General features: G+C 40.1%; 53 protein-coding genes and 2 pseudogenes (2 of these 55 cut by a window edge). 36 read left to right on the forward strand and 19 right to left on the reverse strand.

The features are described from left to right. Together SK637_RS00530 and rpsD are read left to right on the forward strand one after the other, a co-directional pair. Positions 1-862: the 3' portion of a sensor histidine kinase gene (locus tag SK637_RS00530; protein WP_033687945.1), read on the forward strand. Its footprint begins 191 nt before the window's first position; the window shows 862 of its 1,053 coding nt (coding positions 192-1,053); its start codon lies beyond the left edge, outside the window; it ends in the stop codon at positions 860-862. A 194-nt stretch (positions 863-1,056) separates the two neighbouring features. Beyond that, positions 1,057-1,668, forward strand: coding sequence for a 30S ribosomal protein S4 (rpsD, locus tag SK637_RS00535; RefSeq protein WP_000092756.1), 612 nt, complete (start codon positions 1,057-1,059; stop codon positions 1,666-1,668). A 95-nt stretch (positions 1,669-1,763) separates the two neighbouring features. On the opposite strand, the pseudogene SK637_RS00540 reads toward rpsD, so the two are convergent. Then, positions 1,764-2,021: pseudogene (locus tag SK637_RS00540) on the reverse strand (tyrosine-type recombinase/integrase); the annotation flags it as partial. A gap of 466 nt (positions 2,022-2,487) precedes the next feature. On the opposite strand from SK637_RS00540, the gene SK637_RS00545 reads away from it, so the two are divergent. From SK637_RS00545 to SK637_RS00565, 5 genes are read left to right on the forward strand one after another with little or no spacing between them, the layout of a single operon-like run. Next, positions 2,488-2,676 (forward strand): hypothetical protein, encoded by a 189-nt coding sequence (locus SK637_RS00545; protein ID WP_080710438.1) that lies wholly within the window; start codon positions 2,488-2,490, stop codon positions 2,674-2,676. Positions 2,677-2,686: 10 nt separating this feature from the next. Beyond that, positions 2,687-2,956, forward strand: coding sequence for a hypothetical protein (locus tag SK637_RS00550; protein WP_033687949.1), 270 nt, complete (start codon positions 2,687-2,689; stop codon positions 2,954-2,956). After that, positions 2,949-3,218, forward strand: a complete 270-nt coding sequence (locus SK637_RS00555; RefSeq protein WP_033687950.1) for a hypothetical protein — start codon at positions 2,949-2,951, stop codon at positions 3,216-3,218. The genes SK637_RS00550 and SK637_RS00555 overlap by 8 nt, the downstream gene beginning before the upstream one ends. Before the next feature lie 44 nt (positions 3,219-3,262). Next, positions 3,263-3,505: a hypothetical protein gene (locus SK637_RS09820; protein ID WP_033687951.1), complete on the forward strand. Its 243-nt coding sequence runs from the start codon at positions 3,263-3,265 to the stop codon at positions 3,503-3,505. A 38-nt stretch (positions 3,506-3,543) separates the two neighbouring features. After that, on the forward strand, positions 3,544-3,771 hold the full coding sequence (locus SK637_RS00565) for a hypothetical protein (RefSeq protein ID WP_033687953.1): 228 nt from the start codon (positions 3,544-3,546) through the stop codon (positions 3,769-3,771). 195 nt (positions 3,772-3,966) lie between these two features. Here the strand turns inward: SK637_RS00565 and SK637_RS00570 are convergent, their stop codons facing one another. The 3 genes and pseudogenes from SK637_RS00570 to SK637_RS10010 all read right to left on the reverse strand — a co-directional run. Continuing rightward, positions 3,967-4,182 carry a hypothetical protein gene (locus SK637_RS00570; RefSeq protein WP_033687956.1) on the reverse strand — a complete coding sequence of 72 codons (216 nt, stop codon included), beginning with the start codon at positions 4,180-4,182 and terminating at the stop codon, positions 3,967-3,969. A 30-nt stretch (positions 4,183-4,212) separates the two neighbouring features. Then, positions 4,213-4,422, reverse strand: a complete 210-nt coding sequence (locus SK637_RS00575) for a CPCC family cysteine-rich protein (RefSeq protein ID WP_033687957.1) — start codon at positions 4,420-4,422, stop codon at positions 4,213-4,215. A 214-nt stretch (positions 4,423-4,636) separates the two neighbouring features. Continuing rightward, positions 4,637-4,822 (reverse strand): annotated as a pseudogene (locus SK637_RS10010) (CPCC family cysteine-rich protein); the annotation flags it as partial. Between the two features lie 1,305 nt (positions 4,823-6,127). Here SK637_RS10010 and SK637_RS00585 point away from each other — a divergent pair. From SK637_RS00585 to SK637_RS00595, 3 genes are all read left to right on the forward strand, one after another. Then, on the forward strand, positions 6,128-6,934 hold the full coding sequence (locus SK637_RS00585; RefSeq protein ID WP_033687958.1) for a hypothetical protein: 807 nt from the start codon (positions 6,128-6,130) through the stop codon (positions 6,932-6,934). A gap of 21 nt (positions 6,935-6,955) precedes the next feature. Further along, the gene (locus SK637_RS00590) at positions 6,956-8,203 is read left to right on the forward strand and encodes a toxic anion resistance protein (protein WP_033687959.1); all 1,248 of its coding nucleotides are present in this window, start codon (positions 6,956-6,958) and stop codon (positions 8,201-8,203) included. A 330-nt stretch (positions 8,204-8,533) separates the two neighbouring features. Next, a complete protein-coding gene (locus SK637_RS00595; protein WP_237397635.1) occupies positions 8,534-11,902 on the forward strand; it encodes a type I restriction endonuclease subunit R in 3,369 nt (1,122 codons plus the stop codon). A gap of 2 nt (positions 11,903-11,904) precedes the next feature. On the opposite strand, the gene SK637_RS00600 is transcribed toward SK637_RS00595, so the two are convergent. Next, positions 11,905-13,146 (reverse strand): Fic family protein, encoded by a 1,242-nt coding sequence (locus tag SK637_RS00600; RefSeq protein ID WP_033687960.1) that lies wholly within the window; start codon positions 13,144-13,146, stop codon positions 11,905-11,907. A gap of 257 nt (positions 13,147-13,403) precedes the next feature. On the opposite strand from SK637_RS00600, the gene SK637_RS10015 reads away from it, so the two are divergent. The 3 genes from SK637_RS10015 (at position 13,404) to SK637_RS00615 (ending at position 19,519) form a co-directional block, all read left to right on the forward strand. Beyond that, the gene (locus SK637_RS10015) at positions 13,404-14,633 is read left to right on the forward strand and encodes a restriction endonuclease subunit S (RefSeq protein WP_033687961.1); all 1,230 of its coding nucleotides are present in this window, start codon (positions 13,404-13,406) and stop codon (positions 14,631-14,633) included. A gap of 173 nt (positions 14,634-14,806) precedes the next feature. After that, the gene (locus tag SK637_RS00610) at positions 14,807-16,408 is read left to right on the forward strand and encodes a type I restriction-modification system subunit M (protein ID WP_033687962.1); all 1,602 of its coding nucleotides are present in this window, start codon (positions 14,807-14,809) and stop codon (positions 16,406-16,408) included. A gap of 240 nt (positions 16,409-16,648) precedes the next feature. Then, entirely contained in the window at positions 16,649-19,519 is a 2,871-nt protein-coding gene (locus SK637_RS00615; RefSeq protein WP_033687963.1) for an NACHT domain-containing protein, read from the forward strand. A 253-nt stretch (positions 19,520-19,772) separates the two neighbouring features. Here the strand turns inward: SK637_RS00615 and rpmG are convergent, their stop codons facing one another. Next, entirely contained in the window at positions 19,773-19,922 is a 150-nt protein-coding gene (gene rpmG, locus SK637_RS00620; protein WP_001265622.1) for a 50S ribosomal protein L33, read from the reverse strand. Positions 19,923-19,937: 15 nt separating this feature from the next. Continuing rightward, positions 19,938-20,120, reverse strand: coding sequence for a 50S ribosomal protein L32 (gene rpmF, locus SK637_RS00625; RefSeq protein WP_000290417.1), 183 nt, complete (start codon positions 20,118-20,120; stop codon positions 19,938-19,940). A 230-nt stretch (positions 20,121-20,350) separates the two neighbouring features. On the opposite strand from rpmF, the gene ilvD reads away from it, so the two are divergent. Then, positions 20,351-22,054 (forward strand): dihydroxy-acid dehydratase, encoded by a 1,704-nt coding sequence (gene ilvD, locus SK637_RS00630; RefSeq protein ID WP_033687964.1) that lies wholly within the window; start codon positions 20,351-20,353, stop codon positions 22,052-22,054. A 60-nt stretch (positions 22,055-22,114) separates the two neighbouring features. Here the strand turns inward: ilvD and SK637_RS00635 are convergent, their stop codons facing one another. Further along, positions 22,115-22,456 carry a metal-sulfur cluster assembly factor gene (locus tag SK637_RS00635; protein ID WP_033687965.1) on the reverse strand — a complete coding sequence of 114 codons (342 nt, stop codon included), beginning with the start codon at positions 22,454-22,456 and terminating at the stop codon, positions 22,115-22,117. Positions 22,457-22,579: 123 nt separating this feature from the next. Here SK637_RS00635 and rgg point away from each other — a divergent pair, with 123 nt between their 5' ends. The 12 genes from rgg (at position 22,580) to SK637_RS00700 (ending at position 31,871) form a co-directional block, all read left to right on the forward strand. After that, entirely contained in the window at positions 22,580-23,431 is an 852-nt protein-coding gene (rgg, locus tag SK637_RS00645; RefSeq protein ID WP_033687966.1) for a quorum-sensing system transcriptional regulator Rgg, read from the forward strand. Positions 23,432-23,628: 197 nt separating this feature from the next. Continuing rightward, a complete protein-coding gene (locus SK637_RS00650) occupies positions 23,629-24,876 on the forward strand; it encodes an MFS transporter (protein ID WP_033687967.1) in 1,248 nt (415 codons plus the stop codon). Positions 24,877-25,057: 181 nt separating this feature from the next. Then, positions 25,058-26,338, forward strand: a complete 1,281-nt coding sequence (gene hisS / locus SK637_RS00655) for a histidine--tRNA ligase (RefSeq protein WP_033687969.1) — start codon at positions 25,058-25,060, stop codon at positions 26,336-26,338. Positions 26,339-26,393: 55 nt separating this feature from the next. Next, complete coding sequence (locus SK637_RS00660) at positions 26,394-26,810, forward strand: hypothetical protein (protein WP_161970134.1); 417 nt, start codon at positions 26,394-26,396, stop codon at positions 26,808-26,810. Positions 26,811-26,819: 9 nt separating this feature from the next. Continuing rightward, complete coding sequence (locus tag SK637_RS00665; RefSeq protein ID WP_020902358.1) at positions 26,820-27,026, forward strand: helix-turn-helix transcriptional regulator; 207 nt, start codon at positions 26,820-26,822, stop codon at positions 27,024-27,026. Continuing rightward, on the forward strand, positions 27,026-27,214 hold the full coding sequence (locus SK637_RS00670) for a hypothetical protein (protein ID WP_033687972.1): 189 nt from the start codon (positions 27,026-27,028) through the stop codon (positions 27,212-27,214). The genes SK637_RS00665 and SK637_RS00670 overlap by 1 nt, the downstream gene beginning before the upstream one ends. Beyond that, entirely contained in the window at positions 27,201-27,398 is a 198-nt protein-coding gene (locus SK637_RS00675) for a hypothetical protein (protein WP_033687973.1), read from the forward strand. Before SK637_RS00670 ends, SK637_RS00675 begins: the two co-directional genes overlap by 14 nt. Before the next feature lie 2 nt (positions 27,399-27,400). Continuing rightward, the gene (locus tag SK637_RS00680; protein ID WP_033687974.1) at positions 27,401-28,135 is read left to right on the forward strand and encodes a DUF3169 family protein; all 735 of its coding nucleotides are present in this window, start codon (positions 27,401-27,403) and stop codon (positions 28,133-28,135) included. Positions 28,136-28,144: 9 nt separating this feature from the next. Next, a complete protein-coding gene (locus SK637_RS00685) occupies positions 28,145-28,786 on the forward strand; it encodes a CPBP family intramembrane glutamic endopeptidase (RefSeq protein ID WP_033687975.1) in 642 nt (213 codons plus the stop codon). 17 nt (positions 28,787-28,803) lie between these two features. Beyond that, positions 28,804-29,034 carry a hypothetical protein gene (locus tag SK637_RS00690; protein WP_000832184.1) on the forward strand — a complete coding sequence of 77 codons (231 nt, stop codon included), beginning with the start codon at positions 28,804-28,806 and terminating at the stop codon, positions 29,032-29,034. 154 nt (positions 29,035-29,188) lie between these two features. Next, the gene (aspS, locus tag SK637_RS00695) at positions 29,189-30,952 is read left to right on the forward strand and encodes an aspartate--tRNA ligase (protein WP_033687977.1); all 1,764 of its coding nucleotides are present in this window, start codon (positions 29,189-29,191) and stop codon (positions 30,950-30,952) included. Continuing rightward, positions 30,930-31,871, forward strand: a complete 942-nt coding sequence (locus SK637_RS00700; RefSeq protein ID WP_033687978.1) for a YitT family protein — start codon at positions 30,930-30,932, stop codon at positions 31,869-31,871. Before aspS ends, SK637_RS00700 begins: the two co-directional genes overlap by 23 nt. A 29-nt stretch (positions 31,872-31,900) precedes the next feature. Here the strand turns inward: SK637_RS00700 and SK637_RS00705 are convergent, their stop codons facing one another. From SK637_RS00705 to SK637_RS00725, 5 genes are all read right to left on the reverse strand, one after another. Then, on the reverse strand, positions 31,901-32,887 hold the full coding sequence (locus SK637_RS00705; RefSeq protein ID WP_033687979.1) for a LacI family DNA-binding transcriptional regulator: 987 nt from the start codon (positions 32,885-32,887) through the stop codon (positions 31,901-31,903). Positions 32,888-32,896: 9 nt separating this feature from the next. Then, entirely contained in the window at positions 32,897-33,697 is an 801-nt protein-coding gene (locus tag SK637_RS00710; protein ID WP_033687981.1) for a DUF1189 domain-containing protein, read from the reverse strand. A gap of 260 nt (positions 33,698-33,957) precedes the next feature. Further along, complete coding sequence (locus tag SK637_RS00715) at positions 33,958-34,800, reverse strand: sugar ABC transporter permease (RefSeq protein ID WP_001065642.1); 843 nt, start codon at positions 34,798-34,800, stop codon at positions 33,958-33,960. Position 34,801: 1 nt separating this feature from the next. After that, positions 34,802-36,094 carry a sugar ABC transporter permease gene (locus tag SK637_RS00720; protein ID WP_000414956.1) on the reverse strand — a complete coding sequence of 431 codons (1,293 nt, stop codon included), beginning with the start codon at positions 36,092-36,094 and terminating at the stop codon, positions 34,802-34,804. A gap of 110 nt (positions 36,095-36,204) precedes the next feature. Continuing rightward, entirely contained in the window at positions 36,205-37,476 is a 1,272-nt protein-coding gene (locus SK637_RS00725; protein WP_033687982.1) for an extracellular solute-binding protein, read from the reverse strand. Positions 37,477-37,954: 478 nt separating this feature from the next. Here SK637_RS00725 and malQ point away from each other — a divergent pair, with 478 nt between their 5' ends. Further along, the gene (malQ, locus tag SK637_RS00730) at positions 37,955-39,472 is read left to right on the forward strand and encodes a 4-alpha-glucanotransferase (protein WP_033687983.1); all 1,518 of its coding nucleotides are present in this window, start codon (positions 37,955-37,957) and stop codon (positions 39,470-39,472) included. A 25-nt stretch (positions 39,473-39,497) separates the two neighbouring features. Further along, positions 39,498-41,756 carry a glycogen/starch/alpha-glucan family phosphorylase gene (gene glgP, locus SK637_RS00735; RefSeq protein ID WP_033687984.1) on the forward strand — a complete coding sequence of 753 codons (2,259 nt, stop codon included), beginning with the start codon at positions 39,498-39,500 and terminating at the stop codon, positions 41,754-41,756. 685 nt (positions 41,757-42,441) lie between these two features. On the opposite strand, the gene SK637_RS00745 is transcribed toward glgP, so the two are convergent. Then, positions 42,442-43,290 carry a putative RNA methyltransferase gene (locus SK637_RS00745; RefSeq protein ID WP_033687986.1) on the reverse strand — a complete coding sequence of 283 codons (849 nt, stop codon included), beginning with the start codon at positions 43,288-43,290 and terminating at the stop codon, positions 42,442-42,444. 151 nt (positions 43,291-43,441) lie between these two features. On the opposite strand from SK637_RS00745, the gene SK637_RS00750 reads away from it, so the two are divergent. Together SK637_RS00750 and SK637_RS00755 are read left to right on the forward strand one after the other, a co-directional pair. Further along, positions 43,442-43,720, forward strand: a complete 279-nt coding sequence (locus SK637_RS00750; protein ID WP_000910903.1) for a DUF6110 family protein — start codon at positions 43,442-43,444, stop codon at positions 43,718-43,720. 1 nt (position 43,721) lies between these two features. Beyond that, on the forward strand, positions 43,722-45,782 hold the full coding sequence (locus SK637_RS00755; RefSeq protein WP_033687987.1) for a heavy metal translocating P-type ATPase: 2,061 nt from the start codon (positions 43,722-43,724) through the stop codon (positions 45,780-45,782). A gap of 76 nt (positions 45,783-45,858) precedes the next feature. Here the strand turns inward: SK637_RS00755 and tyrS are convergent, their stop codons facing one another. Then, positions 45,859-47,115, reverse strand: coding sequence for a tyrosine--tRNA ligase (gene tyrS / locus SK637_RS00760; protein ID WP_033687988.1), 1,257 nt, complete (start codon positions 47,113-47,115; stop codon positions 45,859-45,861). A 140-nt stretch (positions 47,116-47,255) separates the two neighbouring features. Here tyrS and pbp1b point away from each other — a divergent pair, with 140 nt between their 5' ends. From pbp1b to SK637_RS00790, 6 genes are all read left to right on the forward strand, one after another. Further along, positions 47,256-49,718 (forward strand): penicillin-binding protein PBP1B, encoded by a 2,463-nt coding sequence (gene pbp1b / locus SK637_RS00765; protein WP_033687989.1) that lies wholly within the window; start codon positions 47,256-47,258, stop codon positions 49,716-49,718. 56 nt (positions 49,719-49,774) lie between these two features. Further along, positions 49,775-50,686, forward strand: coding sequence for a DMT family transporter (locus SK637_RS00770; RefSeq protein ID WP_033688015.1), 912 nt, complete (start codon positions 49,775-49,777; stop codon positions 50,684-50,686). Positions 50,687-50,914: 228 nt separating this feature from the next. Further along, on the forward strand, positions 50,915-51,613 hold the full coding sequence (dapD, locus tag SK637_RS00775) for a 2,3,4,5-tetrahydropyridine-2,6-dicarboxylate N-acetyltransferase (protein ID WP_033687990.1): 699 nt from the start codon (positions 50,915-50,917) through the stop codon (positions 51,611-51,613). A 67-nt stretch (positions 51,614-51,680) separates the two neighbouring features. Beyond that, entirely contained in the window at positions 51,681-52,811 is a 1,131-nt protein-coding gene (locus tag SK637_RS00780; RefSeq protein WP_033687991.1) for an N-acetyldiaminopimelate deacetylase, read from the forward strand. Positions 52,812-52,822: 11 nt separating this feature from the next. Further along, positions 52,823-53,362, forward strand: coding sequence for a 5-formyltetrahydrofolate cyclo-ligase (locus SK637_RS00785; RefSeq protein ID WP_033687992.1), 540 nt, complete (start codon positions 52,823-52,825; stop codon positions 53,360-53,362). Then, positions 53,346-54,023, forward strand: a complete 678-nt coding sequence (locus SK637_RS00790; RefSeq protein WP_033687993.1) for a rhomboid family intramembrane serine protease — start codon at positions 53,346-53,348, stop codon at positions 54,021-54,023. Before SK637_RS00785 ends, SK637_RS00790 begins: the two co-directional genes overlap by 17 nt. A 64-nt stretch (positions 54,024-54,087) precedes the next feature. Here the strand turns inward: SK637_RS00790 and galU are convergent, their stop codons facing one another. The 4 genes from galU to argS form a co-directional block, all read right to left on the reverse strand. After that, on the reverse strand, positions 54,088-54,987 hold the full coding sequence (galU, locus tag SK637_RS00795; protein WP_033687994.1) for a UTP--glucose-1-phosphate uridylyltransferase GalU: 900 nt from the start codon (positions 54,985-54,987) through the stop codon (positions 54,088-54,090). 21 nt (positions 54,988-55,008) lie between these two features. Beyond that, positions 55,009-56,025 (reverse strand): NAD(P)H-dependent glycerol-3-phosphate dehydrogenase, encoded by a 1,017-nt coding sequence (locus SK637_RS00800; RefSeq protein WP_033687996.1) that lies wholly within the window; start codon positions 56,023-56,025, stop codon positions 55,009-55,011. Between the two features lie 167 nt (positions 56,026-56,192). Next, positions 56,193-56,438, reverse strand: coding sequence for a hypothetical protein (locus SK637_RS00805; protein WP_000084861.1), 246 nt, complete (start codon positions 56,436-56,438; stop codon positions 56,193-56,195). A 658-nt stretch (positions 56,439-57,096) separates the two neighbouring features. Further along, a protein-coding gene (gene argS, locus SK637_RS00810; RefSeq protein WP_033687997.1) for an arginine--tRNA ligase crosses the window boundary here: on the reverse strand, positions 57,097-57,671 show its end. It continues 1,117 nt past the right edge of the window; 575 of the gene's 1,692 nt are visible here — the last part of the coding sequence; its start codon lies beyond the right edge, outside the window; it ends in the stop codon at positions 57,097-57,099.

Consider the following 57,671-nt stretch of genomic DNA (forward strand, 5'->3'; position numbering starts at 1 on the left):
ATTGGCCAAACTCAAGGAACATGCCAAGCGGGTAGCGGACAAGGACTTTTCATCAAATCTGGAGGTTCAAGGACCTGTAGAATTTCAGCAGTTAGGGCAAGCTTTCAATGAAATGTCCCATGATTTGCAGGCCACCTTTGATTCCTTGGAAGAAAGCGAACGAGAAAAGGGCTTGATGATTGCTCAACTTTCGCATGATATCAAGACCCCCATTACTTCGATTCAAGCGACGGTAGAAGGGATTTTGGATGGGGTTATCAAGGAAGGAGAACAGGACCATTATCTAGCAACCATTGGACGCCAGACAGAAAGACTCAATAAACTGGTTGAAGAGTTGAATTTTTTGACTCTAAATACAGCTAGGAATCAGGTGGAAACGACTAGCAAAGACAGTATTTTTCTAGACCAGCTCTTGATTGAGTGCATGAGTGAATTTCAGTTCTTGATTGAGCAGGAAGAGCGAGATGTCCATTTGCAGGTAATTCCAGAGTCTGCCCGGATTGAGGGAGATTATGCCAAACTTTCTCGTATCTTGGTGAATCTGGTCAATAACGCTTTTAAATACTCAGCTCCAGGGACCAAGTTGGAAGTGGTAGCTAAGCTGGAAAATAACCAGCTCTCAATCAGTGTGACCGATGAGGGACAGGGGATTGCCCCAGAGGATTTGGAGAATATTTTCAAACGCCTTTATCGTGTAGAAACTTCGCGTAACATGAAAACAGGTGGTCATGGCTTAGGGCTTGCGATTGCGCGTGAATTGGCCCATCAATTGGGTGGAGAAATCACAGTCAGTAGCCAGTACGGCCTAGGAAGCACCTTTACCCTCCTTCTTAACCTCTCTGGCAATGAAAATAAAGCTTAAAACCCCTTTACAAATCTAGCCATTCATGGTAAAATGGATTTTGTGTGAAATATCAGCAGGAAAGCATGAAGCTCGTCAACAGGTGTCTTATGATAAGTAACCTTGGCTGTTTAGGCGAAGGGCATCTGCACGAATCAGGGCTTTCTAAGTGACTATTTCCACCGAAATATTATTTATATCAGGAGGACATTCACATGTCACGTTATACAGGACCATCTTGGAAACAAGCTCGTCGCCTTGGCCTTTCACTTACAGGTACAGGTAAAGAATTGGCACGTCGTAACTACGTACCAGGACAACACGGACCAAACAACCGTTCTAAATTGTCAGAATACGGTTTGCAATTGGCTGAAAAACAAAAACTTCGTTTCACTTACGGTGTAGGTGAAAAACAATTCCGTAACTTGTTCGTACAAGCTACAAAAATCAAAGGCGGAATCCTAGGTTTCAACTTCATGCTTCTTTTGGAACGTCGTTTGGATAACGTTGTTTACCGTCTTGGTCTTGCGACTACTCGTCGTCAAGCTCGTCAATTCGTAAACCACGGTCACATCCTTGTTGACGGAAAACGTGTTGATATCCCATCATACCGCGTAACTCCAGGTCAAGTGATCTCAGTTCGTGAGAAATCATTGAAAGTTCCAGCAATCCTTGAAGCAGTAGAAGCTACTCTTGGACGTCCAGCATTCGTATCATTCGACGCTGAAAAATTGGAAGGTTCATTGACTCGCTTGCCAGAACGCGACGAAATCAACCCAGAAATCAACGAAGCACTTGTCGTTGAATTCTACAACAAAATGCTTTAATTTTAAGATATATCTTACAGAAAGCCTACAACAGTGGGCTTTTTGCTTTGTCTTAAAATGTTGATTTCTGGGTTTGTCCCCCTTTTTGTCCCCCTTCACAAAGAACTAACAGCTTTCTCATAAAATGAGACGGCTGTTTTTGCTTTTTCTTTGGAGAGATGACTGTAAGTGTCCATAGTCATAGCTAATGTAGAATGACCTAGACGGTGTTGTAATTCTTTATATGGTATTCCAGAGTTTAGCAAGAGACTAGAGTGTGTGTGTCTAAAACCATGGAATCCAATATTAGATACACCAGCATGTTTGAAACGTGTGTTTAAACGAGTGGCTAGTGTTTTATTGTTTGGGTATTGAGGAAATAAGAAAAGTTTAAGTCTGTTATTTTAAATTTGATGTTTACAAAATGATAAGCAGATAAGCAAAGTAATAACTTGCTTTAGTTGCTCGCAGAATAACAAGGAGATAGGATAGATAAAAATGTCTCTTAATTCCTTACCAAATGGTATGGAGAATGGACTTGAACCAAGAGCGAACGCCGAGAAAATGCAAAAAAGCACTTAGAAAAATCTAAGCGCTCAAGAGTAGTGGACGGTGTGCCTGTCCCGTCATCTCATACTATGAAGTTGCGTAGCGACACTATCATTTCTACCTCACTTCTCTTTAAACTAATTATATCATAAAGGAGTAGTAGCTTGACCACTGACGAAGTAGAAAAGAAGCTAAAAAGCTAAAAAGCTATTGTAATGGTGTCTTGTGGATTGAATATTAGAATAGGAAAGTTTATAATGAAGTTAAAGTAAAGGAGGTTTCGTTCTAGATATGATGATACCACCAAGCAAAGAGCTGTTGATTTTTTATAATCAAATTCATGAGTGGGTTGACCAAGTTTATCCAGACCAGGATAAACCTACTGTATCATTTAAGAAAGACACTCCACAATCTATTTTAGATTTATTTGATAGTATTAAATCTAAAATAGGTTTTGATTACCAAGAACATAAGTATTAAAATAATAATTATGGATAAGTTAAACACGAAAAATAAGATAATTGATGTTTATAAAATAGCGCATCGTCTTGTTTCTATTACTGTTGAGAATCCTGATTTTTCAGATTTGAAAATCAATCATTTTGTGAGAATTGGAGAAAAAGAGTATAGGGTGCATAGTGTCCCTATGATTCATTCAATTCCATTTAGTGTAGATACTTTTACAATTGACTACACAGAGGACGACTTGATGAATAAAGTGGCGGTATTTACGCATAGGGAAGTATTTAAAGATGATTAAAATTTCAATCAGTTTGTTGCTAGATGTGATTGAAGATAACATAAACGACGAAGAGCTTCAATCTATCGATTTCGAGAGCCATATTAGAAAAATTACAAAAGAATTTCAGGGAGAAAATGGTGAATTCTTAGTAAAAGAAGAAGCGTTTGAAATACTCCCTTTGGACAGAGATAAAAAGGATAAAATCATTGAGCAAATAAAGCAAAATAGTCAAAATGTTTTCGAAGACGATTTCGATACCTTGTTGCAATTATATTTTTGAGAGTCAAGAATAATTCCAGTGCTTTATTTTACACTAAATAGAAAATGACAAAGATTGATAAACAAATTATTACGATGTACAAAATAGAAGATGGAGCCTTTAAGAGGCAGTATTCTATTGTGAGCGGAAGTTGTAAAGGTATTGCAACTATCGATAAAACTACTTTGGAATATAGCTATGTTGGAGATGATTTAGGACAATTTACTTCGTTTGTAAAAGATACTTTAAGTAAAAGTATTAAGTTAGGAAAAGAATTGCCAGATAAGTTTTCGTATGGCTTTGGATAAGTTGCGGAATATTTTATATAGGAGAATCAAGATATATTATGGCGATATTAGATGATTTACGAGCATTGTATGACAATGGTTGGGACGCTTCTTTTGATTATAATGGTCAAGTATGTGGTATTTTTCCTAATTCTGTTTATGACATTGTCGTCGTACTTGGAGATAATAAATTTAAAGTGTCATCTTTTGATGAGTTAATTTCTTTACAGATTAAAGGGAAAACTTTGCTGGAAATCATGAGTGAGGTTGAAGTACAATATGGTTGAAGGACACTAGAGAAAAAGATAGACAATAAATTCAGATACACAGATTGAAAGTTGAGAAAAAAGTGCTATAATGAAGATATGAAGGATAGAGGTTGAGAATCTGTCACCAACGCGCCACTTATAGTGGGTCGAGAAATGCAGGAGCCCCGACAGTCCTGCCTATCCTTGCAAATAAATCAGCCCTTAGAGACTAATCTAAGGGTTTTTTGACTGGTTGATTTTATCAGTAATTTCAATTTCCTTGATTTCATTTTCAAAGAGTTTAATCCATCTGGTTCCAGAATTAACGGATAACCCATCAAGTTCTTCATCATAGACATCTTTGTCTTCGTAAAGAGCTACGCCTTTAAATATTTGGCCGTCAATATCGGTGATTCTGACAACCTTGTTATTAAATTCTTTAAGTTCCATCATTCTCTCCTTTCGTGGTACTATAGTCTGTCATATTATTGGAATTCCCTTAACATACGCTTCTTTAGCCTCCGCAAGTGTCATTTTATTAGGACCACCATCTATATTAGTTTCTCCTGTATTTTGCCATTGACAAACATCACAGATATCATAAGTTTCTACTAAATTTCCACATACGGGGCAATGCACATGTTCCCATCCGTCAATCATTATTATATTCTTTTTTATAGTCTTATTCATTTAAGGTTACTCCCAACACTATACAAATATATTAGCTATTTCTATACACTACTTTTTCAATATCATTGATTGTAATTGTTATGGTATCCCAGTCTTTCGGGGAATCTCCTATGTCAGCAATAAAAGTATCTTCACTTAACTTTTCGACAATTGTCGCCGTTTGACCGTTTTTTAACAACACTGTATCAAATTCTCGAATTTTTACGATTTTTCTCCTTGCGTAAGCTTCTTTGGCTTCGGCTAGAGTCATTTTATTCGGGCCACCGTCAATATTTATAATACCAGTATTATGCCAACGACAGACGTCACAGATATCATAGTCCATAACTTCAGTTCCGCAAACAGGGCAATGAAGCCATAGAAAACCATCAATTTCCCATGTCTCTTTTGATTTATCCATATAAATCCCTCCTTCATAAACTCGGCAAACCATTCTTACGATATCATTGAATGAAATTGTACTAGTGTCTGAGTCTTTCGGTGAACCGTCAATATTAACCCACTTTTTCATTATTATACTGCAAATCGAAGGGGATTGCTAATAATTGAGTGTGTATTCCAGATGTGGTATGATAGTATTATTAGGTAATAAAAAAAGCACCTTTGACAGGTGCAATTTACTTGCTTACTGAACTCATCATTTTAAGTCCTTTTTTGTTACCCTTTATGTTTTCTCAACTTATTTGAATTTAATAGTTTTGGAGAAAATCAAGTTAGATTTAGTGCAGGCTTAGGCCTGTTTTTCTGTACCTAATCACTGCAAGATAACAAAATGCTTTAATTTTAAGATATATCTTACAGAAGGCCTACAACAGTGGGCTTTTTGCTTTGTCTTAAAACGTTGATTTCTGGGTTTGTTTAGAGATTTGCTAGTAAGGTTAGTTGTGTATTTAAGTCTATCTATGCCAAGAACTAAGCGATGTTGATGATATAAATCTGGTGTGATATAATATTTTGGCCCCCTCACTTTAAGGAAGGGAGGTGTTACATATGTTAGAAACTTTACTCACAGTGTTTCTAGCTCCGTTACTGATTAACGTATTATCTGAGCTGTTCAAGTTATGGATTAAGAAACGTAAAAAGTAATGGTTAACCCTTTTAGAGGGTAGCAAAAAACCCCATCGGTGGCACGGTGGGGCTTTTTTAGTTACATATGCTGTAACTTTACTCACATTGTAAGTTCATTCTAACACAACTCCCCCGATATTTCAAGTTTTTATTTTTTATACGCGATGTTGATGATATAAATCTGGTGTGATATAATATTTTGGCCCCCTCACTTTAAGGAAGGGAGGTGTTACATATGTTAGAAACTTTACTCACAGTGTTTCTAGCTCCGTTACTTATTAACGTGTTATCTGAGCTTTTCAAGTTATGGCTTAAGAAACGTAAAAAGTAATGGTTAACCCTTTTAGAGGGTAGCAAAAAACCCCATCGGTGGTACGGTGGGGCTTTTTTAGTTACATATGCTGTAACTTTACTCACATTGTAAGTTCATTCTAACACAACTCCCCCGATATTTCAAGCTTTTGTTTTGATATTCCCCAGAGTGTGTTTGTGGTTTGAGTCAGCTTCACTGAAATTAGCACACGCGCTACCAAGTTCCATTCTACAGCAAAGAAATCAACTCTTTTCTAGGGATTTCCGCCCTCATTTTGCTCTTTTGTGCTAAAATAGACTTATAAATTGAAAATAAGGAATGTTTATGAAATCGGGTAATGGTTTTTGGAAAGGCTGTCTCTATTTTTGGGGCTTCTTGTTCTTACTGGGCCTTTTGGTTCAATATGCTCTTCCACTTGCGGCTTGTGTCCTGCTAGGCTATGGTGGTTATCGTCTCTATAAACGCTTACGCTATCCTCTTTTGCAGGATCGTTCGCTCGACGATCGGATTGAGCTTTTAAAAGCTAGGATTCGCCAGGCGGACAAAGATATTCAGCAACTAGAGGGAACTTTAGTAGAAAAAGGCTCGGATTCATATAAAAGTCTGGCCAATCAAGTATTGATCGAACTGCGAGAAATCCATCAGGAGGCGGATCGTCTCAAGTCCTATATTGATGATGATGTCTACAACCGTATTGACAAAAAGGTTCGTACAGTGCGGGCAACTATCGATGTTCAGCTAGAACGTTTGGATAGAGAAAGTCAGGTAGATCTTGAGAATGCGGAGCCAGAGGAATTAGCTCCGGAATTGTCTCAGACATTAGCCAATATTGCCATTGATCATCAGGCCATTTTAGACAAGATTGCTACCTCTGCTGAGGGGGATAAGGAAGAATTGACTGCCATTCATAGTTTGAAGATGGAGAAGTTCAAAACGATTCTAGAAGGCTATTTGAAGATTAAGGCCAATCCTAAAAACTATAATCGGGCAGAAGAACGTTTGCAACAAGCTAAAGCAGCTATCGAACAATTTGACCTTGAGCTGGATCAGGTGTTGAGAGAACTTAATGAAACAGATATGCGTGATTTTGATATCAGTCTGCGTATCTTAGAAAAAGATCGTAAAGAATAGGTTAGAAACAAAGGAGTAACCATGACAGAATTTAATTTTGATATTGACCAGATTGCTAATAATACCGTAGCTAAGGTGGATAAAACAACTCAAATCATCGAGACCAATACTGGCTCAGACCAGACCTTGACCTTCCTTGAAAAGTTGAGCCCTGAGCAGCAAGAGGGGATCAAGGCGCACGTGCCCCAGTTGGTAGACCAGTTTGTCACCAATCAAAATGCTCTCTTAGATTTTGGACAATCTGCTGTAGAAGGTGTGAACAATACAGTCAATCGTATCTTGTCAGAACAAAAGAAACTGCAGATTCCCCAAGTGGATGATCTACTCAAGAACACCAACCGTGAGTTGCAAGGCTTTGTAGCCAAATACAAGAATGCTGAAATTGCTGAGTTAGAAGAGAAGCCAAACTTTTTGCAACGATTGTTTAACAAGAGCAAGAATACGTTACAGGAATTTTACTTTGACTCAAAAACAGTGGAGCAAAAACTGGATGGTATGGCTGCCGCAGTGGTCAAGCAAGAAGATGTCTTAGCTCGAAATATCGTTTCAGCTGAGATGTTGATTGAGGACAATACCAAATCCATTGAAAATCTAGTGGGAGTGATTTCCTTTATCGAAGCCAGCCAGACAGAAGCTGGCAAGCGCGCTGCAGAACTGAAAGCTCAAGTTGACCAACTCGATACAAGTACGGTAGAATACCAGACTAAATCTCAAGAATTGGCCCGCATGGCTGAAGTGGTCAATACCCTCGAACAACAGCACACTGAGTATGTCAGCCGTCTCTATGTTGCCTGGGCAACAACACCTCAGATGCGCAATCTTGTGAAGGTATCATCTGATATGCGCCAAAAATTGGGCATGCTTCGTCGCAATACGATTCCAACAATGAAGCTTTCCATTGCCCAACTGGGTATTTTGCAACAATCAATGAAATCAGGTGTCGTGGCAGATGCCATTGTCAATGCCAATAATGCTGCTCTTCAGATGCTAGCTGAGACCAGCAAGGAAGTGATTCCGCAGATGGAACGAATTGCCCAAAGCCCGACAGTCGCTGTCGAATCGGTTACTAAACTGGCTGAAAGTCTGGTCGCTCAAAACCAAGGTATCGTCGCAGCTATTGAATTGGGTCGTCAGAAACGTGCCCAACTAGAAACAACCATCGTCAAATCCGCAGAAATGATTAACGATTCTGTCAAACTACGCGATGAGAAAATCGTCCAAGCTCTTCTAGAACAAGGCAAGGCCGCCCAGAAAGAAGTACAAGAATAACACACAAGTCCCCTGTAATATAGATTTGCAGGGGATTTTGCTTGTTTTAGTAGAAGTTTGAAGGTCAGGGAATTATTATTAGATTCAGAGAGAATGCCCTAGAAAACCTTTTCACTACTAGTCTTTTATGGTACAATGGAAGGAAGTAAAGGCGCTGTTTTTTCGATGTCGCAACGCCTTGTATGAATGAAAAGGAAGAGTCCCTATGGTTTTCAGATTTAAGCAAATAACTAGCTTGCATATATATATATATATAAACTCGCGTTTTCATACCCATTTTCAAAACCTGCCAATCTTTTTGGTAGGCTTTTTGCGTTGTAGAAATGGGGTATGAACATGATTTACACCTTATCAAAAGAATTAGAACAAGAGCTCATCGTTTCAGCACCTGAGTTACAGCCTAGTTATGCTGCCATCGTAGAATACCTAGAAGCTATCAACCAGAAAGAAGCATCTGGAAGCAATTCTCAGGAACTCCAGAACCAGCTTACTATTCAGCTGCGACGTTTAGAAGATTTGGTGCAGGGCTATATCCAAATAAAGAAGAACCCGCATCACTACCTAGATGCAGATAAAGATTTGACAGCAGCCTATCAAGCCATAAAAGGGACGGAGCAAGAACTTCTCAAAAAATTGCAACATCTCAATCAAGCAGCCTTGCAGGATTTCCATATCAGTCAGAGACTCTCTCCTAAAGACGAGACAGCTATCCCTGTAGCAGGCAAAGCCAAAACCAAACAGGAATTGGCTATCGAGCGAGACTTGATCAACCAGCTGACAAAAGGAGAAAGTCAATGGGTGTATCGACCTGAGTTGAATACAGAAGACCTCCTATGGGGAAACTTTTTTGCCAAGTTGGAAGCTAATAATGTCCGCATTTTGCAAGACCATCCCCTTACAAATTCAGAGAAAAATCAAATCAAAAACCAGCTCAATTTCGTCAACTTCTATGAAGCAGCCAAGTGGATAGCAGGGGAAAATGGCATTGCCAAGGTGCAGGTTCAACGTGAAGACGCCAGTCTAGGGACCATTCGCTTGGAAGTCTTGTGGAGAAACAATGTCGCTGGTGGCAAATCGAGTTATGAGGTTGTCAACCAAGTCATCACAGGCGGAGAAGGGATTCGCCAGCGCCGTGGGGATGTGACTTTGTTAATCAATGGTCTGCCCATGATTCAAATTGAACTAAAAAGCCGTTCTCATCCTTACATGGATGCCTTCCGTCAGATTAAGAAATACGATCAAGAAGGACAGTTCAGAGGCATTTTTTCAAGTCTTCAGATGTTTGTCGTCTCTAATGTCACAGACACTCGCTACATCGCAGCTGCCAAAGCCAACAAGCTAAATGAACGCTTCTTGACCAAGTGGGTGGATAGTGAAAATCGCCCCCAACCTCAACTATTTGACTTTGCTGAGTCTGTCTTGTCGATACCGAGAGCCCACGAGATGGTCATGCAGTATTCTGTCATCGATGATGACAAGAAGGCCTTGATTTTATTGCGCCCCTATCAGGTTCATGCTATTGAAGCTATCCGTGAAGCCAGTCGCAAGCGTCAGTCGGGCTATATTTGGCATACGACTGGTTCAGGAAAGACCCTGACCTCCTATAAGGTTTCGCGCAATCTGCTTCAGATTCCATCCATTGAAAAGACAATCTTTGTGATTGATAGGACAGACCTCGACCAGCAGACGACCAGTTCTTTTCAGTCTTACGCAGAGAATGATATGATCGATATCGACGAGACCGATGATACACAGGAATTGGTTAAAAATCTGGCTTCTGATGACCGTCGTGTCGTTGTGACGACCATACAGAAAATCAATGCTATGATTCGTCAGTTTGATGAAGGGCGTCACCAAAAGGTCTACAATCGTATCAAGCAACTCAAACTAGCCTTTGTCGTTGATGAATGCCATCGCGCAGTGACTCCTGAACGCCAGCGCCACCTAGAGCACTTCTTTACAAATTCTCTCTGGTATGGGTTTACAGGGACTCCTATCTTTACAGAAAATAAGCGTGAACAAAAAGGAGACCTTGCTCAGACGACCGAAGAGCAGTACGGTGATTGCCTCCACCAATATACCGTCAAAGAAGCTATTCATGACAAGGCGGTTCTTGGCTTTAATGTGGAGTATCAGACAACCATGCCTGGTTGGGCAGAAGAAGAGATTGACGAGGAGCGTTATGATGACGAAGGCCACATGCTTGCGGTTTTAGATGCCATTCTCAATCGCTCAAGACGCAAACTCGGTTTCCAAAATGGGGTAGGGAAAACCTACGAAGCCATTTTGACCGTCAAAAGCATTGCCCGTGCGCAGGCCTATTATAACCTGATTAAGCAAGTCAAAAATGGGGAGAAGTCTCTAAGTATCTCGGAAAATGTTAAAAAGGTCTTGCCAGACTTTCCTAAGGTTGCCATTACCTATTCTGTAACAGAAAATGAAGCAGACTCCTATGTCAACCAAGCCTATATGGAGGAGAGTTTAGAAGACTATAATGCCATGTTTGGCACCCACTTTAGCCTAGCCACCATTGCTTCCTACAATAGTGATCTCAACGACCGTCTGGCCCGTAAGAAAGAACGCTTTGCCTTCCGTGAGGAACAGTTGGACCTGGTTATCGTTGTGGATCGCTTGTTGACAGGCTTTGATGCCCCTTGCCTATCGACCCTGTTCATGGATCGTCAGCCCATGAAACCCCAGCATATCATTCAGGCCTTTTCACGAACCAATCGCCTCTTTGATGAAGCTAAGAAATTCGGCCAAATCGTTACCTTCCAAACGCCTGACCGCTTTAAAGAAAAAGTGGATGAGGCTCTGAGCCTCTACTCAAATGGTGGCGAAACCAGTGTCTTAGCCCCAGAATGGCAGGAGGAAAAGGCCAAGTTTCTGGAGAAGGTTCATCAACTATTAGCCATCGCTCCAAGTCCAGAGCAGGTGCCAGATTTGGATACAGCGACAGATGCAGAATTAAAACGCTTTGCCAAGGCTTTCCAAGAATTTGACAAGCTTCTATCCTCTATACAAGTCTATTCTGACTATGATGAGAACGTCATTCTCAGAGAGATTGGTCTCAGCTTAGAAGACATCGAGAACTTTGCTGGCCAATATCACAATGTCATCGAAGAGCTTCGCAGACGCAGAAAAGAAGACCAAGAAGATGAAGGTGTGCTGCTGGATATAGAGTATGAGCTCGAATCTATCCGCACTGACGAGATAAACTATCACTATATCCTCTCTCTCATCCAAGCTCTGATTGAAAATCGGGAAAACCTCATTGGTAAAAAGGAAAAGAGTCTGGTAGATAACTATATCGAAGATTTGAACAAATCCAATACCAAGTTATCCAACCTCATCTCCAACCTCTGGCAGGATGTCCAAGCTGATGCTAAGAGCTATCAGGGGCAGTCTATCATCCATAAGTTGGATGAGATGATTGAGCTAACAACCCAGAAAAAGATTCGTGAAACGGCAGATTATTGGCAGATAGGAGAGGATGAACTCCAGTTTGTAGTGGACAACTACCGCATTGGACGCGACAAGCAAAATGGCGAAAAAGCCATCACAGAATCTCAGGACTATCTGGCCTATAAGGAAGCCCACGGAGACAAAGCACTACCAAAACTCAAATACAAAAAAGCCCTCAAAGAGGACTATATGCGCATGATTTCAGAGGATATCTTACCGTTAAGGGGGAGATAGGTTTAAAAATGGTCAGAAAGATAATGTTGGGAAGGTTTTCGACTAATTAGGGTCAAAATTCCCCTATCTTCAAGGTGCAAGAAAGCATCCTTGACCTTTTTCTTAGAGTAATGATGGTTGGACTGATTGGCCAGTTGGATGATACTTCTATCTTCTATGCCATCTCTCTTATCATCGACAAAGAGCTTGGACTGAGCGAGGAGAAACAAGATGTATTTCTCGACTTCCTCCAGCCCTTCTGTTTGCTCTATCTTAACTTTATAGCGATGCAGTTGTTCTTGTTTTTCAAGGAGGGTTTGGATAATATTTTCCTGCCCTTCCTTGATAAAAGTCAACAAGGTTTCAACGAAGAAGGTAGCATCGGCACGGTTGAGATGATCACCAGTATTCCTAAAAGCCTTATAGTAGTCTTGCTTATGGTGATTGATTTGTTGGGACAAAACCAGACCTGAGAATTTATCGAGTTTTCTAGACAAGTACTTGGCAAGGATATAGCGTCCTGTCCGACCGTTACCGTCATAGAAGGGATGTATATTTTCAAAAAAATAGTGTCCAGCACAAGCCTTGACAAGGTTTGGGATAGAATGGTCGTTTATAAAACGAATCCACTCTGTCAGCATGACCTGAATCTGTTCCTCCTTTTGAGGTGGGATATAGATGACTTTGCCAGTCTTGTCGTCTTGGATAAAGACCGATTTCTGCCTAAAAAGCTCTCCATCGAGTTCATCCTCTTGCGAGATTTCTCCCTGTGTTAATTGGTCATAAATCTTTCTGATATCTTCAAGAGCTTGGATTTGTAGAAATTCATCCTTAAGGATTTGTTGGTACATTCGCAAGGTGGAAAGATGTTTGATTTGTTCGGTCTTATAGGGGTCTTCCTCTAGGAGTTTCTCTACATCGACCAACTCTTTACGAGTTGTATGGATACCTTCGATTTCATTTGTGGAAATAATCGATTGGTAGAGTTGTTCTTTATAAAACTGATCGTGGGCAATCTTAGGGAGGGTATCAGCTATTTCGCTAATTCGTTGAGACTGCTGTGAGATAGTTTCCATTAGTTGGGAAATCCCAAGATGTAGGGTTACAAATAAAGGGTATTGACTTGTTTTGACAGTATCGCGTTGCATTAAATGAGGATAAAGAGATGTCCTAATGGAGCTGTATCCCTGTAAGCGTAATTGATACTCTTCCTCATATTGGTCACGATGACTGTAGTAGATTTTTCTAAGTTCTCTATAGTTCATATGTAGTCATCCTCGCATTTCAACGTTTTTTAACATTATATCACAAAATAAGCCTATCTATTGTTTCAAAATAGGCAAAATTGAAGAATAGAATAGCATAGTTACCTATCTAAAGTGCAAAAATGACCAAAATTGAACAATAGAACTAAGATGTTGATGCCCTAAAGTGAAAAAATAGGCAAAATTGAAGAATAGAAATAAAAAAAGAAAACCTAAAGTGTAGAAATAAGAAAATGGAGTAATAGAAAGGGAGTAATATGACAAAGAAACCAAGTTATCGCTTTGCGGGATATATCGAACCTTGGGCTGAGAAGAAGTTGGGAGTAGTAGCAGAATTTACAAAAGGGAAAGGATACTCTAAGGGAGATTTAGAAATATCTGGTGTTCCTATCATTTTATATGGACGTCTATATACAAATTACCAAACTATAATCGATGATATTGATACTTATGTTACTATGAAGGAGAACTCTGTTTTGAGTGAGGGGAATGAAATAATAGTACCGTCTTCTGGTGAAAGCTCAGAAGAAATATCAAGAGCTTCGGTTGTTTCGAAAAGTGGTGTGATATTGGGAGGAGATTTAAATATTATTAAGCTTAATGCTACATTTTCATCTGTATTCGTAGCTATAACATTATCTAATGGGGCTCAACAAAAGGAACTATCTAAAAGGGCACAAGGTAAATCTGTAGTACATTTGCATAACTCAGATTTAAAAGAAGTCAATCTATCTTTCCCCTCCCTCCCCGAGCAAACTGCTATTGGTTCTTTCTTCCAAGATATTGACCAGCTCATTAGCCTTCAACAGCGTAAGTTAGAGGTGCTCAAAGAGCAGAAGAAAACCTACCTCAAACTCCTCTTCCCAGCCAAAGGACAAACCAAACCAGCCCTTCGCTTCGCAGGATTTGAAGATGACTGGAAGGAAGTAAAGTTGGGGGAAATTGGTGTAACAAAGTCTGGAGTTGGATTCCCAGATAGCGAACAAGGCGGAGTGAAAGGAATTCCTTTTTATAAAGTTTCTGATATGAATAATATCGGGAATGAGATTGAGATGGTAACTTCAAATAACTATGTAACTCAAGATCAAATAGATTCTCGAAAATGGAAGGTAATTGATACTGTACCAGCAATTATGTTTGCTAAAGTAGGAGCCGCGTTATTGTTAAATCGAAAGCGCCTAATTAGGGAACCGTTTCTAATTGATAATAATACTATGGTTTATATTCCATCAGTATATTGGGATGTTATGTTTTGCAAGATTTTATTTGATACACTTAACTTATCGAAATACTCTCAAGTAGGTGCTTTACCGTCATACAATGGTAGTGATATTGAAGCAATTCAAGTTTCAATCCCCACTCTCCCTGAACAAGAAGCCATCGGTTCTTTCTTCCAAGACCTAGACAAGGCCATTGCCAAGCAAGAGGAAAAAGTCAACCAGCTCAAAGAAAGTAAACAAACCCTACTCAGAAAAATGTTTATCTAAGATATCAAGACTGTCAAAAGCTCAGTAAAAATAGGAAACTGGCGCAGTCTTCGATGAAGACCAGACAGTTTATCTTTTTTATCCAGCTTTTAGGTCGTGTTCAATTCAGAAAGATACCAAGACTGTAAAAAGCTACACTAAACGAATGAAAGTTGAAATGAATAGGAGACCCTATGTCACAAACAGATTTATCAAGAGAACTCTACCAATCCCTCTGGAATGCCGCGGATATCCTGCGTGGCCAGATGGAAGCCAATGAATACAAGTCCTACCTCTTGGGCCTGATTTTCTACAAGTACCTATCCGACAACATCCTCCAATCCGTCTGTGATAACTTGGACGAGACCTTTGAGTCCTTCCAGCAAGCGCAGCTTCTCTACGAGGAAAACTTTGCGGATGCAGATGTCAGTGAAGACCTCATCGAGGTCTTAAATGACGATCTGGGCTATGTGATTGAGCCTTCTCTAACCTTTACCAAGCTGGTTCAGTCTATCCATGAAGGAACCTTCCAGCTAGAATCCCTAGCCCAAAGTTTCCGTGATATCGAGCAGGCCAATGAAAAATTTGAAAATCTTTTCGAAGATATCGACCTCTATGCCAAAAAACTAGGCAACACCCCACAAAAGCAAAATAAAACCATCTCTGAGGTTATGAAACAGCTCAACGACCTCAATGTGTCTGGTCATGCTGGTGATATCTTGGGTGATGCTTATGAGTACTTGATTGGCCAGTTTGCTAGTGATTCTGGGAAAAAGGCTGGAGAGTTCTATACACCTCAAGCAGTCTCTCACCTCATGACTCAGATTGTCTTTGCAGGGCGTGAGCATCAAAAGGGCATGTCGGTTTACGACCCGACCATGGGTTCTGGTTCCCTCTTGCTCAATGCCAAGCGCTATAGTAAGGAAGCTTCGACGATTTCTTACTACGGTCAAGAGTTGATTACTTCGACCTTCAACCTTGCTCGTATGAACATGATGCTTCATGGAGTTGCGATTGAGAACTATCACCTCAGCAACCACGATACCCTAGACGAAGATTGGCCGACGACGGAGCCGACAGACTTTGATGGGGTTTTGATGAATCCACCTTATTCACTGAAGTGGTCAGCAGATAGTGGCTTCCTGCAAGATCCTCGTTTTTCAAGTTATGGGGTTCTGGCACCTAAGTCAAAAGCAGATTTTGCCTTCCTTCTTCACGGTTTTTACCACCTCAAGCATAATGGAGTTATGGCCATCGTCCTCCCTCACGGAGTTCTCTTCCGAGGAGCAGCCGAGCAAAAGATTCGCCAGCATCTGCTAGAAGAAGGCGCTATTGATACAGTTATCGGCTTGCCGGCAAATATCTTCTACAACACCTCTATTCCGACAACCATTATTATCCTTAAAAAGAATCGCACCAATAAGGATGTCTTCTTTATCGATGCCTCAAAAGAGTTTGAAAAAGGGAAAAATCAAAACAATATGACCGAAGATCATATTGCCAAGATTTTAGAGACCTATCAAAAACGCGAGAATGTCGAGAAGTTTGCCCATCTAGCCAGCTTTGAAGAGATTGTCGAAAATGACTACAACCTCAACATTCCACGCTATGTCGATACCTTTGAGGAAGAACCAGTTGTTCCCCTAGCCGACCTCGCCGACCAGCTCGCAGAGATTGATAAAGAGATTGGAGAAGTCGAAGCCAGACTCGCACACATGCGCAGCCAGCTAGTAGGCACAACACCAGAAGCCCAAGCAGAATTAACCGCCTATCTCGAAAAGTTGAAAGAGATTTAGGGAGTAGGGTAAGAATGAAAACATCTCGTATAGATTGTACGAGGTGTTTTTGGATTTCGATGTATTACAGAACATGTATAATACAGATGAAAAATGATGATATCGGTTAAGTAGAGTGCAGTAAAATGAGAAAAATTATGTGATGTACTTGAATGTAATCTAGATGACATTTTAAATATGAATTAAACGAGAAGAGAATTTTATCCTTATGTTATAATTAAATATGAAAGGATTTCGTATATGGTAGTTATTTTGTCATTAATGGAAAATCTATTAGTAGAGCAACTAGGAAATTACTTTAATGGACTTATAGGTAAAATAAAATTAAGATTCGTTATAAAAAGGCTAAAGAACGAAGTTGAAGTGTTAATATTAAAGCAATATGGAGACAGGGAATATTATCTAGATTTTGATAGATTTTTAATTGAACAGAATGTTCTTGAAAAAATAATAAAAAATTTTCTTAACCAAGATGTTTTACAATCGAAAACAATAAATCAATCAGTAGATTTTTACATGAATTTGTTTGTTGAAAAATACCCTAAGTATAAATTATATAATATTGAGTTAAAGAAGATTATTCAAAAATATTTTGAAATCATATTTAAACAACTTAATAAAATAAGCACCGCGGAATCACAGGTACTATGTCGGACTATTAAGGAAATTGTTGATGGTATAGAAAGGCAGTTGCAGTACTTAACAGATATAGTAGATGATAATAATTTATTATTAAAACAGATTGTAAGTGGAAATTTTAGAACACGCTCCTATATTGAAACCCTATTAACAACATCAGGTGATTCATTTGTTCAGTCCGACTATTTTGAACGTTATCTATTTCAAGATACAGAAGGGGGTAAAGAGAGAGATTCATTAGATATCCTTTTACAACATCATAAAGTTGTATTAATTGGAGAAGCAGGATTTGGAAAAACTTTTGAAACCTTTAAACTTATAAATCAATTATGTGCAAAATATTCTGATTATCAACTAATTCCTGTTTATGTTCCATTAATAGAGTATGGGGATAGTTTAGGAACATTATTCGAGATTATTCAATCGAAAATGGAGCCGTTCTGTGAAGGAAACTCTAAACAAGCCATTAATCAGCTATTCGTTAATAATCAATTGGCATTGTTCTTCGACGGCATTGATGATATTGTGGATGAGAGGAAGAGATTGAAATTTTTTTCTGAAGCAAATCAATTAATGATACAATATAATCAAAATTTTTTCTTTTTCACAACACGAGATAATCGATATAGGCATGAGCTTGGAGAAGAAAAGAGTTTCTTTCTAACAACCCTTTCCGATAGTATAATTCAAAGTGGTTTAATTAGACTTTGGGGGTATAGCAAGCTTTCTAAAGCGTATCTTGAACTGTTTAGGAATCCTTTATTGTATAAAATTGGTAAGACTATTCTGACTGATAGACAGAATAAAGAGTTACTTAATAGAACCCAAATTTTTACAGAGTATTTCGAAAAGAATTATCGCTACAAAAATAGTTATTCAGAATTATCCCTGCATGAAACATTAAATCTTTTTGGCAAATTTTCTTATGAGAATTTTAATCAATCTAGTTTTACATACAGTGAAGTAGATAAAATAATAAGTGCTTATCTAGTTTCTACACCAAATAAAAGAAATCTAATTGATTATTTTATAAATTTTGGAATTTTTTGTACTTCAGATAGAATTACTTTTTCTCATAAGCTATTTAAGGAGTTTTGTGCTGCATACTATATTACAAATAACCTAATAGTTTCATCAGATACAGCACTTCTCGAAAAACTTATCCATAATGAAGAATGGCGGGAAGTAGTCATTTTTATATCTGGATTATTTTCAACCATTGAAGAACAGGATAAATTTTTAGATTTTGTTCTACAACATAACTTGCCTCTCTATGTTGAATGTGTTAACTCTAAAAATGATTCATTGAGTAGTGATGGGATTACAGATTTCTCTAAGGAAGATAATGTAGAAAGAATATTATCAGAGATTCACAAAACCTATAAATTTATAGTAGAAAACTATTTCTCCCCTATATCAGAGCAATTTGAACCATTTATCACGGAAAATCATAAATTGAAATCTAAAATAGGAATTGCTGGAGGTATGGTAGAAAACACCCTTTATTATTGGTTTGATATCGTGGACAAAGATGTTCCAGACGTAAAAATTGTCAGCGCTGAATTGTTGAGTCAAGCGAGTCAAGAATATCAGGCTACTATCTTTTTAAAAACGACTCGAATGGTTCAGCGTAGTACAAACTTAGAATTATCAGGCCTTATAGGAGATAGTGGTAGAAAAATAGCAATAGATATTATTAAAAACAATCTAAAAACTATTTTAGAAAAGAAATCATTACCTGCAAGTAATTATATTTTATGTGAACTTTTGAAAGAAATAAAAAATAAATTACCTTGGCTCAAAGATATTGATGAAATATCTTTAATGAGTGAAAATGTTAGAAAAAGGATAGATGAAATTCTTCAAGATTGTCCTGAGGTTGCAAGATATACTACTTCTGAAGGAGTAGAGCTGTTTAGTTTAAATAAACTGTTATCTGTTTTACTACACTCTGGTGTGGATTATAGGAGTTCTATCATACCTGGTCGTGATAGAGAATATTCAGAATCAAATGGCTTAACAATGAACTTATATTCTACGGAAAGAAAAATAGAAATAGTTGAAACATTTTTTAATTTCGCTGAAGTGAGTTATCTGGAAATGGTGAAATATAACTTTCCTAAAATTTATAGATGTTTTTCAAAGTTTCAAGATATGCCGTACAAATTACTTATCACTTACAAAGATGATGAAAGTAATCCGTGGATAGGATATTATCACGTAGCATATTCAGGAGATAAAAATTTAGTCGAAGTATCTCATAGTGATTCATTTAAGAATTATGAAGGAGCATATGATGAAATAATACAAAGTTATAATTTGTTAAATAGAGTTCCTAAAGATATTTCTACTCATGAGAGTGCTTTCTCAAATCTTTTATTCTCAAGAAATATTAGTAAAAATACTCCATTAAATGATTATGTCCATAAAGAGATAAAGAACAGTTTAGAGGAGATTTTTGGAAAAATCTGAAGTGTTTTTGAAGAAAGACTTATTAAGAGTAATGTCGACAGGGAACAGATGCTAGAAAACAAGACAATAAAAGCCCTCTAATCAATTTATTAGAGAGCTTTTATTATATATCCGAAATTTTGTATTTATTTCACAAAAAATGTAGTCAAAAATATAGTCATTCGAATGATTTTTATTGCAATGTACTGAAATTAACAAAAAGAAAAAAACGCATATTATGCGTTTTTCTTCTGTATTGATTCGTATTGAACCCTTACTTAACTTCTGTAAACACAACGTGTTTGCGAAGTTTTGGTGAGTATTTCTTCAATTGAAGACGGTCTGGAGTGTTACGTTTGTTTTTAGAAGTAAGGTACAAGCGTTCACCAGATTCTTTGTGTTCAAGTGTAATATTTACGCGCATGGTATCTCCCTTCTATTATTCAGCTGATGCAGCTTTAGCGATTTTACGTCCTTTGTAGTATCCTTTAAGTGATACACGGTGAGAACGTGAGTAATCTCCAGTAGTTTCGTCAAAGTTTACAGATGGAGCTGTTACTTTGTAGTGTGTACGACGTTTGTTTTTCTTCGCTTTTGAAGTGCGACGTGCAGGTACTGCCATTTTGATTTCTCCTTTAGGTATTTAAATTCGATTCAATCTACTGATTTTCATCAACCATACTAGGATAACACATTTTTTTTGTAAAGTAAAGTTACTTGACAAAAAAAGATGAAAAAATTAAAAGGCCATTAACTGAATTAATCGAAATTTTCTGAAAATTCAAGAATTTTCTTCTGTTCATTGCTTTTAAAATGTGCTATAATAGTAAAAACTGAAATGGGAGGGAACAAATGACTGAATTAGATAAACGTCACCGCAGTAGCATTTATGACAGCATGGTAAAATCACCAAACCGTGCCATGCTTCGTGCGACTGGTATGACAGATAAGGACTTTGAAACACCGATTGTTGGGGTAATTTCGACTTGGGCGGAAAATACACCATGTAACATTCACTTGCATGATTTTGGGAAATTGGCTAAAGAAGGTGTAAAATCAGCAGGTGCTTGGCCTGTGCAGTTTGGGACTATCACTGTAGCGGACGGGATTGCCATGGGAACGCCTGGTATGCGTTTCTCTTTGACATCTCGTGATATTATTGCGGACTCAATCGAGGCAGCTATGGGAGGCCACAATGTGGATGCCTTTGTTGCTATCGGTGGCTGTGATAAGAACATGCCGGGTTCTATGATTGCTATTGCTAATATGGATATTCCAGCTATTTTCGCATATGGTGGAACCATTGCACCGGGAAATCTTGATGGCAAAGACATCGACTTGGTTTCTGTCTTTGAGGGGATCGGGAAATGGAACCACGGTGATATGACAGCTGAGGACGTGAAACGTCTTGAATGTAATGCCTGCCCTGGACCTGGTGGCTGTGGTGGTATGTATACTGCTAATACCATGGCGACTGCTATCGAAGTTCTCGGTATGAGTTTACCAGGATCTTCATCTCACCCAGCTGAATCAGCTGATAAGAAAGAAGATATCGAAGCAGCAGGACGTGCTGTTGTTAAGATGCTGAAACTTGGTCTCAAACCATCAGATATCTTGACTCGTGAAGCCTTTGAAGATGCTATCACTGTAACTATGGCTCTCGGTGGTTCTACAAATGCCACTCTTCACTTACTTGCCATTGCCCATGCTGCCAATGTTGACTTGTCACTTGAGGACTTCAATACAATTCAAGAACGTGTGCCTCACTTGGCTGACTTGAAACCATCTGGTCAGTATGTCTTCCAAGATCTCTATGAAGTTGGTGGTGTGCCTGCGGTTATGAGATACCTCTTGGCAAATGGTTTCCTTCATGGAGATCGCATCACATGTACTGGTAAGACTGTCGCTGAGAACTTGGCTGATTTTGCAGACCTCACTCCAGGTCAAAAAGTTATTATGCCACTTGAAAATCCAAAACGTGCGGATGGTCCGCTTATCATCTTGAACGGGAACCTTGCACCAGACGGTGCGGTTGCCAAGGTATCAGGTGTTAAAGTGCGTCGTCACGTTGGTCCAGCTAAGGTCTTTGACTCAGAAGAAGATGCTATCCAGGCTGTTTTGACAGATGAAATCGTTGATGGCGATGTAGTCGTTGTTCGTTTCGTTGGACCTAAAGGTGGTCCTGGTATGCCTGAGATGCTGTCACTTTCATCAATGATCGTTGGTAAAGGTCAAGGAGACAAGGTGGCCCTCTTGACAGATGGTCGTTTCTCTGGTGGTACTTATGGTCTGGTTGTTGGACATATCGCTCCTGAAGCTCAGGATGGTGGACCAATTGCCTACCTTCGTACAGGCGATATCGTTACGGTTGACCAAGATACCAAAGAAATTTCCATGGCCGTATCCGAAGAAGAACTTGAAAAACGCAAGGCAGAAACAACCTTGCCACCACTTTACAGCCGTGGTGTCCTCGGTAAATATGCCCATATCGTATCATCTGCTTCACGCGGAGCCGTGACAGACTTCTGGAATATGGACAAGTCAGGTAAAAAATAAACTTAAAAAGCAAGCCAACTTCGGCTTGCTTTTTTTCATCTTCAAAAGTAATTTACCTGCTTAACGAGGTGGCAGTCCAAGGGCAATGCGGCCGTAGCGACTGATTCGTGTGATTTTCCAAGCAGGCGACCAGGTAACTTCAACCTTGACATCTTCGATACCATCGATTTGTTTCAGACCTGCCACGATTTCGATAGGCAGGCTTTCGGCGCAATCGCAGGCAGTATCGGTGAAGGTCATGACAATCTTACAGAGGCCTGTTTCGTCTAGATTAATTTCATAAATCAGCCCTAGATTGTAAACATCCAATTCCACATCTGTATCAAAAACCTTCTCTAGTTTTTCGATAATTTGGTCTTGTAAGGCCAAAGCACGGTCATTGATTTTGATATCGTCTCTCATAACAGTCCCTCCACATGATAAATATCCTCTATTTTCTCATAATTCTGACAATTTGGCAAGTTTTTGATGAATTTTCTGAAAAATATGATAAAATGAAGAAAATACTGAATCAAGGGGAAGCCTATGGAGCAGATTGGAAAAGTCTTTAGACAATTACGAGAGTCAAGAAATATCTCGCTGAGACAAGCAACTGGGGGACAATTTTCGCCGTCTATGTTATCTCGCTTTGAAACTGGTCAGAGTGAGCTTTCGGTGGAAAAGTTTTTATTTGCCCTGGAAAATATATCTGCCAGTGTGGAGGAGATCCTCTTTCTGGCGAGAGGTTTTCAGTATGATACAGATTCTGAGTTGAGAAAAGAAATCATAGATGTCTTGGATCCAAAGAATATAGCTCCGCTTGAGGACTTGTATCGCAGGGAGTATCAAAAGCATGCCTATTCTCAAAACAAACAGAAACATATTTTAAATGCCATTCTTATCAAGTCTTATATGAAGAGTATGGATGAAAGGGTAGAGTTAACGGCAGAGGAAGGGAAAGTCCTTCATGACTATCTGTTTTCTACCGAGATCTGGGGGATCTATGAACTCAATTTATTTTCAGTCAGTTCTGCTTTTTTATCTGTTTCTCTTTTTACTAGATATGTACGAGAAATGGTACGTAAATCTGATTTTCTAATGGAAATGTCTGGCAATCGAAACCTTTTTCACACTATACTATTGAATGGTTTTTTAGCCAGCATTGAGTGTGAAGAATTTACCAATGCCTCTTATTTTAAACGTGTTATCGAAGAGCATTTCTACAATGAAAATGAAACCTATTTCCGAATTGTCTATTTGTGGGCTGAAGGCCTCCTTGATAGCAAGCAAGGTAGAGTCAAGGAAGGCCAGAAAAAGATGGAAGATGCTGTCCATATTTTTGAGATGCTTGGCTGTAATAAATCTGCTGAATACTACAGAAATACGATCGATTGTTGAATATTTGCAAACCAAGAAAAAAATTTGAAATTTGAAGCGATAGAACTCTTGCCCTCTCTCAGGTTATCAAAGAAGTTCTATCGTTTTTTTGCTTATTTTATGTGTTGCATATATTCAAAAGTTTTCCCTTTCAATTTCTAAGTGATATACTGTAGTCATACTTCATATAGGTATTATAACAAGAAGGGAGATTACCTATGAAACTATTGTTCAGAAATCAAGCTTATCGTCTCTTGACTTTGTCACGCTTCTTCAATGCTTTTGGTGCTTCGATTTTCAATCTGGTCTTTATCGTCTATGCATCGACCTTGCCACAAGCCTCTTTTGCGGTTGCTATGGCGAATATTGTCATGCTTCTTCCGACTCTCTTTACAGTTTTTGTAGGGATTCGGGCAGATTACACGAGGGACAAGGTCAAATGGATGGTCTATAGCGGTTTGTTTCAGGCGGTTTTATTTTTTCTAGCAGCCCTAGTTGTTCAGCAAGCTAGTCTCTTTGCCTTTTCCAGCCTGTGTTTAATCAATGTCATTAGTGATGTCATCAGTGATTTTGCTGGTGGTTTGCGCATGCCTCTCATTAAGGAAAAAGTAGCTGAAGATGATCTGATGGAGGCTTATTCTTTTTCACAGTTCATCACCTATATTTCAGCTATTGGTGGTCAAGCTTTTGGAGTATGGCTCTTAGGTTTATCGGTCAACAATTTTTCTATCGTTGCGGGAATCAATGCCTGTTTTTTCCTCGTATCAGCCTTTGTTCTCTTTTTAGGAAAAAGCAAATTAAGCCTGTCAATTTCATCTGATGACGGTGAAATCCTAAAAAATGAGAAGCTTTCTATTAAAGAGCAGTTCCTAACAATTTACCGAAATTTACGCCTCGTTTTTCTTAAAAGTGGACAGAAAAACTTTGGTTTCATGATCTTTGCTGTCTTGCTTATCAATGCCTTGGGTGGCGCTCTAGGAAGCGTTTATAACATCTTCTTTTTGAGCCATTCTCTCTTGAATTTTTCTTACACAGAGGCACTATTTATCGAGCAAGTCTGTGTTTTATTAGCAATTATCATCAGTAGCCTTACGGGAAATGATTATTTTGGGAAGCAGTCCTTGCCTAGATTGATGATGTGGGTGACATTAGGAGTCAGTCTAGTTGGTCTGGCTAACTTATTCAATCAAGTCGTGCTTGGTTTGCTATTTCTCTTTTTAACTCTCTATGTGTCTGGTAAAGTTCCACCAAAGATTAATGCCATGCTCCTGAAAAATCTAGCTCCAGAGGTTCTAGCTCGTACCAGTAATTTTTTGGGTTTATTGTTCACCTTATCAGTACCTCTTGGTACAGCCTGTTTTTCACTTGTAGCTGTATGGAATATACAGTTGACTTGGATTTTATTTGTTGTCCTTTCTTTGCTGGCTATTCTTTTGACAGGTCTTAATCTCAAAAATGATATCTAATACTCTTCGAAAATCTCTTCAAACCACGTCAACGTCGCCTTGCCGTACTCAAGTACAGCCTGCGGCTAGTTTCCTAGTTTGCTCTTTGATTTTCATTGAGTATAAATCCTAATTTTTTCTCACTGTTTTAATCCCTCTATTTATGGTAAAATAAGACTATTAAGTTTAAAGAGGATTCCTTATGAAATTACAAAAACCAAAAGGAACGCAGGATATTTTACCTGCTGAATCTGCCAAATGGCAGTACGTTGAGGGCTTTGCCCGTGAGATTTTCAAGCGCTACAACTATGCAGAAGTGCGCACGCCTATTTTTGAGCATTACGAGGTTATCAGCCGCTCTGTCGGAGATACAACGGATATCGTAACCAAGGAAATGTACGATTTCTATGACAAGGGTGACCGTCATATTACCCTCCGTCCAGAAGGAACTGCGCCCGTTGTCCGTTCCTATGTGGAAAATAAACTCTTCGCCCCAGAAGTGCAAAAGCCGAGCAAGTTCTACTACATGGGCCCTATGTTCCGTTATGAGCGTCCACAGGCAGGGCGTTTGCGCCAGTTCCACCAGATTGGTGTTGAGTGTTTTGGCTCTAGCAATCCAGCTACCGATGTGGAAACCATCGCGATGGCAGCCCATTTCTTGAAAGAAATCGGCATCCAAGATGTCAAATTGCACCTCAACACTTTGGGGAATCCTGAGAGCCGTGCGGCCTATCGTCAAGCCTTAATTGACTATTTGACACCGCTCAAGGAGACCTTGTCTAAGGATAGCCAACGTCGTTTGGAGGAAAATCCTCTTCGTGTCTTGGACTCTAAAGAAAAAGAAGACAAGGTAGCAGTAGAGAATGCACCTTCTATCTTGGACTTCCTTGATGAAGAAAGTCAAGCTCATTTTGATGCTGTGCGTCAGATGTTGGAAAATCTTGGAGTAGACTATATCATCGATACCAATATGGTGCGTGGTCTGGACTACTACAATCACACTATTTTCGAGTTTATTACTGAGATTGAGGGCAATGACCTGACAGTCTGTGCGGGTGGTCGTTACGATGGTTTGGTTTCTTACTTTGGAGGCCCTGAAACTGCTGGATTTGGTTTTGGACTTGGTGTAGAGCGCCTGCTTCTCATTCTTGAAAAGCAAGGTGTGGCCCTCCCTATCGAAAACGCCCTAGATGTCTATATAGCAGTCTTGGGTGATGGAGCAAATGTCAAGGCCTTGGAATTAGTACAAGCTCTTCGCCAACAAGGTTTCAAAGCAGAGCGTGATTACCTCAACCGTAAGCTCAAAGCTCAGTTCAAGTCAGCCGATGTTTTTGCGGCTAAGACCCTCATCACCCTAGGAGAGAGCGAAGTCGAAAGCGGACAAGTGACGGTCAAGAACAACCAAACCCGAGAAGAAGTGCAAGTGTCACTTGAGACAATCAGTCAAAACTTCTCAGAAATCTTTGAAAAATTAGGCTTTTAATAGTATTTAACACTGGTCAGGATCTTATTTATTCCTGACCTTTTTCTTTTACAAAATGACAAAAATCATAAACTTTTTGACAAATATACTTGTCAAAAAGAAAAAGATGTGTTACAATGTAAGCAAGTTAAGAAATAAAGAAATAGGAGGGCGCCACATGTGGGTATGGATTTTTTTCCCTTTTCTCGTCTTGATTTATAGTAGTCAATCTAAAAAAATCAAGAGGTTAGAGAAGAGGTTAAAGGTAATCGAAAGAAAAGAGAAAGGAAATATAGATATGTCAAGATTATTGCAAGAATTAATTGGGAAAAATCCAACAATCGTTGGACAAGTGTTTGGAACATCTTTATGGGAAGTTGTGGATGTTGATGAGGAATGGGTCAAACTACGTCATGTTGATAAAAATGGGAAAGAAAAATTCAAGTTGCAACGTATTGAGGATATCCAAGCCGTTGAATTTGACGGAGAGTAGGTGTGTAACATGCAACTAAAAAACCGTCTAAAAGAGCTTCGGGCTCGTGATGGTCTCAATCAAACCGAACTAGCTAAGCTAGCAGGGGTTTCCAGGCAGACCATCAGTCTATTAGAACGGGACGAATACACCCCGTCCATTATCATTGCCCTGAAAATATCTCAAATTTTCAACGAAACAGTCGAATCGGTATTTCGTTTGGAGGAGGACGAGTGATGAATAAGTTTAAAGTGATTTATTACATGAGTGTTCTTGCCCTCATTGTGAATGCTTTTGCTATGATTGGAACATTACTAGGTTGGTTCTATTTTGTTGAAAGTAAGTATTTGTTTTGGCTTAATTTATCCCTCGTGTCCATTTTCAATCGGTTGAAGAAAAAGGAGAAAAATGATGAACAAGTATAAAGTGATCTATTATGTAGTTGCCATAGCTATATTAGTCAGCGTGTGTCTACTAATTGGAGCAAATCTAGGATGGTTTGATCTCTATTACAGTGACCAATTTATTTGGGCCTACTTTGCCCTCATCCCAGTCGTTGACTGGATTGAAAAGAAATCCAAAAATCTAGCAAGTGAAAAAGGAGAATGAATATGAAAAAGAAACATGGCTTGTTATTTTTAATTCCTTTTGTCTTGGGAGTTTTCTTGTACATGTTTGTAGATATGTTTAAGGCTGGTGCCGAATTTCACGGAATTGTTTTAGATGTAAAAATCTTGATACCATGGATATCAGCTATTTGTTTACTGTTAGGTTTCATTAGCATTTTTTTGACTTTCAATTTCCTAAAGAAAAGCAGAAAATTTCACTCCTTGTATCAAGAGGAAATGGATGATGATCTGAATGAAACCTATTATGTGCAGATGTATCGGAATCTCGAGTTTGGAACTATTGCTTTTAATAGTGCAAGCGTAGCGATTTTATTGGCTCTCTTCATTTCAGGAAGTGAAGTAATTGTACTCGATATAAGCCATATAACCTTATCCCTTTCCTTTTTGGGATTAGTGTTAGTTTTAAATGCTCAAAAATATCTTTTTAAGACCATTGCGATTGTTCGTCAGTTTGATTTGGCATTTTTCTCTACACCAAAGGATGTCATGGACTTTATCAATTCTTACGATGAAGGGGAGCGCCAGGCTAATTTGGAACAGAGTTTTCGGATTTTATTCCAACTAAATCAGTATGTCTTGCCAGGTCTCTACTTTTTGATTGCTCTCTTTTCCTTACTGACAGGAGAGATTCAGTTACTAGCCTTCTTGCTTGTAGGAGCCATCCATATTTATATTAATGTGATGCAGTTACCTATGGTAAAACGCTATTTCAAATAGGAGTTATCTATGAAACTACTTAAAAACCTTGGCTGGTTTCTTCTAGCTGTTCTATCCTTTTTCTTTGGCTATGGCTTTATTCAAGGGCTCGCGACTACTTCGCTTGCCTTAGGAGCTTCCCCCTATGCTGTGACCTTGCTCTATGTGGCCTTGGCTGGAGTTTATGTGTACGGCATTTACAAATGGTATCAGAAAGGTCCTGTTCGTATTGAGAAGAGTGGCTTCAACCGATTTATTTGGCTTCCTGCCTTGGTTTGGTTCTTATCTCTGGTTGTCCAGTTTTTCTTGCCAAATGATCCTTCAGTAAATCAGCAAATAGCGATAGACTTGACCTTGTCTCAACCACTTTTCTCATTCTTTGCGGTCGTTATTTTTGCTCCTTTGACGGAAGAACTTATCTTTAGAGGGATGTTGGCACGCTACCTCTTTCCTAAGCAGGACAATAGCAAACAAACTCTGATTTTCCTTCTGGTATCTAGTCTTCTGTTTGCCTTGATTCATTTCCCAGGTGATGTGCAACAATTTTTTGTCTATTTTAGCCTTGGTTTTAGTTTAGGCTTGGCTTATATTAGCAGAAAAGGTCTGGTCTACAGTATTTCTCTCCACGCTTTGAATAATTTAGTCAGCTTTTTGATGATTCTCATGCTATAATAGAGTCAGGAGGTCACATGAAACGAGTAATTTTATTAGCAGTGATTCAAGCAGTCGTTCTATTTTTCATCATTGGAGCGCTAGCTTATGCCTTTAAGGGCGATTTCTTCTACAACTATCTAGCAGTTGTCTTTGCCCCTATTGCAGGTGTCTTGCGCTTTGGGACAGCTTATACAACGGAAATTGTCTTGCCTCGAAAGGCAGCTGAAATCGCTGAAAAGCGTAAAGCAGGCAAAAATTCAAAATAAAAGAGTCCGGTGAAGTTCATCGGATTTTTGTATGGACGTTAATTTTTAGAGTCTTCACTTGATTTTTAAAGACTGGCAAACTTTTCTGCTGATTTTCATGAAGAGCCTGCGCTTTTATGGTAAAATAGTAACAGAATAAAAGAGGAGAGAAACAATGAAACGTAGTATGTATGCTGGTCGTGTTCGTGAGGAACACATCGGACAAGAAATGACCTTGAAAGGATGGGTAGGCCGTCGTCGTGACCTTGGTGGTTTGATCTTTATCGACCTTCGTGACCGTGAAGGAATTATGCAGTTGGTTATCAACCCTGAAAAAGTATCTGCAGAGGTCATGGCAACAGCTGAAAGCCTTCGTAGCGAATTTGTTATCGAGGTGACTGGACAGGTCGCTGCGCGTGAGCAAGCCAATGATAAGTTGCCAACTGGTGCAGTTGAGTTAAACGTGACAGCTCTGACAGTGCTTAATACAGCTAAGACAACACCATTTGAGATTAAGGATGGCATTGAGGCCAATGACGATACACGTTTGCGTTACCGTTACCTTGACCTTCGTCGTCCAGAAATGTTGGAAAATCTTAAACTTCGTGCTAAGGTGACCCACTCTATTCGCAACTACTTGGATGAGTTGGAGTTTATCGACGTGGAGACACCATTCCTTTCTAAGTCAACGCCAGAAGGTGCGCGTGACTATTTGGTACCATCTCGTGTCAATAAAGGGCATTTCTATGCTCTTCCTCAAAGTCCACAAATCACTAAGCAATTGTTGATGAATGCTGGTTTTGACCGTTACTATCAAATTGTTAAATGTTTCCGTGACGAGGACTTGCGTGGTGACCGCCAGCCTGAGTTTACTCAGGTCGACTTGGAAACGTCTTTCCTTACTGAGCAAGAAATCCAAGATATCACAGAAGGCTTGATTGCGCGCGTCATGAAAGAAACCAAGGGCATCGAAGTAACGCTACCATTCCCTCGTATGAAGTACGACGATGCTATGGCTCTTTACGGTTCTGATAAGCCAGATACTCGTTTTGACATGTTGCTTCAGGACTTGACAGCAGTGGTCAAAGGTGTAGACTTCAAAGTCTTTTCAGAAGCACCTGCTGTAAAAGCAATTGTAGTCAAAGGCGCTGCGGACAACTATTCACGTAAAGACATCGACAAGATGACGGAAGTAGCCAAACAATATGGTGCCAAAGGTCTTGCTTGGATCAAGGTGGTTGATGGAGAATTAAACGGACCAGTTGCCAAGTTCTTGACAGGCATCCAAGCAGAATTGACAACAGCGCTTGCTCTTGAAGATAAGGACCTCGTTCTCTTTGTGGCAGATACGCTTGAGGTAGCCAATGCAACGCTTGGTGCCCTTCGTGGACGTATTGCCAAAGAGCTTGACTTGATTGATACCGATAAATTCAATTTCCTTTGGGTGGTTGACTGGCCAATGTTTGAATGGTCTGAAGAAGAAGGTCGTTACATGAGCGCCCACCATCCATTCACACTTCCACAGGAAGAGACTGCTCACGAATTAGAAGGTGATTTGGCTAAGGTTCGTGCTATTGCTTACGATATCGTCTTGAACGGTTATGAGCTTGGTGGTGGTAGCCTTCGTATCAATCAAAAAGACCTTCAAGAACGCATGTTCAAGGCTCTTGGTTTCTCAGCCGAAGAAGCAAATGACCAGTTTGGTTTCCTTCTTGAGGCCATGGACTATGGTTTCCCACCACATGGTGGCTTGGCTATCGGGCTTGACCGATTTGTCATGCTCTTAGCAGGAGAAGAAAATATCCGTGAAGTTATTGCCTTCCCTAAGAACAACAAGGCAACTGACCCAATGACACAAGCTCCTTCAACAGTAGCTCTCAAACAACTAGAGGAACTCAGCTTACAAGTAGAAGAAGATGAAACAAGCAAAACGAATTAAGCGGTGGCGCTATTATCTGCGCCGCTTTGCTCATCAGATAAAAATTTTACGTGTCTTACAAAGCATCTCTCGCGAAAAATATGATGAGAAGATTTCGGCCTCTCTAGTCTATGGTTTTTTATCAGCAGTAGCGGTCAATTTCTTTTTCCAACCAGGGCATGTGTATTCGAGTGGTGCGACAGGTCTGGCACAGATTATCTCTGCCTTGAGTAATCACTGGTTTGGTTTTCATATCCCGATTTCGCTGACCTTTTACGCCATTAATTTTCCTTTGATGGTCTTGGCTTGGTATCAGATTGGCCATAAGTTCACCGTCTTTACCTTTATCACGGTTTCCATGAGTTCCTTCTTTATCCAGTTTGTCCCTGTGGCGACCTTGACGGAGGATCCCATTATCAATGCCCTTTTTGGGGGTGTTGTCATGGGCTTGGGGATTGGCTTTGCTCTTCGCAACAATATCTCCAGTGGTGGGACGGATATCGTCAGCCTGACCATTCGCAAGAAAACGGGTAAGAATGTTGGTAGTATTTCTTTCTTGGTAAATGGGACTATTATGCTGATAGCAGGTTTGACCTTTGGTTGGAAATACGCTCTCTACTCTATGATTACTATCTTTGTCTCTAGCCGTGTGACAGACGCTGTCTTTACCAAGCAAAAACGCATGCAGGCCATGATTGTGACCAATCATCCAGACAAGGTAATTGAAAAAATCCATAAAAAATTGAACCGCGGAGCAACCATGATCCACGATGCAGAAGGAACCTATAATCACGAAAGAAAGGCAGTTTTAATTACTGTCATTACACGTGCAGAGTTTAATGAATTTAAACAGATTATGAAACAGGTGGATCCAACCGCCTTTGTCTCTGTATCGGAGAATGTTCATATTCTGGGACGATTCGTTGAAACAGAAAATTAGTAACCAAAAAAACCAGCTCGAGCTGGTTTTTATTTTTCGATAATTTTGTGGGCGATTAATTGACGGTAACAAATTTGTTTATTGCTTTTAGCATCGTTAATGATCTGGAGGATAGTTTCAAGGGAAACACGACCAAGTTCTAAGCTATTGATATCAACATAGGCCGCCAAGTTGAGTTTAGGATTGACTGAGTCGAAACTGAGAACAGGGACATTCAGTTGGTGCTTAGCGATATAGTCACAGACCCCCTCAGCTAGGAGGCTATCGGTTGTGATGATCGCATCAATCTGTGGGTCATGCTGAAAGAGGAGTTGGCTAAACTGATATCCTTTTTCCTCTAGAAATTCATTTGCAAAGTAGGTCAGATTGCCATCAAGAGGCAGTTTGTATTGCTTGAGTGCGGATTCGTAACCAGTTAGACGGTCTTGTGTAACGAAGAGTTTCTTAGAACCTCCGATAAAGGCAATTCGTTTGCATCCTTTTTTGATGAAATATTCGGTTGCATCAAAACCAGCTTGGACATTGTCATTATCGACAAGAGGGATAAAGGGTGAAATAGATTTTCCTAGGATGAGGAAGGGGAACTGCTCATCAGCAACTAGTTTGACCAAGGGATCTTCCTCTTCGGCATAAAGGAAAATCAAACCATCCACACGTTTACCGTAAACCATCTGTGAAATCGCTTTAAGTCTCTCTTTTTCATCTTTACCTGTTGCAATCTGAATAGCATAGTGGTTTTCAGAAGCGACTTGGGCGATACCACGGAGGACAGATGGGAAGAAAGGATTTTGATAGAAGGCGTCTGAGTCGTCAGGAAGGACCAAGCCGATAACTTGGGTATAACTGCTTACCAAACTACGAGCGTTGAGGTTGGGGTGGTAATTGAGCTCCTTCATAGCCTTGCGAACACGTTTTTTCGTTTCGTCGCTAATGGTTGATTTATTTTGAATAACACGGGTTACGGTTGAAGGCGAAACACCAGCAGCCTTGGCCACGTCTTTAATCGTAACGGGCATAAAAATCTCCTATTTATGGTAATCTGGATCACGGAAATGCGTTTTATAAAAGATAGTGACCAGATACAGAACAAAAAGAATGTTTTGTACAGTAATGAGGGTTGTCATATTTTGGCCAAATAATCCCAAAATAAGTATAATCAGAGTTGGTAATCCTAAACAGTTCAAGATAAAATGGTAGCACTCTTTAAAGGTCCTAAATGAAAAGAGGCGTGATTTCTTAGTGATATAAAGGAGAAGACTCGCTCCCAGAGAGACGATAAAGAAATTCAAACCAAAGAGGAAGCTGGCACCGAGAACTAGAAAGAGACTGATATAGACACGATTCTGCTGGTACCAGTCTTTAGAAATGGCTTGGGTCAAACTGTCTTTATTTTTGAAACTCTCGGTATCAATCGCTCTGTAAGAGATACGGGTCAGCTCTTTACTTTCCTTACTGATAATTAGCTCATTCGTATCGAAATGCAGTTGCAAGTCCTTAGGTAATTCCTTGCTTTGACTTGGACCAATCACAATAGAAGGCGCTTGACTAGCTGTTCCTGTATAAGTTAATTTGCCATCAACAATTGCAGCATGTTCAGAGAGATCCTGGACAACCTCATCTGTCAATGGTTCATAGACATTATCGATAAAGGTTTCTAGCGGATAAGTATCTTGTGAGCTGTTTTGGATGGCAATGGGTACCATAGACAAGCTGATAAGGAAGATACTGGTAAAGAGCAGTTGAAACCAGTTGAGCCCGAAACGTTTGGACAGGGGCTTACGAAATCCCCAAATACTTGAAAAATATGAAAATGGATATGGAAGCATTTGTATCTTTCTAAAAGGTGTTTTCTATATGAGTATTATTATATAGAGAAATGTGCTTTATTTCAAGTCTAGGAGACAAATTGCTTGCTATAAGGATATTATTTACAGTAGCAATCGCTAATACTCAATGAAAATCAAAGAGCAAACTAGGAAGCTAGCCGCAGGTTGCTCAAAGCATAGCTTTGAGGTTGCAGATAAAGCTGACGTGGTTTGAAGAGATTTTCGAAGAGTATAAAATGAAAAAGGGTGGCGGGGATAAATTATCCCTTGTCGCCACCACTTGTAAGTCCTGAAACAAAGTTCTTTTGTAGGAAGAAGAAGAGAATACAGATTGGAAGGGCGATGAGGATAGCGCCTGCTGAGAAGTAAGCAATCTTCAAGTTCTTCGCATTGTTGACGAAGGTTTGGAGACCAACGGCAACAGTAAAGTATTCTTTCTCACGAAGCAAGAAACTAGAGAGGATGTAGTCCCCGAAAGGTCCCATGAAGGCCCAGAGAGCTTGTACGGCAACCATTGGGCGAACCAGTGGAAGAACAATTTGCCAGAAGCGGCGGAAGTGTCCTGCACCGTCTAGTTTTGCAGATTCGTCTAGAGACATTGGCACTGTATCGAAGTAACCTTTCATGAGCCAAGCATTCATCGGAATACCTCCACCAACATAAAGGAAGATGAGGAACCAGCTGTGGTTAAGGGCGTTCAACATAAGTGCCATAACGAAGAAGGCTGTCAAAGCGGCCATGGTTGGCACCATTTGGATAATCAAGAAGAAGACCAAACTTTGTTTACGAGCCAAGAAGTTGTAACGGCTGTAGGCATAACCAGCAAGTACGATGATACTTGTTTGAACCGCCATGGTAACCAAGGCGATAATCAAGGTATTGAGATACCAAGTACCGTATAGAGTTTCAGTAAAGAGTCCTTTAAAGTTATCAAAATTGAAGTCGATGTTAGTATCGAGTTTAAAGGCTGCGACGTTACCTGCTTTAAAGGCTGACATGATGGTAATCAACAGTGGATAGATAATCACGATTGATAGACCAATCAAGTAGAGGTAAGTAAGGGTTTGAGTCAGTCTACGTTTGAGTTTAATTGAGTTATTCATCTTAGACGTCCTCCATATCAAATGCGTGTAGTTTCTTGAATGCGATCATAGAGATTGAGATGACAATGATAGAGATAATCAAGGTAACAGCTGCCGCCATTGAGTATTGAGGAGATGTACCTGTTGTCAAACGGTAGATCCATGAGATCAAGATATCGGTTGAACCAGCTCCACCACCGACACTACCAGGTCCTCCACCATTGAAGAGGTACATGATAGAGAAGTTGTTAAAGTTGAAGGTGTATTGGCTAATCAAAGTAGGTGCCGCAACAGCCAAGATCATTGGGAAAGTGATGTTGCGGAATTTTTGCCAAGCATTGGCACCGTCAATATAAGCTGCTTCGTAAAGGTCGTTAGGAATAGATTGTAAGATACCCAAGGTCAAAACGTAGATGTATGGGAATCCAAGCCAACCTTGCATCATAATCAAGGCAATCTTAGTCCAAGTTGGGTCTGTTTTCCAAGGAATAAGAGCCCCATCGAGGAAAGGAAGGAATTTAGCCAAGATTGGCAATACTTGAGTGTTGATAGCTCCGACACTATCGTTAAACATGTTTGAGAATGTCAAGATAGTGATGAAGGCTGGAACAGCCCAAGGAAGAAGGAAAATAACACCGAAGATACGTTTTCCTTTGATAAATGGTTGGTTAGCAATGATAGCTGTGAAGATACCGATGACGATCTGTAAAGTTGAGGCAGCCAAAGCCCAGATGATAGTCCAAGAAAGAACGGCACCAAAGGCAGAACGGAAGGTACTCAAACTCCAGATGTTCGTAAAGTTGGTCAAACCAACCCAGTCCAACAATTTGTTTGGTGGCAAGTGCTGGAAGTCATAGTTGGTAAAGGCGATCATCAAGGTTACGATAACTGGGAAGATAATCGCAAAAGTCATGGCAACATAAGATGGAATGATTAAGAGGTAAGGGAAGCCATTTTCATAGATCCCTTTGACCATTTCTTTAAAGGTAAGTGCTACTGGTATGCCATTGTTAATGTGTTTGGCAGTTGTATGTGCATCTTTGATATTTGCGAAATAAAAGAGTACATAAACAACTACAAAGATTAAATGGAAGGCACCACGAATCAGCATAAAGAGGGAATTATCACGACCTGGTTTGTCACCAAGAGTGATGAGATTGCTCAATTCAGGGGCTGCAAGTGCTAGGAAGTAAAGGACGAATACGATGGTTACACCAAGGAAGATAAAACCTTTGGCTTTTTGTTTATTGTAAATCTGTCCTAACCCAGGAATGATAGACAGCAGAGCTGCTTTACTAGGTTGTTGCTTTTCCATAATAACTCCTTTCATAGGATACTGGTTTCTAATTAAAACCTAAACTATATATGTTTTTGATTGATAAATTCAAAGGGGGATTTGATTTCCACCCCCCTTGAACAAATTTTTTATTCACCAAATTTTTGTTTGATTGTTTCTTTGATCAATGTTACAGCGTCGTTAGCAGCTGTTTTCGCATCTTTTTTACCACTTACAGCATCAAAGAGCATAGTTTTCGCTGGATCCCAAACTGCAGACATTTGAGAGATGTTTGGCATTGGTTGAGCGTTCTTGAACTGTTTGATAACAGCTGTTGTCAACTCATCATTTTTACCTTCAGCATATGTACGAGCTTCAGTGTTAGCTGGGATTTCGTTAGTTGTATCGTAGAAGGCTTTTTGTTCTTCAGTTGAAACTAGGAAGTCTACAAATTTTTGAGCACCTTCAAGGTTCTTAGTGCTTGATGGGATGATCCAAGCTTTACCACCACCGAATGCAGCATATTCTTTTCCATTTGGAAGAGTTGGGATAGTTGCAACACCGTAGTTTACTTTAGCATCTTTAAAGGCTTGAGCTTTCCAAGGTCCGTCGATGATAGCAGCTGTTTTACCTTCTTGGAATTGAGTTTGGATTAAGTTGCCAGCACCTTCAGTATCTTGCATACCTTTAGGCCATTTTTCATACCAAGATTTAGCGTAGTTGATACCTGCGATAGAACCGTCGTTTGCAAGACCGATATCTTTAGCGTCTTTACCGTTTTGTCCGAATACGTAAGCACCGTTACCAGCAAGAAGTCCGTATGCATAGTAGAAGTTTGTCCAGTCAGCTAGGAAAGCAGAAGTTTTTCCATCTTCACCAGCGAAGGCATATTTGCTATCTTTAGCAAGGTTTTCTAAGTCAGCAAAAGTTTTTGGAGCTTCTTTTACCAAGTCTTTGTTGTAGTACATAACAAGTGACTCGATAACAGCAGGAGCACCGTAAACTTTACCATCAGCAGCCGTTACAAGAGATTTAGTTTTATCATCTGTTTTAGCACCGTCGCTCAATTTAACTTCTGAAAGTTGTCCGTCAGTACCAAGGCTACCTACACGGTCGTATGGAGCCATCATAACGTCAGCAGCTTGACCTGATTGGTTATCTAGAGAAAGTTTGTCAAGCCCACCCATTTGGTCTCCTGTTTTGATGGTAACTTTTACGCCAGCTTCTTTTTCGTAAGCTTTTGCAGCTGATTCAGCAAAGGCTTTATATTGGTCTTCAACGTAAAGAGTGAGTTCTTTCGCTTCAGATGAACCAGAATCAGCAGGTTTATCAGCAGTTTTGCTTCCACAAGCTACCAAAAGCAAGCTAGCAAGTGTAGCAGTTCCAAGCACAGCAGCGCTCTTCATGAATTTAGATGACATAGTGTATTCCTCCTAAAGAATAACAAATTTTATAATGAGGAAACGCAAACGTTTTCCTTTATGGCACTAGTATAGCACAATCGGAAAGCGGTTGCAAGTGTTTTTCGTAAAAATTTTTAAAAAAATTGCAAAAAAAGTAAACGCTTCCTCGTCATATAATAGTAGAAAAGTCAAAAATCGTTTTTATTTTAAATTTTTAAAAAAAGTTGAGAAAACGATTGCCTAAATTACAAATGGAAATCAAAAGGATTTACTAGTTTCTTTCCAGTTAATAAGATAAGTGAAACCCTTATTCCTATTTTATTTACCTCTAGAAGAATATATATACGAGTAAGAAGAAAAACTTTTTAAAAAATAATCAAAAAAGTTTTTTAAAACCGCTTGCATTTATCAAAAAAATGAGATATACTGATAGTAACGCAAACGTTTGCGTTCGTAAAAATGTAATATCTAACTATAAACACATGAGGTGCTTATTATGAAAAAACGTCAAAGTGGTGTGTTGATGCACATTTCTTCTCTTCCAGGAGCATACGGAATCGGATCATTTGGTAAAAGTGCTTACGACTTCGTTGATTTCTTGGTTCGCACAAAACAACGTTACTGGCAAATCCTTCCACTAGGAACAACTAGTTACGGAGACTCTCCTTACCAATCTTTCTCAGCCTTTGCAGGAAACACTCATTTTATCGATTTAGATATCTTGGTGGAACAGGGCTTGTTGCAAGCAAGTGACCTTGAAGGGGTTGACTTTGGTAGCGATGCGTCTGAAGTTGATTATGCGAAAATCTACTATGCACGTCGTCCTCTTTTAGAAAAAGCGGTAAAACGTTTCTTGGAAGTAGGAGATGTTAAAGATTTTGAGAAATTTGCTCAAGACAACCAATCATGGCTTGAACTCTTTGCAGAGTATATGGCTATTAAAGAGCATTTTGACAATCTTGCTTGGACTGAATGGCCAGATGCAGATGCTCGTGCTCGTAAAGCTTCAGCACTTGAAAGCTACCGTGAACAATTGGCAGATAAGTTGGTTTACCACCGTGTGACTCAATACTTCTTCTTCCAACAATGGTTGAAATTGAAAGCTTACGCTAACGACAACCACATCGAAATCGTTGGAGACATGCCAATCTACGTAGCGGAAGATTCAAGCGATATGTGGGCAAATCCACATCTCTTCAAGACAGATGTCAATGGTAAGGCTACTTGCATCGCAGGATGCCCACCAGATGAATTTTCTGCAACTGGTCAGCTTTGGGGTAACCCAATCTATGACTGGGAAGCAATGGACAAAGATGGCTACAAATGGTGGATTGAGCGCTTGCGTGAAAGCTTCAGAATCTACGACATCGTTCGTATCGACCACTTCCGTGGTTTCGAATCTTACTGGGAAATCCCTGCTGGTTCTGATACAGCAGCACCTGGTGAGTGGGTGAAAGGTCCTGGCTACAAGCTTTTTGCAGCCGTTAAGGAAGAGCTTGGTGAGCTAAACATCATCGCAGAAGATCTTGGTTTCATGACAGACGAAGTTATCGAATTGCGTGAACGTACTGGCTTCCCAGGAATGAAGATTCTTCAATTTGCTTTCAATCCAGAAGACGAAAGTATCGATAGCCCACACTTGGCACCTGCTAATTCAGTTATGTACACAGGAACACACGACAACAATACGGTCCTTGGTTGGTACCGTAACGAAATCGATGATGCGACTCGTGAATACATGGCTCGCTACACGAACCGTAAAGAATACGAAACAGTGCCACATGCTATGCTTCGTACAGTCTTTTCATCAGTTAGCTTCATGGTAATTGCAACTATGCAAGATTTGCTAGAATTGGATGAGATAGCTCGTATGAACTTCCCATCTACCCTTGGTGGAAACTGGTCTTGGCGTATGACTGAAGATCAATTGACACCAGCTGTCGAGGAAGGCTTGCTTGACTTGACAACAATCTATCGCCGAATCAATGAAAATTTGATAGAATTAAAGAAATAATACAATATCAGGAGACACCTTAAACATGTTATCACTACAAGAATTTGTACAAAATCGTTACAATAAAACCATTGCAGAATGTAGCAATGAAGAGCTTTACCTTGCTCTTCTTAACTACAGCAAGCTTGCAAGTAGCAAAAAACCAGTTAACACTGGTAAGAAAAAGGTTTACTACATCTCAGCTGAGTTCTTGATTGGTAAACTTTTGTCAAACAACTTGATCAACCTTGGTCTTTACGACGATGTCAAAAAAGAACTTGCAGCTGCAGGTAAAGATTTGATCGAAGTTGAAGAAGTTGAATTGGAACCATCTCTTGGGAATGGTGGTTTGGGACGTTTGGCTGCCTGCTTTATCGACTCAATTGCTACTCTTGGTTTGAACGGTGACGGTGTTGGTCTTAACTACCACTTTGGTCTATTCCAACAAGTTCTTAAAAACAACCAACAAGAAACAATTCCAAATGCATGGTTGACAGAGCAAAACTGGTTGGTTCGCTCAAGTCGCAGCTACCAAGTACCATTTGCTCACTTCACATTGACATCAACTCTTTACGATATCGATGTACCTGGTTACAAGACAGAAACGAAGAACCGCTTGCGTTTGTTTGACTTGGATTCAGTTGATTCTTCAATCATTAAAGACGGTATCAACTTTGACAAGACAGATATCGCTCGCAACTTGACTCTTTTCCTTTACCCAGATGATAGTGACCGTCAAGGTGAATTGCTCCGTATCTTCCAACAATACTTCATGGTTTCAAACGGTGCGCAATTGATTATCGAAGAAGCAATCGAAAAAGGAAGCAACTTGCATGACCTTGCTGACTACGCAGTTGTCCAAATCAACGATACTCACCCATCAATGGTTATCCCTGAATTGATCCGTCTTTTGACTGCTCGTGGTATCGAACTTGACGAAGCAATCTCAATCGTTCGTAGCATGACTGCCTACACTAACCACACAATCCTTGCTGAAGCCCTTGAAAAATGGCCTCTTGAATTCTTGCAAGAAGTGGTTCCTCACTTGGTACCAATCATAGAAGAATTGGACCGTCGCGTGAAAGCAGAAGTGAAAGATCCAGCTGTCCAAATCATCGATGAGAGCGGACGTGTTCACATGGCACACATGGATATCCACTACGGATACAGTGTTAACGGGGTAGCAGCACTTCACACTGAAATCTTGAAGAACTCTGAATTGAAAGCCTTCTACGACCTTTACCCAGAAAAATTCAACAACAAAACAAACGGTATCACTTTCCGTCGTTGGCTTATGCATGCTAACCCAAGCTTGTCTCACTACTTGGATGAGATTCTTGGAGAAGGTTGGCACCATGAAGCGGATGAGCTTGAAAAACTTTTGTCTTACGAAGACAAAGCAGCTGTCAAAGAAAAATTGGAAAGCATCAAGGCTCACAACAAACGTAAATTGGCTCGTCACTTGAAAGAACACCAAGGTGTGGAAATCAATCCAAACTCTATCTTTGATATCCAAATCAAACGTCTTCACGAGTACAAACGCCAACAAATGAACGCTTTGTACGTAATCCACAAATACCTTGACATCAAAGCTGGGAACATCCCTGCTCGCCCAATCACAATCTTCTTTGGTGGTAAAGCAGCTCCAGCCTACACAATCGCTCAAGACATCATCCACTTGATCCTTTGCATGTCAGAAGTTATTGCTAACGATCCAGCAGTAGCTCCACACTTGCAAGTAGTTATGGTTGAAAACTACAACGTTACTGCAGCAAGCTTCCTTATCCCAGCATGTGATATCTCAGAACAAATCTCACTTGCTTCTAAAGAAGCTTCAGGTACTGGTAACATGAAATTCATGTTGAACGGAGCTTTGACTCTTGGTACTATGGACGGTGCTAACGTGGAAATCGCTGAGTTGGTTGGCGAAGAAAACATCTACATCTTCGGTGAAGATTCAGAAACTGTTATCGATCTTTACGCAAAAGCAGCTTACAAATCAAGCGAATTCTACGCTCGTAAAGCTATCAAGCCATTGGTTGACTTCATCGTTAGCGATGCAGTTCTTGCAGCTGGAAACAAAGAGCGCTTGGAACGTCTTTACAATGAATTGATCAACAAAGACTGGTTCATGACTCTTCTTGACTTGGAAGACTACATCAAAGTCAAAGAGCAAATGCTTGCTGACTACGAAGACCGTGACGCATGGTTGGATAAAGTCATCGTTAATATTTCTAAAGCAGGATTCTTCTCATCTGACCGTACAATCGCTCAGTACAACGAAGATATCTGGCACTTGAACTAAGATACAAGTTTATACTAATACATTTTCCTATAAAGCGAATTTCGATTGAAATTCGCTTTTTTTGAATACTATGGATTTGGAACAATCTTGTCTAAAAATAGATAAATTCTAGATACAGTGAAGGTTTAGAAATGCTGGTTTTTACTGTCTTTCATCCTTTTGTTTCTTCGCAGTTGATTACCTCATATTTCTTGCATCCGTTTACATCAAGTATTATAATATAATTGTAGGAAAGAAGGTGTTTTTATGATATATACAAAATTGGTGTTGTTTATTGCCTTTCTTGTAATAAGCTTGTTACCTGATAAGATTTTTGGAAAAAATAAAAAAATTTGGAAAATAGTTCTTGCAATATTGATGGCGGCGACAGCATTATCATTTATGTACTAAGTTATTTTAAGAATGTAGGGTTTATTTTGGATTTTATTTATCATTTTGACCTGCCTCTATATAGGTAACCACGATTTGTTTCCTCTCAATCATCAAGAAATCTCTTTTCGTGGTAGTTTATGGGGTTTGGTACTGGCCTTATATCACTTACTGTTTATTGATAAGTTTGTTATCTCGAATCGAAAATAAAGATTAGAACTCAGAATTGGTAAATTTCCTAAATTTTTCGGATAGATAGTTTAAAAATTGAAATTTAAAACCGCAGATCTTCTTGAAATGCGGTTTTTTGTGTCAATTATAGTACTTTCCCAACCAGAATCTCAGCCTCAATAGTAATCTCAGTCAGTTGGCTCCAGTCAATCTTAGTCTGGTCAACGTGAAAGAGTAGGGGCGTCATGCTGAGTAGTGCTTGGAGCTGATCTGCTGTGATAGTTTTGGTCAGAGAGGCAGTTTGACTAGATAGGATGGTAAAGTGTTCTTGGAAATGATTTTTGATATCTTGGTTGGAATAATCCTTGTTTGTCAGCTGGTCTTGTACCTTCTGACGGATTTCCTTGAGGTGATTTTTAGTTGGAATAACCTTTATCAAGATGCCGTCTTTGGATAAAACGCGACGAAATTCTCCATAGTTGGCAGGTGAAAAGATATCAAGTAAGATATCCATGCTAGCGTCTTTTATAGGAAGACGAGCTAAGTCACCAACGAACCAATTGACTGCCCAGTTGGGTTCGCTCTTGGCAGCGATTTGGACTGAATCTTTGGAGATGTCAAAGGCATAGAAGGTTTTGTCAGGATGCCTTTTTTGAAGCTTGCGAGAATAGAATCCTTCGCCACAACCGATATCTAAAATTGTTTTGGCATTTTTTGAGTTTGAAAGTAAATCAGAGACGACCTCTAGAATAGCTTGATAAAATCCAGCTTCTAGGATTTGTCGGCGGTTTTGAAAATTTTCCTTGTCGTAGTTGGCAGATTGCTTGATTTGAGGGGCTAGATTGACATAGCCGAATTTAGCCAAGTCAAAAGAATGGCGATTGTAGCACTTGAAACTAGTCTCTACCAGAGTCAGATTTTCTTGACAGATAGGACAGGCAAAGGCCGTCGCAGAAGCAAAACGCTGAAGTTTGGGTTTGAGATTTGTATTCATAGTTTAAGTGTATCAAAAGAGGCAAATGAAAGCAACTTTAGGAATAAGTAGATGGGAGATTCAGTAGAAATAAAACTAATTCTCCAATTTATAGAATGAAATTGCTTTTATATCGAAATTGCTATATAATAATGATAAGGAGGAAATAAATATGTTAAAAGAAGTATTAAGCGTTGCAAAAGTTGCGAAAAAATCTTCACTATTTTTAGGTGGTGTCGCATTTGGTACCCTTGGTTTGAAAATCTTAGCAAGTAAGGAAGCTAAAAAAGGTTATTCTAAAGCTTTGGCTAAGGCTTATAAGTTAAAAGACGAGCTAGATGCATCTGTTTCTGTTGTGAAGCAACATGGAGACGATGTCTTGCAAGATGCCAAATATTTGTACGAGCAAGAGAAAAAAGAAGAGCAATTAGATAGCCTTATAGGAGAATAATATGTCTTTTAAAGTGCTATATAGAGGATATCAACATATCCGACTATCATCTTCTTTTTCACTTACCTTGGATATTCAAGACTATCTTCGTTCCTTGGCGAGGGATGAGAAGGGAATTGAGTCTATCCAGTTTTACATGGATCAACAGCACTTTACTCTACGTATAAAAGAAGGCTTCTCTGTATTAGACAATGCAGAAGCCTTTTTAAAAAAAATCGATAAAGGGAAAGTTTCGGAGTTGATGACTCTTCCTGTTCGTAGAGAAGAAAGTGCCTATTCTATCGTTTCAGGTGCAGCGATTAAGCGTGTGCTTTTTCGTAGTCTTGTGCCGTCTCCTATTCGCTATATATGGACCTGTTATCAGGCTTTTGGATATGTTAAAGAAGCCTATCAAACACTAGCGCGTAAGGAACTAACGATGGAAGTCTTGGACTGTTCGGCTATTTTATTGTCTTTGTTTATGAACCAATCCAAGACTGCCAGCAACATCATGTTTATGCTCGATTTGGGGAATCATTTAGATCAGTGGTCCTTGAAAAAAACTGCAACAGATTTAGAACAAAGCCTTCTTGCAAAAGAGAGCGATGTATTCTTGGTACAGGGCGATACGGTCGTTAGTATCAAGAGTTCCGATGTTCAAATAGGAGATGTCTTGGTCCTATCTCAAGGAAATGAAATTCTGTTTGATGGACAAGTAGTTTCAGGTTTAGGTATGGTCAACGAAAGTTCCTTGACGGGAGAGAGTTTTCCTGTTGAAAAAAGAGAGTTTGATTCGGTTTGTGCAAACACAGTCTTGGAGACTGGGGAGCTACGCATTCGTGTAACCGATAATCAGATGAATAGCCGTATTTTACAGCTGATTGAGTTGATGAAGAAATCTGAAGAAAACAAGAAAACGAAACAACGCTATTTCATCAAAATGGCGGATAAGGTCGTCAAATATAATTTCTTGGGGGCTGGTCTGACTTACTTATTAACAGGTTCTTTTTCTAAGGCTATTTCATTCCTATTGGTCGATTTCTCCTGCGCTTTGAAAATCTCTACTCCTGTAGCTTATTTGACAGCTATCAAGGAGGGGTTGAACCGTGAAATGGTGATTAAGGATGGAGATGTTCTAGAGAAATATCTGGAAGTTGATACTTTCTTGTTTGATAAGACAGGAACAATCACAACTAGCTATCCTATAGTTGAAAAGGTGTTACCTTTTGGGGATTATAGCGAGGAAGATATTCTCAGAATCAGTGCCTGTCTTGAGGAACACATTTATCATCCTATTGCTAATGCCATTGTCAAGCAAGCTGAGATAGAGGGGATTGAACATGAGGAAATGCATGGGAAACTCCAATATATCGCAAGTAAGGGAATTAAGTCACATATTGATGGCCAACCAGTTCTTATTGGGAATTATGTCTTGATGCAAGACGAGCAGATTCATATTAGTTCGGAACAAAATGATCTAATTGAAGAGTATAAGAGCCACTACAATCTCTTATTCTTGGCTTATCAGAATGAATTGATTGGAATGTTCTGCATCCATACTCCTTTGAGAAAAGAAGCAAAAGCAGCCTTGGAGAAACTTAAGGCACAAGGGAAAAAATTGATTCTGGCAACAGGGGACACCTTGGTTAGAACAGAGGAATTAGTCAAAGACTTGCCCTTTGATCAGGTCTATACAGACTTGAAACCTGATGGGAAATTTGAGTTAGTAGAGGAACTGCAGAAAGCAGGTCACACTATTTTGATGGTTGGAGATGGATTGAATGACTCAGCGGCTCTAACCCTATCAGATATAGGTGTGGTGATGAATGAGAGTGCAGATATTTCTAAGCAGATGAGCGATATCTTATTGTTAGATAATCGCTTGGATTTCTTCCAAGAGTTGGATTCGCTATCATCATCTTTGCAAATACTCATCAATAAGAATATTCAAGATACCGTTGTCGTAAATAGTAGTTTGATTGGTTTTGGCTTATTTAATTGGCTCAGTCCTTCAAATCTCTCTATCTTGCATAATCTAACAACCTTACGTATTGTACTGCGTAGCCTGTCTATTAAGGGATAGGTGGGGACTATTAACAGCAAAAAGGAGTTACCTTTCTCGAGGTTAACTCCTTTTTTATAGGTAAATGTTGAACAGTTTAATAAGTCAAAACAAAGTATTTTTTCTTTCCACGACGGATAACAGTCAGTTCGTTCTCTAACTTATCTGCGTCACTCAAGACATAGTCAAGGTCTTGGATGCGGTCGCCGTTGACGTAGATAGCTCCGTTTTGGACGTCTTCACGGGCTTGGCGTTTTGAGTTAACCACACCAGATGACACGAGAAGTTCTACGATATTGTGGTTTTCATCTGCTTGAACTTGGTAGTTTGGCACGCCACGAAGTCCTTGTTTGAGCTCTTTAACAGAAAGGTTTTTGATGTTTCCTGCAAAGAGTTGCTCAGTGATGTTGAGGGCTTCTTTGTAAGCTTCTTCGCCGTGAACAAGTGTTACGACTTCACGAGCGAGAATTTTTTGAGCCAAGCGTTCATGTGGAGCCGCTTCAAATTGTTTACGGATGTCTTCAATCTCATCAAGTGACAAGAAAGTAAAGATCTTCAAGAAGCGAACAGCGTCAGCATCCATAACGTTCATCCAGAATTGGTACATTTCGTATGGAGAAGTCTTTTCAGGATTGAGCCAGACGGCATTTCCTTCTGATTTACCAAATTTCTTACCAGTTGCATCTGTGATAAGCGGAACTGTGATAACGTGGCCTGTCTTGTCAGCCTTACGACGAAGCAATTCAGTACCAGCTGTCATATTTCCCCACTGGTCAGAACCACCGATTTGAAGCGTTACGTTGTGGTCTTGGTTAAGGACGAAGAAATCGTACCCTTGCATGATTTGGTAAGCAAACTCAGTGTAGGAAATCCCTGTTTCGATCCGTTTTTTAACAGATTCCTTACTCATCATGTAGTTGACAGTAAAGTATTTTCCGATATCACGGAGGAAATCAATGAAGCTGATGCTGCCAAACCAGTCGTAGTTGTTGACCATGACAGCCTTGTTTTCACCATTTTCAAAGTCAAGAAAACGAGAAAGTTGTCCTTGGATAGACTTGACCCAGCCATCTACTGTGTCTTTTGTTTGGAGACTACGCTCAGCATCTTTGAAGGACGGATCTCCGATGAGACCTGTAGCACCGCCAACGAGCGCATAAGGTTTGTGACCTGCTAGTTGCAAGCGACGACTTGTCAAGATTGCGACAAGGTGGCCTAGGTGAAGGCTGTCAGCAGTTGGATCGTAGCCAGTATAATAAGAAACTTGACCTTCTTCTAGGGCTTTACGCAAAGCTTCTTCATCAGTCGTTTGAAAAATCAAACCACGCTCTTTTAGCTCATCAAAAATGTGCATGTGTCTTTTCTCCTTTTTAAAATTATTGTTTCTAACTATTGTATCACAAACTTGGGCAATAGCCTAGTAGAATAGGGAAGAAAGTGGCATTTTATTGAAAGTTTACCTTTTATGGTATAATAGATAGAGTGAGGAAATCCATGCAAAATCAATTAAATGAATTAAAACGAAAAATGCTGGAATTTTTCCAGCTAGTAAAATCAAAAATAAATCATAGAAAATCAGAGAAAGTCTCAAAAGAGAAGAAGTCGGATGGGACAGGTGGGAAAGTTCTGCCTATCCTAGGTAGCATTTTAGCCGCTATCAAGGGGATTGTGAATACGCTCTTTATTCTAGGCTTTATCGGTGGGCTTTTTGGTGCTGGTGTGGCTCTTGGTTATGGGGTTGCTTTGTTTGACAAGGCCAAGGTTCCCCAATCGGAGGACTTGGTCAAGCAAGTTAAAAATATTTCTTCCATCTCAGAAATTGTTTACGCAGATGGGAGTGTCATTGCTTCTATCGAGAGTGATCTACTGAGGACTTCTGTTTCATCTGAGGAAATATCGGACAATCTCAAAAAGGCTATCATTGCTACTGAGGACGAACATTTTCTTGAACATAAAGGGGTTGTGCCAAAAGCTGTGATTCGGGCGACTTTGGGAACTTTTGCAGGTTTGGGCTCGTCTAGTGGGGGCTCGACCTTGACCCAACAGTTAATCAAACAACAAGTGGTTGGAGATGCTCCGACTTTGGCTCGTAAGGCTACAGAAATTGTTGATGCCCTTGCCTTGGAACGCAACATGAGCAAGGATGAAATCTTGACCACCTATCTCAATGTTGCTCCTTTTGGTCGAAATCATAAAGGACAGAATATTGCAGGTGCCCAGCAAGCTGCTGAAGGGATTTTCGGTATCGATGCCAACAAGCTGAGTATTCCCCAAGCTGCCTTCCTAGCAGGTTTGCCACAGAGTCCGATTACTTATTCTCCTTATGAAAATACTGGAGAGTTAAAGAGTGATGAAGACTTAGAACTTGGTTTGAAGCGGGCCAAGGATGTTCTCTATAACATGTACCGTACGGGTTCTCTGACTCAGGAAGAATACGACCAGTACAAGGATTATAATCTCAAACAAGATTTCTTGCCATCAGGAACTGTCAATGCTGTTTCGAGGGATTATCTCTACTTTACAGCTATGGCTGAAGCGACCGACCGTATGTATGATTATTTAGTTCAACAGGACAATGTCTCTAGCCAAGAGTTGAAAAACGAGTCGATTCAAAAGGCTTATCATGAGCGAGCGGAGCAGGAACTAAGTAACGGTGGCTATAAAATCACTACAACGATCAATAAAAAAATCCATAACGCCATGCAAAATGCAGTTGCTAACTACGGTCATTTGGTAGATGATGCGACTGGTCAGCCTGAAGTAGGGAATGTTTTGATGGACAATAAAACAGGGGCTGTTCTAGGCTTTGTTGGTGGTCGTAATTACCAGACTAACCAAAACAATCACGCCTTCGACACCAAGCGTTCGCCAGCCTCTACAACCAAGCCTTTGTTGGCCTACGGTATTGCCATTGACCAAGGTTTGATGGGTAGCGCTAGTATCTTGTCCAATTATCCGACAAAATTCTCTAATGGAAATCCTATCATGTATGTAAACAGTCCAGGTACAGGCATGATGACCTTGGGAGAAGCCTTGAACTATTCATGGAATATCCCAGCCTATTGGACCTATCGAATGCTACGTGAGAAGGGTGTAGATGTCAAGGGTTACATGGAGAAAATGGGTTACGAGATTCCGGAGTACGGTATCGAAAGTCTGCCTATGGGTGGTGGGATTGAAGTCACAGTCGCCCAGCATACCAATGGTTATCAAACAATTGCTAATAACGGTATCTACCATCAGAAACATGTGATTTCTAAGATTGAATCATCTGATGGTAGAGTAATCTATGAATTCCAAGACAAACCAGTTCAAGTGTACTCGAAGGCAACAGCAACAATCATGCAGAGTTTGCTTCGTGAGGTGATTTCATCTCGGATCACTTCAAGTTTCCAAACGGATTTGGCTTCTATCAATTCAAGTTTAGCTCGTGCAGACTGGATTGGTAAGACTGGGACAACCAATGAAGATGAAAATATGTGGCTCATGCTGTCAACACCAAGATTGACTCTAGGTGGTTGGCTAGGGCATGACGACAACCGCCCAATGGCTAAGGGGGCTGGGCATTATCGAAATGCCAAATATATGGCCTACTTGGTCAATGCTATCCAACAGGCCGAGCCTGGTGTTTGGGGCAATGAACGCTTTAATCTTGATTCTAGTGTGACCCAATCTCAGGTCCTCAGATCTACAGGAGAGAAGCCAGGCAAAGTATCTGTTAATGGAAAAACAGTTGATCTTTCAGGTTCTACTGTAACGAGCTATTGGGCTAATAAGGCGGGAGCTCCTACAACAAGCTATCACTTTGCCATTGGAGGAAGTGAAGCAGATTACCAAAATGCTTGGTCAAGTATTATTGGTAGTTTCTCATCTACACCAAGTTCAAGTAGTAGCTCAAGTAGTAGTTCTAGCAGTACATCAAGTTCATCATCAACACAATCAAATAGTAGAAGATAGGAAAGTGGTATTGATTGCCACTTTTTTCTTTTTTCCTTTCGTGTTACAATAAAGGTATGAATCAGTATCAGAAAAAGATTGTTAAAGGAACCATTTATTCACTCCTATCCGGCTTAATCTGGGGAATTTGTGGGATTCTAGGAGAGTATTTCTTTACTCATTATCAAGTGTCCTCTGGCTGGATTACCTCTATGCGTTTGACACTAGCAGGGAGTCTTGTACTCATTTGGTCTGCGATGCAATTAAAATCGCAAGTGCTAGATATTTGGCGAGATAAGAAAAATTACCTGCCCTTTTTAGCCTATGCTGTTTTGGGGATTTTTTCAGTTCAGTATTTTTTCTATCTCTGCGTAGAATACTCAAATGCAGCGACAGCAACTATTTTACAGTTTATTAGCCCTGTCTTTATCCTCTTTTACAACCGCTTGGTTTATCAAAAACGAGCGTCAAAAAGCGCTATTTTTTATGTTTTGGTTGCCATGTTGGGTGTTTGCCTGATGGCGACAAAGGGAGATCTCTCTCAATTATCCATGACACCGCTAGCACTTGTGACGGGTTTGCTGAGTGCCATGGGGGTCATGTTTAATGTTATCTTACCTCAGCCTTTCGCTAAGAGATACGGTTTTGTACCCACGGTTGGGTGGGGGATGATTTTGGCAGGTTTATTTAGCAATGTCCTCTCGCCGGTTTATCAGCTTTCCTTTACTCTTGATATTTGGAGTATCTTGATTTGTCTCATTATCGCTTTCTTTGGGACGGCTTTTGCCTTTTTCATTTCCATGAAGGCTGTGTCCTTGGTTTCTCCCTTGGTGGTTTCCGTTATTAGTGCCAGTGAACCTCTCTCTTCTGCTCTCTTGAGTGTTTTGTTTTTAGGTTTAGTGGTGGATTGGTCACTCCTTCTAGCTATGGCCTTGATTATTTTACCTATGATTTTCCTATCGATAGAAGAAGCGAAAGAAAGTAGATAAAAAGTCTTTTCTTAATTCTAAAAGTGTGCTATACTAGAATAGTCAATAAAACACGGGGAGATAGTTGTGAAGAGTGTTTTTAGGTTGTATCGGTAGGGGCTTACCTTTACCGACAGCACGTTTTATCTCACATCCCTAAAAATCATACCTAAAAACAAACAAAAAGGCTTCAAATTTGAGGCCTTTTTTGGTAGAATAGGTATCATTAAAATGAACTAGGAGGCGCTTATGACTGCTACAAAAATGAACGCACAAGAAATTATCCAATTTATCGCCAATGCTGAAAAGAAAACCAGTGTTAAAGTAACTTTTGAGGGACAACTCGCAACTGCTGTACCTGGATCTGTTGTCAAACTAGGGAATGTCCTATTTGGAGACTGGAAAGATGTGGTTCCGCTTCTCGATGGTTTGGTAGAAAATCAAGACTATGTTGTTGAGCAAGATGCTCGCAATTCTGCAGTTCCCTTGCTAGATAAACGTGAGATCAACGCTCGTATCGAGCCAGGTGCTATTATCCGTGACCAAGTTGAAATTGGTGACAATGCTGTTATCATGATGGGAGCTGTTATCAATATCGGTGCTGAGATCGGTGCAGGAACCATGATTGACATGGGGGCTATCCTTGGTGGCCGTGCTATCGTTGGGAAAAACAGCCACGTTGGTGCAGGTGCAGTTTTGGCAGGTGTGATTGAGCCAGCTAGCGCAGAACCAGTCCGTGTTGGAGACAATGTTCTTATCGGTGCTAATGCAGTGGTTATCGAAGGAGTCCAAATCGGTAGTGGTTCAGTTGTCGCAGCAGGAGCTATTGTTACCCAAGATGTCCCAGAAAACGTGGTGGTAGCAGGTGTTCCAGCTCGTATCATCAAAGAGATTGATGCCCAAACCCAACAAAAAACAGCGCTAGAGGATGCGCTTCGTACCTTATAATTGTAAAAGTAATAAAGAGGCGGAACTCTTCTTCCAGCCTCTTTCTGCTATATCGGAGGATAGATAGATGTTAGATTTGATTCAGACTAGACGAGATTTGCACCAGATTCCAGAGATTGGCTTGGAGGAGTTCAAGACTCAGGCTTATCTGCTAGATGTGATTGAGAAATTGATTGAAGGTAAGGAATTTGTTCAAGTTCGTACTTGGCGGACAGGTATTTTGGTTTATTTGCAGGGAAGTCAGCCAGAGCGGACCATTAGTTGGCGAACAGATATTGACGGTCTGCCTATCGTCGAACAAACAGGACTTCCGTTCGCTTCTCAACACCAAGGTCGTATGCACGCTTGTGGCCATGATTTCCACATGACGATTGCCTTGGGCTGTCTTGAGCGAGCCCTTGAGGAGCAACCAAAGAACAACCTGCTCTTTCTGTTTCAACCTGCTGAAGAAAATGAAGCCGGTGGCATGCTCATGTATGAGGATGGTGCTTTTGGAGACTGGTTGCCAGACCAGTTTTATGGTCTTCATGTTCGGCCAGATTTGAAGGTTGGACAGATTGCGACTAATACTCATACACTCTTTGCAGGAACTTGCGAGGTGAAGATCCGTTTCAAAGGAAAAGGTGGACACGCAGCCTTTCCACATGAAGCTAATGACGCTTTGGTGGCGGCTAGTTACTTTGTGACCCAGGTGCAGTCAGTTGTCAGTCGCAATGTCAACCCAATCGAGGGAGCAGTGGTGACCTTTGGTCTTTTCCAAGCCGGAACCACCAACAATGTCATCACAGATACAGCCTTTTTGCATGGAACTATTCGGGCCTTGACACAGGACATGAGTCTCTTGGTGCAAAAGCGGGTCAAAACAGTTGCAGAAGGAGTTGCAGCTGCCTTCGATATGGAAGTCGAAGTGGAACTCAAGCAAGGTGGTTATCTGCCTGTTGAGAACAATCCAGCTTTGGCGCGTGAACTGATGGACTTCTTTGCAGAAAAAGACGGAATCGAGCTGATTGATATCGAACCTGCTATGACAGGTGAGGACTTTGGTTATCTCCTTTCAAAGGTTGATGGCGTTATGTTTTGGCTAGGTATCGATAGTCCCTACGCCCTTCATCACCCTCAGATGAGTCCTAAGGAAGAAGCCTTAGCTATTGGAGTGGACGCGGTCTCTAGTTTCCTGAAAAAGAAGGCAGCAGAGTAGAGGACTTGTCTATGAAATCGGAATTACGTAAGCAAGTCTTGCAAGAAATGAAGGCTTTACCTTTAGAGCAAAAACAGTTTATCGACCAAGCTTTAACCGAGCGACTTTTACAACACCCCTTCTACCAAGAAGCCAAGGTCATTGCAACCTATCTCTCTTTTCCTCATGAGTTTCAAACTCAGAGATTGATTGAGCAGGCGCTGAAGGACGGCAAGAAGGTTCTGATACCTAAAACCTATCCCAAGGGGCGCATGGACTTTGTGGTCTATGATCCACAGCAGTTGGTAAAAACTTCCTTTGGATTACTGGAACCACAGGGAGATTTGGAAGTAGTGGATGCCTCTCAGATTGATTTGATTCATGTTCCTGGTCTGGCTTTTACGACGGAAGGACATCGGATTGGATACGGTGGAGGTTATTATGATCGCTATCTGAAACATTTTTCTGGTCATACTTTGAGTACGATCTATCCTTGTCAAATTCAGGACTTTATCCCTGAAAAGCATGATATTCCTGTTCAGGAGGTTCTGATTGATGAAGGAAATCTTTGACAGACGTTATCCTGTGACGAGTTTCTTTCTCTTAGTGACGGCCTTGGTATTTCTACTAATGTTGGCGACCACAGGAGGAAACTTTGACAGGGCAGATACCCTATTTCGATTTGGAGCCATGTACGGGCCTGCCATTCGCCTCTTTCCTGAGCAAATTTGGCGTCTCTTTTCGGCTATTTTTGTTCATATTGGGTGGGAGCATTTCATTGTTAATATGCTTTCGCTCTATTATCTTGGTAGGCAAGTAGAGGAGATTTTTGGGTCCAAGAAGTTTTTCTTTCTCTATTTTTTATCAGGAATGATGGGTAATCTCTTTGTTTTTGTATTTAGTCCAAAATCCTTAGCAGCAGGAGCTTCGACTTCTCTCTATGGGCTATTTGCTGCGATTATTGTTCTTCGCTATGCTACTCGGAACCCCTATATCCAGCAGCTAGGCCAATCTTATCTGACACTTTTTGTGGTTAACATTATTGGAAGTGTTCTGATTCCAGGAATCAGCCTAGCAGGTCATATCGGGGGAGCAGTTGGTGGAGCATTTCTAGCAATTATCTTTCCAGTTCGAGGAGAAAGACGGATGTATAGTGCTAGTCAGAGACTGGTAGCGTTAGTGTTGTTCGTAGGACTTGCAGTCTTGCTTCTCTACAAGGGAATGGGGTTGTGAGAGCTTATAATAATAGTTGTGTAATGAAAAAAGATAAGGCATTTTTGAACCTTATCTTTTTATGTTATTCCTTCTCAGCTAATTCTTTTCCCAGTTGGATGAGGTAATCTTTCAAGTCATCTTTGACTTGTGGGTGCTTGAGGGCGTAGTCAATAGATGTTTTCATAAAGCCGAATTTATCTCCAACGTCGTAACGAGCTCCTGTAAATTCGCGAGCGAAAACACGTTGCGTTTTATTAAGGGTATCAATCGCATCGGTAAGCTGGATTTCATTTCCAGCGCCAGGAGCTTGATTTTCGAGGATATCAAAAATTTCTGGTGTGAGCAGATAGCGGCCGATGATTGCCAAATCACTTGGAGCATCTTCTGGAGCTGGTTTTTCAACGAAAGTTTCAACGCTGTAGAGACCATTAATCCCTTCACCTTGAGGAGCTATAACTCCATATGCTGAAACGTCTTCATGAGGGACAGGCATAACAGCAATTGTTGATGCGTGAGTCGTCTCGTAATCGTTCATCAATTGTTTTGTCAAAGGGACAGCATGGTCATCTGTGATATCCATTAGGTCGTCACCAAGCATGACAACGAAGGGCTCATTTCCTACAAAAGCTTTTGCTTGTAAGACAGCATCGCCAAGACCACGAGGATGGCTTTGACGGATAAAGTGAAGGCGAATGCCAGTTGTTTCGTCTACCAATTTTAGTAAGTCATGTTTGCCTTTTTCTTTGAGGTTGTACTCAAGCTCAAAGTTTGAGTCAAAGTGGTCTTCAATAGAACGTTTTGATTTACCAGTGACAACCAGAATATCTTCAATACCTGATTTAAGAGCTTCTTCTACAATAAATTGGATAGTTGGTTTGTCCACAATTGGCAACATTTCTTTAGCAAGTGCTTTGGTTGCTGGTAAAAATCGAGTCCCGAGTCCAGCGGCAGGGATGACTGCCTTTCTAACTTTTGATGTCATAAGAATCCTTTCTCTAGAGGGTTAAGACCACTCATTTTCTGCTTTAAATTCATTGTTCATGATGTCATAAATGGCATCTTTGATATTAGTTCCGTGGTAAATAACTTGGTAAATGGCTTGTGTAATCGGCATATAGACTCCAAGTTCTTGCGCTAGTTCATAGGCTGCTCGAGTCGTTGAAATTCCTTCAATCACCATGCCCATATTGGCTTCAATATCAGCTAGAGATTCTCCACGACCAAGAGCATCTCCAGCTCTCCAGTTACGAGAGTGGATGGAGGTTCCCGTTACGATCAAATCTCCCACACCAGATAAGCCGCTATAGGTCAATGGACTGGCCCCGAGTGCTACCCCTAGGCGGGTAATTTCTGCCAAGCCTCGAGCGATGATGGCTGCCTTAGCGTTGTCACCAAATCCTAAACCATGTAAGGCTCCAGCACCGACAGCGATAATGTTTTTAAGAGCGCCAGCAGTTTCAACCCCGATAACATCCGTATTGGTATAAAGTCGGAAGTAGTGATTACTAAAGAGTTCTTGAACGTATTGAGCTGTTTGTAAGTCTTTAGAAGCAGCAGTGATTAAAGTCAGGTCACGCACAATGGTCTCTTCCGCATGACTAGGTCCTGAAACAACGACAATATCACTGCGGAGATGTTCAGGAATTTCTTCTTCAAGGATGGTTGATAATCGTTTATGGCTATCGGGTTCTAATCCCTTTGAAGCGTGCATGATGATAGCCTTATGGTCTAGGGTTTGTGCAACTTGTTGTGCAACAAGTCGTGTCACTTTTGTTGGGACAACAAACAAAATCGCATCTACATCTTTCAGTGCCTCTGATAAGTCGGTGTAGGCAATGATATTTTCATCTAGAACGACATCTTTAAAGTAGTGCTTGTTAGTATGATAGGTATTAATTTCATTGATTTGTTCGGGAAGATTTCCCCAAATACGTACCTCGTGTCCATTGTCATTTAAGACTTGTGAAAGGGCAGTTCCCCAAGAACCAGGCCCCAAGACGGCGACGGTTTGTTTTTCCATGTTTTCCTCCTTGATAGAGTTCTCTTTTTATTTTATCACATTCTAGGGGATTTTGCACTTGCATTGCTGGGGAGTGGTTGCTTTGTTACTTGAAAAATATACAAAAACCGAGCCTAAGTATTAAACTCTTAGACTCGGTTTTGATATTCCTTAAAGAATAGCTCGGTTTATTTCAATTGATCTGTAATGTCTTTTGATAGCAACATTCCCAGATGATAAGTTTTATTGATGTAAGCAATGACATCATTGATATTTTCAGTCGTTTGAATTTTCTCTTTGATGTCAGCCCTAAATGTTTCATCCTTTAAAAGTTGTTCTTGGTAGAGTCTTTGCAGTCTCTCCTTCTCGTACTTATTAAGCAGAAAAAGGAAAACCAAACTAATCACAACGAGGATATAAGCATATTGGCTCATAGAATATCTCCTTGGATAGTGAAGAAGTAGTAGTGAATAAATCGATTTAGTGAACCTAAAATAGCAGAACAAGCCAGCAAAACTTGAGAAGATTTTTGATAGATCTCTAAACCAAAATCCGTATAGGCTTTAGTGTAAGTTACTTAGATTATTTTGCAATCAAGTAATTTAAAATATTACGACATGAGCCTAACCAAATCACCATAATTACGACGTCATGTTCTCTAAATCGATTATATTTAGAGAACATGACTAGTGAAGCGGTTAGCCAAATCTCTGATAGGATTTGGCGTTAGTTACTTAGATTGCTTTACAATAAAGTGATTAAAAGATTACGACATGAACCTAAGCAAATCGATATTATTTGGTTTGATAAATTAGTAAATCGTTTAGGCAAGTGTCTCTAGTTACGACGTAAAGAAACATAAATCGATAATATTTATGTTTCTTTACTAGTGAAGCGTTTAGGCAATTCGCCATATAGCGATTGCCGTCAAGAGACTAGGAACTTTAGTTCCAATAACTTGAAGATTACGACGTTTTAGGACATAAATCGATCATATTTATGTCCTAAAACTAGTGAAGCGCCTAGCCAAAGTCCAAATAGGATTTGGCGTTAGTTACTTAGATTGCTCCGCAATCAAGTAACTTTAGCGATTTACATCTTCTCTGGCGCTTCTACTCCAAGCAAACGAAGGGCTTCTTTGAGAACGACTACTGTTGCGTAGCTAAGGGCTAGACGGCTGTCGCGCTCAGGATTTTCGTCTAGGATACGTGTATGTGCATAGTACTTGTTGAAGGCTTGAGCCAGGCTAATTGCAAATTTAGCAATGATAGAAGGTTCAAAGTTATCCGCCGCACGGTTGATAATACGTGGGAAGTCTTGGATGAGTTTAATGATTTCCCAGCTTTCAGCATCATTTAAGCTGTAATTAGCCACTGTTTCTGGTTTGAAGTCTGCTTTACGTAAGATCGATTGGATACGAGCATAGGCATATTGTACATAAGGACCAGTTTCCCCCTCAAAGGATACCATAGCCTCTAAGTCGAAGTCGTATCCATTTGTACGGTCGGTTTTGAGGTCATAGAATTTAATGGCTCCAACCCCAACAGCATGTGCTACCTGGTCTTTGTTTTCTAGTTCAGGATTTTTAGCCTCGATTTGGGCCTTGGCACGACTAACAGCCTCTGCAACAGTAGGCTCTAGCAAGATGACATTCCCTTTACGAGTAG

Origin of the sequence: Streptococcus mitis (genome assembly GCF_000722765.2) — a bacterium.
Classification (GTDB): Bacteria; Bacillota; Bacilli; order Lactobacillales; family Streptococcaceae; genus Streptococcus; species Streptococcus mitis_AQ.

Excerpts from the sequence above, each read along its gene's own strand:
- rpsD (WP_000092756.1), top strand. The coding sequence starts at position 1,057 with ATGTCACGTTATACAGGACCATCTTGGAAACAAGCTCGTCGCCTTGGC.
- SK637_RS00545 (WP_080710438.1), top strand. The coding sequence starts at position 2,488 with ATGATGATACCACCAAGCAAAGAGCTGTTGATTTTTTATAATCAAATT.
- SK637_RS00550 (WP_033687949.1), top strand. The coding sequence starts at position 2,687 with ATGGATAAGTTAAACACGAAAAATAAGATAATTGATGTTTATAAAATA.
- SK637_RS00555 (WP_033687950.1), top strand. The coding sequence starts at position 2,949 with ATGATTAAAATTTCAATCAGTTTGTTGCTAGATGTGATTGAAGATAAC.
- SK637_RS09820 (WP_033687951.1), top strand. The coding sequence starts at position 3,263 with ATGACAAAGATTGATAAACAAATTATTACGATGTACAAAATAGAAGAT.
- SK637_RS00565 (WP_033687953.1), top strand. The coding sequence starts at position 3,544 with ATGGCGATATTAGATGATTTACGAGCATTGTATGACAATGGTTGGGAC.
- SK637_RS00570 (WP_033687956.1), bottom strand. The coding sequence starts at position 4,182 with ATGGAACTTAAAGAATTTAATAACAAGGTTGTCAGAATCACCGATATT.
- SK637_RS00575 (WP_033687957.1), bottom strand. The coding sequence starts at position 4,422 with ATGAATAAGACTATAAAAAAGAATATAATAATGATTGACGGATGGGAA.
- SK637_RS00585 (WP_033687958.1), top strand. The coding sequence starts at position 6,128 with ATGAAATCGGGTAATGGTTTTTGGAAAGGCTGTCTCTATTTTTGGGGC.
- SK637_RS00590 (WP_033687959.1), top strand. The coding sequence starts at position 6,956 with ATGACAGAATTTAATTTTGATATTGACCAGATTGCTAATAATACCGTA.
- SK637_RS00595 (WP_237397635.1), top strand. The coding sequence starts at position 8,534 with ATGAACATGATTTACACCTTATCAAAAGAATTAGAACAAGAGCTCATC.
- SK637_RS00600 (WP_033687960.1), bottom strand. The coding sequence starts at position 13,146 with ATGAACTATAGAGAACTTAGAAAAATCTACTACAGTCATCGTGACCAA.
- SK637_RS10015 (WP_033687961.1), top strand. The coding sequence starts at position 13,404 with ATGACAAAGAAACCAAGTTATCGCTTTGCGGGATATATCGAACCTTGG.
- SK637_RS00610 (WP_033687962.1), top strand. The coding sequence starts at position 14,807 with ATGTCACAAACAGATTTATCAAGAGAACTCTACCAATCCCTCTGGAAT.
- SK637_RS00615 (WP_033687963.1), top strand. The coding sequence starts at position 16,649 with ATGGTAGTTATTTTGTCATTAATGGAAAATCTATTAGTAGAGCAACTA.
- rpmG (WP_001265622.1), bottom strand. The coding sequence starts at position 19,922 with ATGCGCGTAAATATTACACTTGAACACAAAGAATCTGGTGAACGCTTG.
- rpmF (WP_000290417.1), bottom strand. The coding sequence starts at position 20,120 with ATGGCAGTACCTGCACGTCGCACTTCAAAAGCGAAGAAAAACAAACGT.
- ilvD (WP_033687964.1), top strand. The coding sequence starts at position 20,351 with ATGACTGAATTAGATAAACGTCACCGCAGTAGCATTTATGACAGCATG.
- SK637_RS00635 (WP_033687965.1), bottom strand. The coding sequence starts at position 22,456 with ATGAGAGACGATATCAAAATCAATGACCGTGCTTTGGCCTTACAAGAC.
- rgg (WP_033687966.1), top strand. The coding sequence starts at position 22,580 with ATGGAGCAGATTGGAAAAGTCTTTAGACAATTACGAGAGTCAAGAAAT.
- SK637_RS00650 (WP_033687967.1), top strand. The coding sequence starts at position 23,629 with ATGAAACTATTGTTCAGAAATCAAGCTTATCGTCTCTTGACTTTGTCA.
- hisS (WP_033687969.1), top strand. The coding sequence starts at position 25,058 with ATGAAATTACAAAAACCAAAAGGAACGCAGGATATTTTACCTGCTGAA.
- SK637_RS00660 (WP_161970134.1), top strand. The coding sequence starts at position 26,394 with ATGACAAAAATCATAAACTTTTTGACAAATATACTTGTCAAAAAGAAA.
- SK637_RS00665 (WP_020902358.1), top strand. The coding sequence starts at position 26,820 with ATGCAACTAAAAAACCGTCTAAAAGAGCTTCGGGCTCGTGATGGTCTC.
- SK637_RS00670 (WP_033687972.1), top strand. The coding sequence starts at position 27,026 with ATGAATAAGTTTAAAGTGATTTATTACATGAGTGTTCTTGCCCTCATT.
- SK637_RS00675 (WP_033687973.1), top strand. The coding sequence starts at position 27,201 with ATGAACAAGTATAAAGTGATCTATTATGTAGTTGCCATAGCTATATTA.
- SK637_RS00680 (WP_033687974.1), top strand. The coding sequence starts at position 27,401 with ATGAAAAAGAAACATGGCTTGTTATTTTTAATTCCTTTTGTCTTGGGA.
- SK637_RS00685 (WP_033687975.1), top strand. The coding sequence starts at position 28,145 with ATGAAACTACTTAAAAACCTTGGCTGGTTTCTTCTAGCTGTTCTATCC.
- SK637_RS00690 (WP_000832184.1), top strand. The coding sequence starts at position 28,804 with ATGAAACGAGTAATTTTATTAGCAGTGATTCAAGCAGTCGTTCTATTT.
- aspS (WP_033687977.1), top strand. The coding sequence starts at position 29,189 with ATGAAACGTAGTATGTATGCTGGTCGTGTTCGTGAGGAACACATCGGA.
- SK637_RS00700 (WP_033687978.1), top strand. The coding sequence starts at position 30,930 with ATGAAACAAGCAAAACGAATTAAGCGGTGGCGCTATTATCTGCGCCGC.
- SK637_RS00705 (WP_033687979.1), bottom strand. The coding sequence starts at position 32,887 with ATGCCCGTTACGATTAAAGACGTGGCCAAGGCTGCTGGTGTTTCGCCT.
- SK637_RS00710 (WP_033687981.1), bottom strand. The coding sequence starts at position 33,697 with ATGCTTCCATATCCATTTTCATATTTTTCAAGTATTTGGGGATTTCGT.
- SK637_RS00715 (WP_001065642.1), bottom strand. The coding sequence starts at position 34,800 with ATGAATAACTCAATTAAACTCAAACGTAGACTGACTCAAACCCTTACT.
- SK637_RS00720 (WP_000414956.1), bottom strand. The coding sequence starts at position 36,094 with ATGGAAAAGCAACAACCTAGTAAAGCAGCTCTGCTGTCTATCATTCCT.
- SK637_RS00725 (WP_033687982.1), bottom strand. The coding sequence starts at position 37,476 with ATGTCATCTAAATTCATGAAGAGCGCTGCTGTGCTTGGAACTGCTACA.
- malQ (WP_033687983.1), top strand. The coding sequence starts at position 37,955 with ATGAAAAAACGTCAAAGTGGTGTGTTGATGCACATTTCTTCTCTTCCA.
- glgP (WP_033687984.1), top strand. The coding sequence starts at position 39,498 with ATGTTATCACTACAAGAATTTGTACAAAATCGTTACAATAAAACCATT.
- SK637_RS00745 (WP_033687986.1), bottom strand. The coding sequence starts at position 43,290 with ATGAATACAAATCTCAAACCCAAACTTCAGCGTTTTGCTTCTGCGACG.
- SK637_RS00750 (WP_000910903.1), top strand. The coding sequence starts at position 43,442 with ATGTTAAAAGAAGTATTAAGCGTTGCAAAAGTTGCGAAAAAATCTTCA.
- SK637_RS00755 (WP_033687987.1), top strand. The coding sequence starts at position 43,722 with ATGTCTTTTAAAGTGCTATATAGAGGATATCAACATATCCGACTATCA.
- tyrS (WP_033687988.1), bottom strand. The coding sequence starts at position 47,115 with ATGCACATTTTTGATGAGCTAAAAGAGCGTGGTTTGATTTTTCAAACG.
- pbp1b (WP_033687989.1), top strand. The coding sequence starts at position 47,256 with ATGCAAAATCAATTAAATGAATTAAAACGAAAAATGCTGGAATTTTTC.
- SK637_RS00770 (WP_033688015.1), top strand. The coding sequence starts at position 49,775 with ATGAATCAGTATCAGAAAAAGATTGTTAAAGGAACCATTTATTCACTC.
- dapD (WP_033687990.1), top strand. The coding sequence starts at position 50,915 with ATGACTGCTACAAAAATGAACGCACAAGAAATTATCCAATTTATCGCC.
- SK637_RS00780 (WP_033687991.1), top strand. The coding sequence starts at position 51,681 with ATGTTAGATTTGATTCAGACTAGACGAGATTTGCACCAGATTCCAGAG.
- SK637_RS00785 (WP_033687992.1), top strand. The coding sequence starts at position 52,823 with ATGAAATCGGAATTACGTAAGCAAGTCTTGCAAGAAATGAAGGCTTTA.
- SK637_RS00790 (WP_033687993.1), top strand. The coding sequence starts at position 53,346 with ATGAAGGAAATCTTTGACAGACGTTATCCTGTGACGAGTTTCTTTCTC.
- galU (WP_033687994.1), bottom strand. The coding sequence starts at position 54,987 with ATGACATCAAAAGTTAGAAAGGCAGTCATCCCTGCCGCTGGACTCGGG.
- SK637_RS00800 (WP_033687996.1), bottom strand. The coding sequence starts at position 56,025 with ATGGAAAAACAAACCGTCGCCGTCTTGGGGCCTGGTTCTTGGGGAACT.
- SK637_RS00805 (WP_000084861.1), bottom strand. The coding sequence starts at position 56,438 with ATGAGCCAATATGCTTATATCCTCGTTGTGATTAGTTTGGTTTTCCTT.